Annotated in this window: 47 protein-coding genes and 1 riboswitch (2 of these 48 cut by a window edge); of the genes, 30 read left to right on the top strand and 17 right to left on the bottom strand. The window is 37.2% G+C overall.

Features of this window, described 5'->3' with window-relative positions; translation table 11 throughout:
• The 12 genes from lysA to H3R25_RS05850 all read left to right on the top strand — a co-directional run.
• Positions 1-185, top strand: partial view of a diaminopimelate decarboxylase gene (lysA, locus tag H3R25_RS05905; protein ID WP_198194573.1) — the 3' portion only. 1,126 nt of this gene lie to the left of the window's left edge; the window shows 185 of its 1,311 coding nt (coding positions 1,127-1,311); the start codon falls outside the window, past its left edge; its stop codon occupies positions 183-185.
• 9 nt (positions 186-194) lie between these two features.
• Positions 195-905 (top strand): 2,3,4,5-tetrahydropyridine-2,6-dicarboxylate N-acetyltransferase, encoded by a 711-nt coding sequence (gene dapD, locus H3R25_RS05900; RefSeq protein WP_074426213.1) that lies wholly within the window; start codon positions 195-197, stop codon positions 903-905.
• A 4-nt stretch (positions 906-909) separates the two neighbouring features.
• Positions 910-2,049 (top strand): N-acetyldiaminopimelate deacetylase, encoded by a 1,140-nt coding sequence (locus tag H3R25_RS05895; protein WP_198194572.1) that lies wholly within the window; start codon positions 910-912, stop codon positions 2,047-2,049.
• A gap of 25 nt (positions 2,050-2,074) precedes the next feature.
• Complete coding sequence (gene dapA, locus H3R25_RS05890) at positions 2,075-2,998, top strand: 4-hydroxy-tetrahydrodipicolinate synthase (protein WP_198194571.1); 924 nt, start codon at positions 2,075-2,077, stop codon at positions 2,996-2,998.
• Complete coding sequence (gene dapB / locus H3R25_RS05885) at positions 2,998-3,762, top strand: 4-hydroxy-tetrahydrodipicolinate reductase (RefSeq protein ID WP_198194570.1); 765 nt, start codon at positions 2,998-3,000, stop codon at positions 3,760-3,762. The genes dapA and dapB overlap by 1 nt, the downstream gene beginning before the upstream one ends.
• Positions 3,763-3,772: 10 nt before the next feature.
• Complete coding sequence (locus H3R25_RS05880; protein WP_122036279.1) at positions 3,773-4,963, top strand: aminotransferase class I/II-fold pyridoxal phosphate-dependent enzyme; 1,191 nt, start codon at positions 3,773-3,775, stop codon at positions 4,961-4,963.
• Positions 4,960-6,021 carry an aspartate-semialdehyde dehydrogenase gene (locus H3R25_RS05875; protein ID WP_198194569.1) on the top strand — a complete coding sequence of 354 codons (1,062 nt, stop codon included), beginning with the start codon at positions 4,960-4,962 and terminating at the stop codon, positions 6,019-6,021. The genes H3R25_RS05880 and H3R25_RS05875 overlap by 4 nt, the downstream gene beginning before the upstream one ends.
• 201 nt (positions 6,022-6,222) lie before the next feature.
• Positions 6,223-7,053 carry an ABC transporter permease gene (locus H3R25_RS05870; protein ID WP_198188095.1) on the top strand — a complete coding sequence of 277 codons (831 nt, stop codon included), beginning with the start codon at positions 6,223-6,225 and terminating at the stop codon, positions 7,051-7,053.
• Positions 7,046-7,834 carry an ABC transporter permease gene (locus H3R25_RS05865; RefSeq protein WP_198194568.1) on the top strand — a complete coding sequence of 263 codons (789 nt, stop codon included), beginning with the start codon at positions 7,046-7,048 and terminating at the stop codon, positions 7,832-7,834. The genes H3R25_RS05870 and H3R25_RS05865 overlap by 8 nt, the downstream gene beginning before the upstream one ends.
• Before the next feature lie 11 nt (positions 7,835-7,845).
• Positions 7,846-8,886, top strand: a complete 1,041-nt coding sequence (locus tag H3R25_RS05860) for an ABC transporter ATP-binding protein (protein ID WP_198194567.1) — start codon at positions 7,846-7,848, stop codon at positions 8,884-8,886.
• Positions 8,887-8,911: 25 nt separating this feature from the next.
• On the top strand, positions 8,912-9,964 hold the full coding sequence (locus H3R25_RS05855) for a PotD/PotF family extracellular solute-binding protein (protein WP_198194566.1): 1,053 nt from the start codon (positions 8,912-8,914) through the stop codon (positions 9,962-9,964).
• A gap of 54 nt (positions 9,965-10,018) precedes the next feature.
• A complete protein-coding gene (locus H3R25_RS05850) occupies positions 10,019-11,722 on the top strand; it encodes an adenine deaminase C-terminal domain-containing protein (RefSeq protein ID WP_198194565.1) in 1,704 nt (567 codons plus the stop codon).
• Between the two features lie 210 nt (positions 11,723-11,932).
• Here H3R25_RS05850 and H3R25_RS05845 read toward each other — a convergent pair whose 3' ends face one another.
• Positions 11,933-13,150, bottom strand: coding sequence for a hypothetical protein (locus H3R25_RS05845; RefSeq protein WP_198194564.1), 1,218 nt, complete (start codon positions 13,148-13,150; stop codon positions 11,933-11,935).
• Between the two features lie 191 nt (positions 13,151-13,341).
• Entirely contained in the window at positions 13,342-14,334 is a 993-nt protein-coding gene (locus H3R25_RS05840; RefSeq protein ID WP_198194563.1) for a GMP reductase, read from the bottom strand.
• 194 nt (positions 14,335-14,528) lie between these two features.
• On the opposite strand from H3R25_RS05840, the gene H3R25_RS05835 reads away from it, so the two are divergent.
• The 5 genes from H3R25_RS05835 (at position 14,529) to H3R25_RS05815 (ending at position 19,296) form a co-directional block, all read left to right on the top strand.
• Entirely contained in the window at positions 14,529-15,818 is a 1,290-nt protein-coding gene (locus H3R25_RS05835; protein WP_198194562.1) for an adenylosuccinate synthase, read from the top strand.
• A 3-nt stretch (positions 15,819-15,821) separates the two neighbouring features.
• Positions 15,822-17,117, top strand: coding sequence for an adenylosuccinate lyase (gene purB / locus H3R25_RS05830; RefSeq protein ID WP_122036250.1), 1,296 nt, complete (start codon positions 15,822-15,824; stop codon positions 17,115-17,117).
• Between the two features lie 154 nt (positions 17,118-17,271).
• Complete coding sequence (locus H3R25_RS05825) at positions 17,272-17,730, top strand: LytTR family DNA-binding domain-containing protein (RefSeq protein ID WP_046308190.1); 459 nt, start codon at positions 17,272-17,274, stop codon at positions 17,728-17,730.
• 2 nt (positions 17,731-17,732) lie between these two features.
• Positions 17,733-18,461: a hypothetical protein gene (locus tag H3R25_RS05820; RefSeq protein WP_198194561.1), complete on the top strand. Its 729-nt coding sequence runs from the start codon at positions 17,733-17,735 to the stop codon at positions 18,459-18,461.
• Between the two features lie 97 nt (positions 18,462-18,558).
• Complete coding sequence (locus tag H3R25_RS05815) at positions 18,559-19,296, top strand: hypothetical protein (protein WP_198194560.1); 738 nt, start codon at positions 18,559-18,561, stop codon at positions 19,294-19,296.
• Positions 19,297-19,337: 41 nt separating this feature from the next.
• Here the strand turns inward: H3R25_RS05815 and H3R25_RS05810 are convergent, their stop codons facing one another.
• Positions 19,338-20,069 (bottom strand): LysR family transcriptional regulator, encoded by a 732-nt coding sequence (locus H3R25_RS05810; RefSeq protein WP_158593032.1) that lies wholly within the window; start codon positions 20,067-20,069, stop codon positions 19,338-19,340.
• Between the two features lie 103 nt (positions 20,070-20,172).
• Between H3R25_RS05810 and gap the strand changes: the two genes are divergently transcribed.
• The gene (gap, locus tag H3R25_RS05805) at positions 20,173-21,192 is read left to right on the top strand and encodes a type I glyceraldehyde-3-phosphate dehydrogenase (RefSeq protein ID WP_198194559.1); all 1,020 of its coding nucleotides are present in this window, start codon (positions 20,173-20,175) and stop codon (positions 21,190-21,192) included.
• Between the two features lie 138 nt (positions 21,193-21,330).
• Here the strand turns inward: gap and thiE are convergent, their stop codons facing one another.
• The 3 genes from thiE to thiM are packed head-to-tail and all read right to left on the bottom strand — an operon-like array spanning position 21,331 to position 23,602.
• The gene (gene thiE / locus H3R25_RS05800) at positions 21,331-21,987 is read right to left on the bottom strand and encodes a thiamine phosphate synthase (RefSeq protein ID WP_198194558.1); all 657 of its coding nucleotides are present in this window, start codon (positions 21,985-21,987) and stop codon (positions 21,331-21,333) included.
• An 11-nt stretch (positions 21,988-21,998) separates the two neighbouring features.
• Positions 21,999-22,802, bottom strand: a complete 804-nt coding sequence (thiD, locus tag H3R25_RS05795; protein WP_198194557.1) for a bifunctional hydroxymethylpyrimidine kinase/phosphomethylpyrimidine kinase — start codon at positions 22,800-22,802, stop codon at positions 21,999-22,001.
• Positions 22,803-22,813: 11 nt separating this feature from the next.
• Positions 22,814-23,602 (bottom strand): hydroxyethylthiazole kinase, encoded by a 789-nt coding sequence (thiM, locus tag H3R25_RS05790; protein WP_198194556.1) that lies wholly within the window; start codon positions 23,600-23,602, stop codon positions 22,814-22,816.
• A gap of 82 nt (positions 23,603-23,684) precedes the next feature.
• Positions 23,685-23,784, bottom strand: a riboswitch (TPP riboswitch).
• Between the two features lie 134 nt (positions 23,785-23,918).
• On the opposite strand from thiM, the gene tenA reads away from it, so the two are divergent.
• The gene (gene tenA, locus H3R25_RS05785) at positions 23,919-24,581 is read left to right on the top strand and encodes a thiaminase II (protein WP_198194555.1); all 663 of its coding nucleotides are present in this window, start codon (positions 23,919-23,921) and stop codon (positions 24,579-24,581) included.
• 80 nt (positions 24,582-24,661) lie between these two features.
• On the opposite strand, the gene H3R25_RS05780 is transcribed toward tenA, so the two are convergent.
• Both H3R25_RS05780 and thiD (H3R25_RS05775) read right to left on the bottom strand, forming a co-directional pair.
• Positions 24,662-25,330, bottom strand: coding sequence for a type 1 glutamine amidotransferase (locus H3R25_RS05780; protein ID WP_046307904.1), 669 nt, complete (start codon positions 25,328-25,330; stop codon positions 24,662-24,664).
• Between the two features lie 68 nt (positions 25,331-25,398).
• Positions 25,399-26,211 (bottom strand): bifunctional hydroxymethylpyrimidine kinase/phosphomethylpyrimidine kinase, encoded by an 813-nt coding sequence (thiD, locus tag H3R25_RS05775; RefSeq protein ID WP_232349835.1) that lies wholly within the window; start codon positions 26,209-26,211, stop codon positions 25,399-25,401.
• Positions 26,212-26,358: 147 nt separating this feature from the next.
• On the opposite strand from thiD (H3R25_RS05775), the gene glpK reads away from it, so the two are divergent.
• The 6 genes from glpK (at position 26,359) to H3R25_RS05745 (ending at position 32,180) form a co-directional block, all read left to right on the top strand.
• Positions 26,359-27,861, top strand: a complete 1,503-nt coding sequence (glpK, locus tag H3R25_RS05770; RefSeq protein WP_198194554.1) for a glycerol kinase GlpK — start codon at positions 26,359-26,361, stop codon at positions 27,859-27,861.
• A gap of 33 nt (positions 27,862-27,894) precedes the next feature.
• Positions 27,895-28,668, top strand: coding sequence for a tyrosine-protein phosphatase (locus tag H3R25_RS05765; protein ID WP_198194553.1), 774 nt, complete (start codon positions 27,895-27,897; stop codon positions 28,666-28,668).
• Between the two features lie 92 nt (positions 28,669-28,760).
• Complete coding sequence (locus tag H3R25_RS05760; RefSeq protein WP_198194552.1) at positions 28,761-29,267, top strand: O-acetyl-ADP-ribose deacetylase; 507 nt, start codon at positions 28,761-28,763, stop codon at positions 29,265-29,267.
• Between the two features lie 349 nt (positions 29,268-29,616).
• Positions 29,617-30,882 carry a M20/M25/M40 family metallo-hydrolase gene (locus tag H3R25_RS05755; protein WP_198194551.1) on the top strand — a complete coding sequence of 422 codons (1,266 nt, stop codon included), beginning with the start codon at positions 29,617-29,619 and terminating at the stop codon, positions 30,880-30,882.
• Between the two features lies 1 nt (position 30,883).
• Positions 30,884-31,702, top strand: coding sequence for a DUF3100 domain-containing protein (locus H3R25_RS05750; RefSeq protein ID WP_122036220.1), 819 nt, complete (start codon positions 30,884-30,886; stop codon positions 31,700-31,702).
• The gene (locus tag H3R25_RS05745; protein WP_187158263.1) at positions 31,695-32,180 is read left to right on the top strand and encodes a hypothetical protein; all 486 of its coding nucleotides are present in this window, start codon (positions 31,695-31,697) and stop codon (positions 32,178-32,180) included. Before H3R25_RS05750 ends, H3R25_RS05745 begins: the two co-directional genes overlap by 8 nt.
• 388 nt (positions 32,181-32,568) lie before the next feature.
• On the opposite strand, the gene H3R25_RS05740 is transcribed toward H3R25_RS05745, so the two are convergent.
• The 9 genes from H3R25_RS05740 to H3R25_RS05700 form a co-directional block, all read right to left on the bottom strand.
• Entirely contained in the window at positions 32,569-33,642 is a 1,074-nt protein-coding gene (locus tag H3R25_RS05740; RefSeq protein WP_198194550.1) for a P1 family peptidase, read from the bottom strand.
• Between the two features lie 128 nt (positions 33,643-33,770).
• The gene (locus H3R25_RS05735) at positions 33,771-36,086 is read right to left on the bottom strand and encodes a BspA family leucine-rich repeat surface protein (protein ID WP_198194549.1); all 2,316 of its coding nucleotides are present in this window, start codon (positions 36,084-36,086) and stop codon (positions 33,771-33,773) included.
• A gap of 586 nt (positions 36,087-36,672) precedes the next feature.
• Positions 36,673-38,985 (bottom strand): BspA family leucine-rich repeat surface protein, encoded by a 2,313-nt coding sequence (locus tag H3R25_RS05730; protein ID WP_198194548.1) that lies wholly within the window; start codon positions 38,983-38,985, stop codon positions 36,673-36,675.
• A gap of 551 nt (positions 38,986-39,536) precedes the next feature.
• Positions 39,537-41,834, bottom strand: coding sequence for a BspA family leucine-rich repeat surface protein (locus H3R25_RS05725; protein ID WP_198194547.1), 2,298 nt, complete (start codon positions 41,832-41,834; stop codon positions 39,537-39,539).
• A 367-nt stretch (positions 41,835-42,201) separates the two neighbouring features.
• Positions 42,202-44,313: a BspA family leucine-rich repeat surface protein gene (locus H3R25_RS05720; protein ID WP_198194546.1), complete on the bottom strand. Its 2,112-nt coding sequence runs from the start codon at positions 44,311-44,313 to the stop codon at positions 42,202-42,204.
• 461 nt (positions 44,314-44,774) lie between these two features.
• Positions 44,775-45,620 carry a MucBP domain-containing protein gene (locus tag H3R25_RS05715; RefSeq protein ID WP_198194545.1) on the bottom strand — a complete coding sequence of 282 codons (846 nt, stop codon included), beginning with the start codon at positions 45,618-45,620 and terminating at the stop codon, positions 44,775-44,777.
• 584 nt (positions 45,621-46,204) lie between these two features.
• Positions 46,205-48,331 carry a BspA family leucine-rich repeat surface protein gene (locus tag H3R25_RS05710; protein WP_198194544.1) on the bottom strand — a complete coding sequence of 709 codons (2,127 nt, stop codon included), beginning with the start codon at positions 48,329-48,331 and terminating at the stop codon, positions 46,205-46,207.
• Between the two features lie 163 nt (positions 48,332-48,494).
• On the bottom strand, positions 48,495-49,988 hold the full coding sequence (locus tag H3R25_RS05705; protein WP_198194543.1) for a BspA family leucine-rich repeat surface protein: 1,494 nt from the start codon (positions 49,986-49,988) through the stop codon (positions 48,495-48,497).
• A gap of 302 nt (positions 49,989-50,290) precedes the next feature.
• Entirely contained in the window at positions 50,291-51,244 is a 954-nt protein-coding gene (locus tag H3R25_RS05700; protein ID WP_232354568.1) for a class A sortase, read from the bottom strand.
• A gap of 261 nt (positions 51,245-51,505) precedes the next feature.
• Here H3R25_RS05700 and H3R25_RS05695 point away from each other — a divergent pair, with 261 nt between their 5' ends.
• From H3R25_RS05695 to H3R25_RS05675, 5 genes are all read left to right on the top strand, one after another.
• Positions 51,506-52,396 (top strand): PRD domain-containing protein, encoded by an 891-nt coding sequence (locus H3R25_RS05695; protein ID WP_122036197.1) that lies wholly within the window; start codon positions 51,506-51,508, stop codon positions 52,394-52,396.
• 133 nt (positions 52,397-52,529) lie between these two features.
• Positions 52,530-54,509, top strand: coding sequence for a beta-glucoside-specific PTS transporter subunit IIABC (locus H3R25_RS05690; protein ID WP_198194542.1), 1,980 nt, complete (start codon positions 52,530-52,532; stop codon positions 54,507-54,509).
• Between the two features lie 28 nt (positions 54,510-54,537).
• Positions 54,538-55,983 carry a glycoside hydrolase family 1 protein gene (locus H3R25_RS05685; RefSeq protein ID WP_198194541.1) on the top strand — a complete coding sequence of 482 codons (1,446 nt, stop codon included), beginning with the start codon at positions 54,538-54,540 and terminating at the stop codon, positions 55,981-55,983.
• A 62-nt stretch (positions 55,984-56,045) separates the two neighbouring features.
• On the top strand, positions 56,046-57,494 hold the full coding sequence (locus H3R25_RS05680; RefSeq protein ID WP_370567433.1) for a glycoside hydrolase family 1 protein: 1,449 nt from the start codon (positions 56,046-56,048) through the stop codon (positions 57,492-57,494).
• Between the two features lie 27 nt (positions 57,495-57,521).
• Positions 57,522-57,671, top strand: partial view of a histidine phosphatase family protein gene (locus tag H3R25_RS05675; protein ID WP_198187997.1) — the start only. It continues 675 nt past the right edge of the window; only the first 150 of its 825 coding nucleotides appear in the window; it begins with the start codon at positions 57,522-57,524; its stop codon lies beyond the right edge, outside the window.

Below are 57,671 nucleotides of genomic sequence, written 5' to 3'. Positions count from 1 at the left end.
CTAAGCCAGGGGATGTAATTGCTGTTCTTGCAACTGGAGCATATGGTTACAGCATGGCTTCTAACTATAACCGTGTTCCAAGACCAGCAGTTGTTTTTGCAGAAAATGGACAAGCACAAGAAGTTGTTACACGTGAAACCTATGACGATTTAATTAAGAATGACCGTTTTTATCAAGAAAAGTGAGGATATCAAATGAAAAATATGTCAGCGACAGAAATTATTGATTTTATTGCCAATGCGCCTAAGAAAACCCCAGTTAAGATTTATGTTAAGGGCGACTTGGAGGACTTGAAATGGCCTGTAGAAGTAAGAACATTTATCGAGGGTAATTGCGGTGTTGTTTTTGGTGACTGGGATGATCTAGTACCATTTTTACGAACTAATGCGGCAAAGATCAATGACTATCAAGTTGAAAACTGCAGCCGTAATTCTGCAGTACCACTCTTAGATCTGAAAAACATTCAAGCAAGAATTGAACCTGGTGCCTTGATTCGTGAACAAGTAAGTATCGGTAAAAACGCGGTTATTATGATGGGAGCGGTAATTAATATCGGTGCTGAAATTGGTGATGGGGCAATGATTGATATGAACGCCGTTTTGGGCGGGCGTGCAATTGTTGGGGCTAACAGCCATATTGGTGCTGGTGCCGTTGTAGCGGGTGTAGTCGAGCCTGCTTCTGCCGAACCGGTCAGGATTGGACAAAATGTTCTAGTTGGTGCTAACGCAGTGATTTTAGAAGGGGTTCAAGTTGGTGATAATGCTGTGGTTGCCGCAGGTGCGGTCGTGACAAAAGACGTTCCAGCTAACACTGTTGTTGCAGGCGTCCCAGCCAAAGTTGTTAAAAAAAGAGACGAACAAACTACTGACAAAACTAAGATTGAGCAAGATTTAAGAAAGCTGTGAGTTAATGTTAACTACTAGTCAACTGATTCAAATTCGTCGTGACTTACATCAAATTCCCGAAGTGGCATTGCAAGAGCATGACACCAAGCAGTATTTATTAAAGGTCATTCAACAATTTGATCAGCAATTTTTACAGATTAAAACTGTTCCTGAGTTGCCAACTGTCTTACTGGTAAGAGTGCAAGGAAAGCGACCTAAAAAAACGATTGGTTACCGAGCTGATATTGATGGACTACCAGTAAAAGAAAAAACTGGGTTAGCATTTTCTTCAAAAAATGAGGGAAAAATGCATGCGTGTGGTCACGATATTCATATGACAGTTGCATTAGGAATTTTGAATTACTTTAGTGAGCATCAACCACAAGATAATTTACTTTTCTTCTTCCAACCTGCTGAAGAAAGCAAAAACGGTGGCAAACTAGCATATGAACAGGGCGTTTTTGCTGGTGAGTGGCGACCTGATGAATTTTTTGCATTACACGTTACGCCTGACTTACCAGCAGGAACAATTGGGTGCCGCAACGGAACACTATTTGCTGGCGCAGCAGAAATTAATATTGATCTGTATGGTCAAGATGGTCACGCTGCATATCCACAGCGTGCAAATGATATGGTTGTAGCAGCAGCTGCACTAATTAGTCAGATTCAGACAATTGTGGCGCGCAGCATAGATCCAATTGAAAGCGGCGTGATAACAATTGGCAAGGTTCGTGCAGGCACAATTAGAAATGCAATTGCTGGTCATGCGCATCTAGAAGGTACGCTTCGCGGCTTGACGCAAACGATGATTGAACAAATTGAGAAGCGTTTGCGTGAAGTAACAGCTGGTATCGGTCAAAGTTTTGCAGCTAGGGCAGAAATTGAAATTAACCAAGGTGGCTATTGGCCGGTCGAAAATGACCCTAAGATTACAGCCGAATTTATTGACTACATGAAAAATAACCCAGCAGTTAAGTATCAAGAAACTGAGCCGGCAATGACAGGTGAAGACTTTGGTTATTTACTTGCCCAAATTCCTGGAACAATGTGCTGGCTTGGCGTGGAAGATGACTCTCAGCTTCATTCCGCTACTTTCAGTCCACAAGAAAGTGCAATTGGGGCAGGGATTAAAGCAATAGTCGGCTTTTTCGAAGAGCACATGTAAATGACTAATAATGAAAGGAAAAACTATGACAGATTTTACTAACGCTGATTTATTAACTGCGTTGATCACACCATTTAATGAGCAAGGTGAAGTTGATTATCCCGGTTTAAAAGAATTAACGGAACTTTTGCTTGCCACAGGAAGTCGCGGTTTTGTAATTGGTGGTACGACTGGTGAAACGGCTACGATGAACCATGATGAAAAAATCGAGCTTTATACCCGCTTTGCAGAAATAGTTGCAGGTCGAGTACCAGTGATTGCAGGTACAGGTAGCAATAACACTGCTCAAACGGTCGATTTCACAGAGGAAGTTAGTCAAATTTCAGGCATTGATATGGCCTTAGTTGTTACGCCATACTACAACAAGCCCAATCAACGTGGAATCAAAGCGCATTTTGAAGCTGTTGCCAAAAAATCAAAGGTTCCACTAATGATTTATAACATTCCTGGTCGTACAGGTGTAAAAATCACTAAGGAAACTGTTGTTGAATTGGCTGCTAATCCTAATATTGCCGGCGTGAAGCAATGTACAGAAATAGAAGACTTGGAATATATCGTTGAGCATGCGCCAAGTGACTTTTTAGTTTATACCGGTGAGGATGCGCAGGCACTCAGCGCTAAAGCTTTAGGAGCAAGAGGCGTAATTTCTGTTGCTTCACATATTTATGGCAAAGCAATGCGCCAAATGTATGATGATTTGGAAGCTGGTAATGTGGAAGCAGCTGGAGCACTACAACGAAAACTGACACCAAAAATGGCTGCATTATTTATGTACCCGTCACCATCTCCAGTTAAGGCGGTTTTAAATGCACAAAACTTACCAGCAGGGGGATGCCGCTTGCCAATGATTACTTTAAATGAAGAAGAGAAAAAGCAATTGGCACTACATTTGGGCTTAAAGGAAACGGCATTACTGCATGAGTTACCAGTAGAACTAGGAGTAGATTAATGAAACGAGTTTTTATTGCTGGCGCGACTGGATCAATGGGAAAGCAAGTTGTGCAGCTAGTTGAAAAACAAACAGATTGTGAACTGGTTGGTGTATTAGCACCGCATGCTAAGAAAGATGGGGATTTTGTTAATACTGTCCAGTGCTTTGACCAACTTGATGAGATTGAAATTAATGCAGATATTTGGATTGACTTTACTACTCCTCAGGCTGTTTTTGAAAACGTCAAGTTTGCTTTAAACCACCAAATGAGACCAATTGTCGGTACAAGTGGGCTGACAACTGAGCAAACAGAAGACCTGCAAAAAATTGCAGAAGACCAACAGCTAGGCGGGGTTATTGCGCCAAACTTCGGGCTGTCTGCTGTCTTACTAATGAAATTTGCCCAAGAGGCTGCACGTTACTTTCCAGATGCAGAAATTATCGAAATGCACCATGCCGATAAGCTTGATGCACCTTCAGGAACGGCGATTAACACCGCAAAGATGATTGCCGAAGGTCGAAGCGGATCAGGTTCAATAGATACTAACAATGATGTAAGAGCTCGCGGAGATCTTTATGATGGTGTTCCCATCCATGCTGTCCGCTTGCCAGGTTATGTTGCCCACGAACAGGTTCTTTTTGGTGGACCTGGTGAGGCCTTGACCATTAGACAAGATTCATTTGATCGATCATCTTTTATGCAAGGTGTAAAAGTTGCACTCGATCAAGTGATGAGCTTATCCAAACTGGTTGTTGGTTTGGAAAAAATTCTATCAATATAAGGAGGAAAAAATGCCACATTTAGCTTCAGATTTAACCCCAACTACAAGTGTTCCGCTGACTCAAATTCCAGCTTCAGGTATCCGTGCATTTGCGCAAAAGGTTGATGATATACCAGATTTAATTAAGTTGACATTAGGAGAGCCAGATTTAAATACGCCAGAGCACGTCAAAAAAGCGGCAGCTCAGAGCATTTTAGACAATGACTCCCATTATTCAGCACAAAAAGGAACTTTGAGACTTCGCCAAGCGATTAGTGACTTTCTAAAGCGGAAGCAAAATATTTCATATGATCCGGAAAATGAGATCGTTGTAACGGTAGGGGCGACTGAAGCAATTGCTGCAGCAATGCTGTCGTTAATTCAGCCAGGAGACCAAATTATTGTTCCTACGCCTTCATATGCCTTGTACTTCCCACTGCTTCAATATGTAAAAGCAGATTTAGTTGCAATTAATACAGCGGATACGGACTTTGTCCTGACGCCTGAGGCCTTAGAACAGACTTTACAAAGTCATCCGCAGGCCAAGGCAATTATTCTCAATTATCCGACTAATCCAACTGGTCGTGAATGTTCAGAAGAAGTGTTAAAGCAATTAGCACAAATCATTGAAAAACATCACTTATACGTAATTTCTGATGAAATATACGGTGAATTGACTTATGACTTTGAACACATCTCAATTGCGCGCTATATTCCTGAACGGACCCTAGTAATCAATGGTTTGTCAAAGTCACACGCAATGACTGGCTACCGTATTGGTTACATTGTAGGGCCAACAGAATATATTAGCTTGATTGCCAAAATGCATGCCTTTTTGGTTACTGCACCATCTAATCCAGCTCAGGCAGCTGCCTGTGAAGCATTAGAAAACGGTGATGAAGACCCAATTGAATCCCGTCAAATTTATCATAAAAGGCGTGACTATATCGTTGATGCACTTAACGAGATGGGATTAAAGACGATGGTTAGTGAAGGGGCATTTTACGTTTTTGCCAAAATTCCTGAAGAATATGGAACGGATGATGAAGCCTTCGCATTAGATTTAGCGCATGAGGCGAAAGTTGGTGGTACACCAGGAAGTGCTTTTGGAGATGGTGGACAGGGCTATATTCGCTTTTCATATGCTGCTAGTGATGAGGACTTGCATGAAGCAATGGCACGAATAAAACGATTTTTGGCAGAAAAGGATGATCATCAATGAGAGAATATGTTGTTGCAATACTGGGTGCAACCGGTGCAGTTGGTCAGCGGCTGATTAGTGAGCTTGAACAATCCAGTATACCGGTTAAAAAACTAAAACTATTAGCGTCAAAACGTTCAGCAGGTAAAAAGTTAAAATTCAAAAATCAAGAAATTACAGTTGAAGAAGCCCAACCGGATTCATTTAATGGTGTAGATCTTGTTTTATCGTCTGCTGGTGGCGCAGTTTCAAAAAAGCTGCTGCCAGAGGCAGTTAAACGTGGTGCAGTTTGCGTTGATAACACGAGTGCTTATAGAATGGAAGATAATGTGCCACTAGTTGTTCCTAGAGTTAATGACAAGGAACTAGCTAATCATCATGGCATTATTGCCAATCCGAACTGTTCAACCATTCAGATGGTTGCAGCTCTTTATCCAATTTATCAGCGGTGGGGAATTAAGCAGATTATTGTTTCAACCTATCAAGCAGTTTCAGGTGCTGGAAAAGCGGCATGGGATGAAATGCTGAACCAAGCTCAAGCAAGGCTGAATCACCAAGACTTGAAAGCTGAAATTTTGCCGACTGCAGCGGATAAGCGCCATTATCCAATGGCATTTAATTTGCTGCCGCAGATTGATGTGTTTGAAGATGATGGTTACACGCATGAAGAGTGGAAAATGATTCATGAAACTAAAAAGATTTTGCTTAATGATCAAAATGCGGGTGAAATTAAAGTAACCGCAACTTGTGTGAGAGTTCCAATTGAAATTGGTCACGGTGAAACAGTTTATTTTGTTGTAAATGATTCGTCGGCAACTACTGCTGAAATACAAGAAGAGATTGCTAAAACATCTGGTTTAGTTTTGCAAGATGATCCTAGCAAACAAGTTTACCCGCAGCCACTTTTAGCAGCTGGTAAACGGGAAACCTTTGTTGGACGTATTCGCCAAGATCAAGAAAATGATGGTGCCTTTCAGATGTGGGTTGTTGCGGACAACCTATTGCGTGGTGCAGCTAGCAACACAGTCGAAATTGCAGAGTGTCTTGTACGCGATAACCTAGTACATCAAACAAATTAAACATTTATCAAAAAGCCACAGGAAAACCTTGTGGCTTTTTATTGTTCGTTTTTAATGGTTATACATATATATTTTTATCTTTCATAAAAACTAGCAGAAATAAAATACAAACTTTATAAAGCTATATAAATAAGTATATTCGGATTTTGCCTTGACAGATTGTTAAAAAATAGATAATCTAGAATCAATCGGAGGTAATATATGAATCGGAAAACCGCAGTTTGGTTACTAATACCTGCATTCTTTGGCGTCTTGGTTTTTACCTTTTTTCCATTAATTGAAATCGCAATTCCAACATTCCAGAGTCGAGCAGGTTTTTTTGCGCTTTATACACAATTTCTTAAAAGCTCTTATAACTGGACAGTAATCGGAAGAACATTTTTGATTGCAGTTTTAACAGTGATTATTGTTTTGATTCTTGGATTACCCATCTCGTTATGGATTGGAAGACAAAAAAAGACTGTTAGACAGGTACTAAACTTACTAATTCTCTTTCCAATGTTAACTAACGCTGTTGTTAGAAACTTTGCCTGGATCATCATCCTAGGTCGTGATGGCATAATTAACAAATTATTGCTCTCACTGCACTTAATAAAAGCACCGCTAAACATTCTATATACCAATACGTCGATTATTATTGGCTCGGTTTATCTGTTTTTGCCAATCATGATTAATACTTTGATTGGTAGTGTTGCAGAATTAAACGTCGAAATTGAAGAGGCTGCTGCTGTTTTGGGCTCTAGCCCATGGCACACTTTATTCAAGGTTATTATTCCGCAACTTGCTACAAGCATTTTAACGGGATGTATCCTGGTTTTTGCCGGAACAATGACAGCATATACTACACCACAAATCCTTGGTGGTAATCGTCATTTGGTGATGGCTACGTTAATTTATCAACAGGCCATGACATTAGGAAATTGGCAAAATGCCAGTGTAATTGCCTTGATCTTAATCGTTATCTCAGCTCTTTCGATGTGGCTCATGAAGCGATTAAGCTATCGCCTAGATCGGAGGATGACTAATGCTTAATCGTAAAAATAAAACGTTAACCATTATTTCACTAATTATTCTGGCACTGATTATGTTGCCACTGATTCTAGTGGTTGTAACATCATTTAATAATCAAAGCTCGATTTCCTTACCAATCACAGGTTTTACCCTTTCGTGGTATAGCAATATTTTTCAGCAACCTGACTTTATTACCGGCTTTGAGTCAAGCTTATTGGTGGCACTAATCGCCAGCTTTTTAGCCTTAATTATTGGCATTCCTGCTGTATATGCTTTAACACGTTATAATCTGCAACATGCGGCTTGGTTCCAATCATTTTTTCTAAGTCCGACTTTAATTCCTGAAATTGTAATTGGCTTTGCACTATATCAAACGGCTGTTATTACCTTTAAAATGCCAGTTTTTATCAGCTTAATTATTGGTCACTTTCTCCTGTGCTTACCGTATGTCATTCGGTTAATCACATCCAGTATGTTGATGATGGACAGTCATATTGAGGAAGCAAGTTGGGTCTGCGGCTGTTCACCTAAAAAAGCATTCTTTTTGATTGTTTTACCTAATATTAAGTCTAGTATCATTGCGGCCTTTATGATGTGCTTCATCAATTCGTTCAATAATATTCCAATTTCATTATTCATGAATGGGCCATCGCTTACGATGCTGCCACCAGCAATTCTAAACTATTTGCAAAACAATTATGATCCAACTGTTTCTGCAATTTCAGTTGTTTTAATGGTCTTTACAGCGCTAATGATGTTTTTAGTTGAAAAAGTAATTGGCATTAGCAATATTACTAAATAGGGGTTTTGAGTGTGGCAAATTTAGAAGTAAAAAATTTAGCAAAATCATATGATGGTAAAACTAAAGTTTTGCAGGATATATCTTTTACAATTGAAAATGGTGAATTGGTTTCAATTCTAGGACCTTCGGGTTGTGGAAAAACTACAACTTTAAGAATAATTGCGGGCCTAATTCAAGAAACTGCAGGGCAAATTTTAGTTAATGGTAAAGACATTACCAAAACACCGGTGTATAAACGCAACTTTGGGATGGTGTTCCAAAGTTATGCCTTATTTCCACATTTAAGTGTTTTCGATAATGTGGCGTTTGGCTTAAAAATGCACAAATTACCAAAGCAGGAAATTAACGAAAAAGTGACCGGAATACTTGAAATGACGGGTTTAAGCGACCTAGCAAGTCAATTTCCGGCACAACTTTCTGGAGGACAGCAACAACGAGTTTCCTTGGCAAGGGCTCTAGTTACTAATCCAGAGATGCTATTGATGGATGAGCCATTAAGCAACCTTGATGCTAAATTGCGTTTAAAAATGCGTGAAGAGATTCGTAAATTACAGCAAGAAATGAAGATGACAGTTCTTTTTGTCACGCATGATCAACAAGAATGTTTTGCAATTTCTGACAAAGTTTTAATTATGAATCAAGGACGGATCGAACAATTTGACCGTCCCGAAAATATTTTTCATCATCCGCGTACGGAGTATGTGGCTCGGTTTATTGGTTACGACAACTTTATTCCAGTTAATGCAGACAACCGTGAGGATAGTTATCATATTGCAGTCAAGGGAACGAGATTAACAACTGAAGAAAATAATGAGAATGCGAAAGTTCTTACCATTCGTCCCGAAAACATTCAGTTGAACGCAGATAGTACCGAAAACACTTTGATTGGTACGATAACTGGTCGTGAATATTTGGGACAAAGTTTTAAATACACTATTCATTCAGAATTGGGTGACTTCCAAGTTGAGGAAGCAAGACAGAAGATGCGCAGTTCAGGGGATGAGGTCAAACTTACACTCCCATCTAAACATCTTCATCCATTGTCAGAGTAGATATTCAGGAAGGTTTTTTATTATTATGAAATTCAAAAAAGCTTGCTTGGCAGCTGCCAGCTTTATCGTTGCCGGAACTGCTATTGCAACCACGGCTTGTTCATCTAGTACAAATAGTGGTAAATTGGTTGTATCAACCTTTGGTTTATCAACAAAGCAAATGCGCTCAGATGTCCTTGATCCTTACGCTAAGAAAAATAATGTGAAAGTTTCTACGCAATTTGGTGATAGTTCAACTCGTTTAACACAGATAGAACACAATCCTAATTCAACAGTTGATGTGATTGAGTTAGCACAAAATAATGCGATTACAGGTTCTAAAAAGAAACTGTTTAAAAAGTTAGATTTTTCAAAAATTAAGAACTTTAAGTATTTATCGAGCGATCAACAAAAGCTAGCTAAACAGACTAATACTGTGCCATACACTGTTAATAGTTTAGGTATCATTTACAATCCAAAGAAAGTTCAAATCAAAGATTGGAATGACTTATGGTCAAAGAAACTAAAGGGTAAGATTGCCGTACCAGATTTTGCAACAACTTTTGGTCCAGCAATGCTCTATGTTGCAGGTGACCATGCTAATGTTGATGTGACTAAGGATGATGGTAAGGCAGCGTTTCAGGCAATGAAACAGTTGAAACCAAATGTTGTAAAAACTTATGCACAAAGTTCAGATTTGAGTAATATGTTTAAGACAGGAGAAATCACTGTTGCAGTTGTTGGTGACTACGCCGTTGGAATGTTGAAAGCGACAAATCCAAGTTTGAAGTACATGGTGCCAGCTTCAGGTACTTATGCAAACTATGACAATATTGCGATTTTAAAGAATAGCAAAAATGCGGACGCTGCTTACAAGTACATTGATTTTAGACTAAGCAAAGAAAACCAGAAAAAAGTTGCTGGTGCTAAGTCACTTAATAATGCACCGGTTAACTCACAAGTTGAATTGTCACCTGCAGAGGCAGCAAATAAGACTTACGGTGACGTTGCTAAAAGAGCAAAGACAATTGATTTCTTCTATGTGAATAGTCATATGTCTTCGTGGATAAGTCAGTGGAACAAGATAATGAATCAGTAATAAGAAAAAATAAAAGAGTTGGCTAAAACCAGCTCTTTATTTATGGGAGGTAAAATGACACAAGTTGATCTGTTGATTAAAAACGGCCATATTTTTAATGTATTTCTGCGTAAATTTGTTGACACACAAGTAACAGTCAAAGACGGAAAATTCTATTGGATTAATACAGATTTGCCAGGAATTGAAGCAAAGAAAACACTTGATTTAAAAGGTAAGTACTTAATTCCGGGATTTGTTGATGCCCACATGCACATTGACTCTTCAATGACTACGCCAGCAATTATGGGTCAAACGATTTTAAAATACGGTACAACGACAATTGTGGCGGATGACCATGAAATAACTAATGTTGCTGGTATTGAGGGACTCAAAAACTTTATTGATGAGCCAGCACCAATTGATATTTTCTTTGGTATTCCTTCGTCTGTGCCTTCGACTAATCCAGATATGGAAACAACTGGTGGCCAGATAGGTGTCAAAGAAGTTCAGGAACTACTTAAAGATCCCCGATTTATTTGTTTGGGTGAGGTGATGAACTTTAAAGGGATGACATCACCACGTGAAACATTAATCAAAGATATTATCAAAACTTGCCGTCAAGAAAAGCCTACATTACCATTAGAAGGACATGTTCCAGCATATGCTGGTGAAGATTTGGCTAAAGTTTTGTATGCAGGTATCACTACTGATCACACTCAACAAACGGCAGATTTAGTTAATGAAAAAGTTCGTAACGGGATGTTTGTTGAAGTACAGCTGAAGTCAATGCACCAAGAAGTAATTGACACAATTATTGAGCATAAGTATTTTGAGCACGTGGCCCTTGTGACAGATGACTCAATGCCAGACACTTTACTGCACAGTCATTTGAACCATTTGGTTAAAAAAGCAATCGAAATGGGGATGACACCAGAAGAAGCAATTTATATTTCAACATACACACCAGCTCGTCATATGGGATTATGGGATCGCGGTGCAATTGCCCCTGGTAGAGTAGCCGACTTTGTTATTTTGGATAATCCGAAGACTTTGTCAATTGAAGCAGTTTACAAAAACGGGATAAATGCTGAAGATATTGAAACAAAAACTGATTACCAGTTTTTACCGACGTTACGTCATTCAATCAATGCTCCTAAATTAACCAGTGAAGACTTTGTGCTCAAAACAGACTTGGTAAGTAATGGCGACGTATTAGCTAATGTCATTCAAGTTAACCCAGTTGGTACTTTCACAAATCATATTCAAGTTGAACTAGAAGTAGACAACAATATTATTCAATGGCAAAACGCAGGCCTAGCTATGATTCTTGTACAAGACCGTTATAACGGTGAAAAAGGTCGCTATAGTGTTGGCCTAGTTGATCGCGGCATCCTCAAGGACGGAGCAGTAGGCGCCACCTGGGCACATGATCATCATAACCTGATGGTAATGGGAACTAACACAAAGGCAATGCTAAAAATCCAACATCAATTAATTGAGCAGCAGGGTGGTTATATTGCTGCTAAAGGTGAAGAAATAGTTGCTAATGCTGAGCTACCAATTGGTGGAGTTGCTAGTGACCAACCAATGCAAGTGCTCGGTAGTGAAATAGGTAAAATCCGCAAGACAATGCAAGAACTAGGATATAAAAATACTAACGAAATTATGTCCTTCTCAACACTGTCTCTGCTTGTTTCACCAAGCTTCAAAATTTCAGATAAGGGTTTATTTGATGTCAAAAGTCAGCAAAAGTGCCCTTTATTTGAAGAAGTTAAATAAGCGTAGTTACTTAGAATTATAATTTGAGTGATTAAATTTTACAAAAATTAAAGTGCTCCATGATAGTTAGACACACAAGCTAATTATTATGGAGCTCTTTTTAGATATAGAAAATCAACCACTCTCTGTATGGTAGAGCATCAGATACATCTAAATACGGAAGTTTTTATTACTACAAAATAAAAGCTCGTACTCAAAGTAATAGTTCTTTTATTTATACTGGATTGGTCTAGTTTCCAAACTTTTCCTAACATATTTGTACATATCTATCATTGGATAAAAAGTTGTTGCCCAGCAATTTAATGCACAAAGCAAAATAGTAATTTCCTTACCTAATCCAACGGTCCCCACTATTTGACTTTCTATTGCTCCATAGGCAATAGACGCTTGAATAGTCGATTTCATAAGTAGTGTCCAAAATTCGTAACTTAATGATAAATGATTTTCCTTTAGAATCCAACCACAATAGCTAAAATAAGCAAACCAAACTACTAAATTAAATATAAAAGTTAAAAACAAATAAAGTGCAGCATCGTACGGATTCAGCTTGCTTCCAATAATATCAGTTGCAATCAATTGTATACTTGTAGCAAACAGAACTACTGCTGCAAGCTCATAAACTACCAGCGAAACATTCATTTTCACGGCTGATCTTGCTGGACGGGCACTTCCATCTAGCCAATTAGTCAATACTTGCATGAAAGTTACTGTATAAATGGCGACAACTAGCATCGTTAAAAGTGTGCGAAATATCTTTAATACCATAGAATATTTATTAGGAGAACATTTGAGATAGTAGGTAACTATTATTTCCACAATCCCAAGTATATAGGCTCCTGAAATCTCAACACATACAGGACCATATTTGTTCAATTTCTTAATTGTGGTTTTGATACTATCCCATCCACCTTTTTTTTCAGAATATTTTCTTACCATATCCCATATTATCTGGACAAGTAATAGGAACCAACAAACAACAAGTGCTATTATTGTTAATCTACATTCTGGATAAGTTCTAAGAACAAATGCTAAAAAACCAAATGCTAAAAAATATATCACTCTTAAATTTGAAGGATACTTATTACATATAAAGTCTTTTAATTTTATAGTTGTACTGTTGATAAACTTATTTCGATCTATTTGTACTGGGCTAAGATAAATAATTACAATCCTTGTAAAGTAGTTGATAACTACTAATAATACAAATGCAGATATCATTTTAAGAATTTCTATAGATAATACACCTATCAATTTATAGACTGGATAGTAAACATTTGATTTTATAATTTCAAATAGAACGACTAGTGCCACTAGTGCTATGATAGCTTTTATCAATAATAGTAGTACCAAGCCGTTATTACTTATAAATTTTTTAAATCTTATAGTCCATCTACTTTTTCTATTATTTTCTCGCATTCTTTTACCCATTAAAATCAATTGCGTTCAATATGCTTTCCAAAAGAATATTTTCGCTTTTTAGTCAGCATCTTTTTATTAAAATATGTGCACAAAAAATCCCAGTACTGACTACCTAACAATACTGAGATAAATACCATTTTAACGGAAATACTTATTTAATGCCACTGCAAATTAATAATAACAATAAAAAATTATTATAATTATTTGTCACCACTCATAATAGTGTTTTTAACAATAACGTAATCAACTAATTTAATAGAACTGAGGTCTTTTCCACCTGCGTAGGAGATAGAAGACTGTAAATCTTCTTCCATTTCTGTCAACGTATCAGCAATTGAACCACGGTATGGCACTAACATTTGCTTACCTTCAACGTTACGATAAGCGCCCTTTTGGACCTCTGAAGCAGATCCCCAGTATTGCTTATATGTCTTGCCATTGATTTTGATGACATTACCAGGAGATTCTTCATGACCAGCAAGCATTGAGCCAATCATTACCATTGTCGCACCAAAACGAACAGATTTAGCAATATCGCCGTTATAACGAATACCACCGTCAGCAATCACAGGTTTACTTGCAACTTTACTACACATTCTTAAAGCGGCTAATTGCCAGCCACCTGTACCAAAGCCAGTTTTTAGTTTGGTAATGCAGGCACGACCAGGGCCAACACCGACTTTAGTCGCATCTGCTCCTGCGTTTTCTAACTCGCGAACTGCTTCTGGTGTTGCTATGTTTCCAGCAGTTAAAAAAGTGTCAGGCAATTTTTCTTTGATGTACTTAATCATGTCGATGACATAAACCGAATGACCATGTGCAACGTCAATCGTGATGTATTCTGGAACAATGTTCTCTTTGGCTAGTTGATCGATAAAGTCGTATTCACCTTGTTTAATTCCTACTGAAATTGATGCAAATAGCCCTTTTTCGTGCATCATTTTAATGAAGTCAAGGCGCTTTTCAGGCTGAAAGCGATGCATTACATAGTAATAACCATTTTTGGCCAACCAAACAGCAAGTTCATCATTAATGACACTTTCCATGTTAGCTGGCACAACTGGAATTTTAAATGTTCGGTTTCCAAACTTAACACTTGTGTCTGCATCGTGTCTACTTTTGATGATTCCCTTATTGGGAACAAGCTGAATGTCATCATAGTCAAAAGCTTCCACACTAAAATAATTACTCATGAGTAAATTAGCTCCTATATAAATCTTGGTTTTGAACCAAATTACTATAATCAAAAAGCCTTTTTTTGTCAATATAAAAATCGAACTATTTAAAATAACCTTGTGGTTATAATTCGCATTTAAATTTGACTACATAGCTATAAATTGCTAGACTATTTACGTGATATTTGTAGATTTTGATGAGGTGAATGAAAATGACAGCAGTTGCAGTTGTTGGAAGCCAATGGGGCGATGAAGGAAAGGGTAAAATTACCGATTTCCTTAGTAAGGAAGCTGCTTATGCAGTTCGCTCGAATGGTGGTAATAACGCTGGACACACAATTGAAATTGATGACCAAACTTTTAAGATGCGTTTGATTCCATCCGGAATTTTTGCATCAGCTAAGGGTGCGGTCATTGGTAATGGTGTAGTAATTAATCCAGAAGTATTACTAGGTGAAGTAAAAAGCCTAGAAGAAAGTGGAATTGACACCAGTAAACTAAAGATTTCAAACCGTGCGCATATTATTATGCCGTACCATATTTTGCAAGATGAGTACCAAGAAGAGGCCAAGGGTGCAAACAAGATTGGTACTACCAAAAACGGAATTGGCCCGGCATATATGGATAAGGCATCTAGAGTTGGCATCAGAGTTTGTGACTTGCTTGAAAAAGACACCTTTGAAGAAAAACTACGGGCTAATTTAAAAGAGAAAAATGAACTCTTTACCAAAGTCTATGGTAAAGATGCACTTAAATTTGACGACATTTTTGACCAATACTATGAATATGGTCAAAAAATGAAGAAATACGTTACCGATACCTCTGTTTTGGTTAACGATGCACTTGATAACAACGAAAAAGTTTTGTTTGAAGGTGCGCAAGGAATTATGCTTGATATTGATGAAGGAACATATCCATTTGTTACTTCATCAAATTCAATTTCAGGTGGAATTGCCAGTGGAATGGGTGTCGGCGCTAATCGCTTAAACACAGTAATCGGTGTCTGCAAGGCTTACACAACTCGTGTAGGTGCTGGACCATTCCCAACTGAACTTAATGATGAAACTGGGGATTTAATTCGTGAAACTGCACATGAATATGGAACAGTTACAGGACGGCCACGTCGTGTGGGTTGGTTCGATTCAGTTGCTTTGCGTCACGCTAAACGCGTTTCTGGAATTAATGGACTTAGCCTTAACTTGCTAGATATTTTTAGTGGTTTTGATACAGTAAAAATTGCTACAGCATATGAACTTGATGGCCAAGAGATCGATTATTACCCAGCAAGCTTAAAGGAATTAGAGCGTTGCAAGCCAGTTTATGAAGAACTTCCTGCTTGGCAAGAAGATATAACTGGTGCAAAATCTTGGGATGATTTACCAAAAAATGCTCAAAAGTTTTTAAACCGCATTTCTGAATTAGTTGATATTCCGCTAGTAACAGTTTCGGTTGGTCCTGAACGTGAGCAAACGATTGTTTTACGAAATCCATGGGAAATATAATCTATGTTAGAACGTTACACACGCCCAGAGATGGGGAAAATTTGGTCAGATGAAAACAAGTATGCTGCTTGGTTAAAAGTCGAAATTGCGGCTACTAACGCTTGGTGTGAAGCAGGAGAAGTTCCAAAAGAAGATGCGGAAAAGATAGCTAAGAACGCTAGCTTTACTGCTGAAAGAGTAGCAGAATTAGAACAAGTGACGCATCATGACGTTGTTGCTTTTACAAGAACGGTGTCTGAAAGCCTTGGACCTGAGAAAAAGTGGGTTCATTTCGGATTAACCTCAACTGATGTTGTTGATACTGCACAAGGATATATTTTAAAGCAGGCAGATGAAATCATTCGTCAAGATCTGCATGAATTGAAAAAGACGATTGCTGAAAAGGCGCGTAAATATAAAAATACTGTAGAAATGGGCCGGACACATGGTGTCCAAGCTGAGCCAACAACATTCGGCTTGAAACTTGCACGTTGGTATGCGGAAATTAATCGTGATATCGAGCGTTTCGAGCATGCAGCTAAAGGTGTTGAATCTGGTAAAATTTCGGGTGCAGTTGGTACTTTTGCTAATGTTCCGCCAGAGATTGAAACGAGTGTTTTAAAGCAGTTAGGATTAACGCAACAACCAATCACGAGTCAAGTTTTACCACGTGATTTGCACGCTGAGTATATTGCTACTTTGGCATTGATTGCTACTAGTATTGAAAACTGGGCAACTGAAATTCGCGGCTTGCAACGCTCAGAGATTCATGAAGTTGAAGAGCATTTCCGTGCTGGGCAAAAAGGTTCATCTGCGATGCCGCATAAGCGTAATCCAATTGGTTCAGAGAATCTTTGTGGAATGGCACGAGTACTGCGTGGACATATCGTAACGGCATATGAAGATGTAACGCTATGGCATGAGCGGGATATTTCTCATTCAAGTGCTGAACGTATTATTTTACCTGACAGCACTATTGCAATTGATTATATGTTAGATCGTTTTAACCGAATTTTGACTAACCTTGATGTCTTCCCAGAAACAATGCTCAAAAACATGGACAAGACATATGGCCTAATCTATTCGCAACGCTTACTGCTGAAACTAATTGATGAAGCAGGTCTTTCTCGTGAAGATGCTTATGATATGGTTCAAAAGCTAACAACTAAATCATGGAATGAAGGAATTTCATTTAGAAAACTAGTTGAAGAAAGTAAAATAATGGATTATTTGTCAGAAGCTGATGTAGCGGATGCATTTGATTATCATTATCATTTACGTCATGTTGATGAGATCTTCAAAAAAGTTGGACTAGAATAATTAAAAAGCAGTTCATTATGATATGAACTGCTTTTTGTTTGCCTATAATTGTCCACTTAGTTCGAGATAATTGCCACTTAGGTAAAAAGGCTAGATTTAAAATAAAAATAATAGTTTAATTAAATCATTAAGTAATGAAGGGCAGGTGAGAATTGTGAAAATAAAAATAGAACTAAATCCTGATTTAGATGATGAAGATACATGTGTAACTATTAATGCTAAAGCTGTTACTCCAGAAGTTGAACAGATATATCAGCAATTACAGGGGATTAATAGTCATCCTGATCAAATTGAAGGCAAAAAAGAGAATGTTTCTTATTATCTGAGCTTGAACGAGATTTTATTTTTTGAAACTGAAGATAAGCAGGTAATTGCACACACGTGCAGGGATGCATTTATTGTTGATTATAAACTGTATGAACTGGAGAAGTTATTAAGTAATCAGTTTATGCGTGTTTCAAAATCAACCATCTTAAATTTAAATCAAATTTATTCATTAACACGTTCAATTTCGAACTGCAAAATTAATTTTCGCGATTCTTATAAAACTGTCTATGTTTCGCGGCACTACTATCGTAATCTAAATGATCGACTCAATGAAAGAAGGTCTTAATAATGAGAAAGCATAAAATTAGAGAACTATTTTGGGGGTTGGCATTCGTTGCTGCAGCTGTTTTCTTAGTTCTTAACCAATTACATTTATTAACATTTCATTTGGGAATAGGCACAATTATCTGGACAATAGTCTTTGGTGTTTGCTTAATTGAAAGTGCCGTAAATAAGAGCTTGTTTGGGGCAATTTTCTCAATTGCTTTTCTATTAATTATTTATGCAAAGCCACTACATATCGTGAAGCTCGTTCCATGGACAATTTTAATCGCAGCACTATTACTTTACATCGGTTTCACAATGATCTTCAAAAAAAGCTTCTGGCCTAAATTTTATTTTGGCTATAAAAAAGATGATTCTGATCAAGGCGATTTTACTGAATCTAGCACCAGTACGATTGAGGGCGAGGACATAGTAATTAATCAGCATTTATCATCCGTTTCGCGTTATGTTCATTCACAAAATTTACGTAGAGTTACGGTTAACTCATCTTTAGGCGAAGCCGAGATATACCTTGATCAAGCTAAACCTGCAGGCGCATTTATCACTATGGATATTAATGCTTCGTTAGGAGAAGTAGAGATTTACATTCCTAAATCATGGAAAATTGATAGCAGGAGACTAGATGTGACTTTAGGCGAATTAGAGATTAACGGGGAGTCGACTGGTGGAGGACCTACTTTAGTTTTAACTGGTCAGAGCAGGTTAGGTGAGTTAGAAATTTACTATGTATGATGAATTATTAGCTGACGTTATTGAGGATAGGGAAATCAAAACTGCAACAAAGCAATATCCTCAAAACGTGAGAACTTATTGCCTGGGAAATAAAAAAGTGGGTATAAGTACTTACTGGAAAAATGGATTTCATCCTTATTCTTTAAGTTTTGCGGCTTATCTCAACCCTAACTTTTCCGCAGCAGAGTTAGAACGAGTTTATCTTCAAATTGTTGCAGACTTAACTAAGAAGGCGCAGCAGGAAAACTGCCAGGCTTTGATTACTTATGACTACGCGCCACAGTTACTTTTCAATTTTTTAGCGCAAGACGATGGCTTCAACTTGATTCGGAAAACGGTTGAACCCAAAATGTCATTGCAAAGTGCTATGGAGGGCTTAACACCAATAAAGAAGAGCAACTTAAAAGCTATTACTTTGCGCCAATTACAATATGATTCTGATATGCGTGAAAAAATAGCGCAAATTTCTTTTAGGGATTATCAGAGAAATCACTTAGCCAATCCAGTAGCTGAAATACCTCTAACTGAATGGGATAACATGGTTTTTGCAGATCAGTTAGAAGATGCACCATTAGCATTGGTTTCTATGAATCAAATTGAGGCGTATTGCTTTTCTTTTGAAGATAATCCAAAAGAACTAACATTAGGTTGGATGGGAGCAGGTGACTTGAGTAGATTAATGGAGTTGCAACAAATACTGTTACTGTGGGCAAACAAGAACTTTCAAGTTTTAGCTGGAGAGTTTGATTCGACAGATCAGCTTTCAATGAAAACATATCAGCAATATGCATTTGAACTTTGTCCAGTTTATGAGACATATTTAAAACGGCTATAGAAAAAGGCGCTATTACTTTAGTAATGAGCGCCTTTTTTCTATTAAAACTGATAGCGATATGAATAATAAGGAATTTCCCAAGTTTGCTTATTTGCTGGGACCAAATCATCACTGATTAAGTATTTTGGCAGAAGTGCTGTTGCTTTGCCTTGCTTCACTAGTTGCAAGATCATCTCGAGTGAATCAATTTCGATAATTTCGCTTTTATTTGATGCCAGCTGTAAAGTTAAATCTCGAAACGGACAATTGAAATCAGCGTTGATTGCGACAGGTATTTTCTTGTTTTCAGTGCCTTTTCCAGTTAAAAAGCAGGACTGCAAACTACTTTTCTCTGTTAATAGGTAGTTGGAGGAGCTGATTGGAACAAAAGTCATTACAATATCATAGGTCTTTTTAGTCAGCATTTCCTGAATCGCATCAGTATTTTTAATAATCACTTCGTAGCGATCAATTAAGAACTTAGGCTTCTTAGTAATCAGATAGCCAAAAAGAAGTTCAGCAATCAAAATTTGTGGTTTGCTGGTCGTTAAGCTTGCTTTTAGGTCCTGATAATTTTGTAAGGTTGTAGTTGCAAATTTATACATTTTTTCCCCACTGCTAGTTGGTCTAACACCTAAATTAGAACGAACAAAAAGTGGAGCATTAACTTCTTTTTCAAGGGCTTTAAGTCGTGCGGTAATATTTGATTGGGTATAGCCAAGCTTTAATGCAGCTTTGTTGATTGATTTTAGCTCATAAATTGTTTTAAAAATAGATAAATCGTTAAAGTTCATGTTACACCATATCATTAAAAGTGATAGCCCTATTATAATCTCGGATTATGCAGAGCGATTTTTGTCTAATATACTAATTTTGTAATCAAAGGGGGAACTTAATATGACTACAAAAATTGGTATTAATGGTTTTGGCCGCATTGGCCGATTAGCTTTACGTCGTATATATGACATCGATAGTAAAGATTTGGAAATCGTTGCAATTAACGATTTAACCTCACCAGCTATGTTAGCACACTTGATAAAATATGATACAGCACATGGTAATTTTAAGCACGATGTTTCTGCAACAGATAATAGTATCGTGATTGATGGAAAGAGTATTCCAGTCTATGCTGAAAAAGAAGCAGCTAAAATACCTTGGGTTAAAAATAACGGAATCGAAATTGTACTTGAATGTACAGGTTTCTATACTTCTACTGAAAAGGCTCAAGCTCATTTAGCTGCAGGGGTAAAGAAAGTTTTAATTTCTGCTCCAGCAGGTAACATGAAGACAATTGTCTATAATGTTAATGATGACCAGATAAAGCCAGAAGATCAAATTCTTTCAGCAGGTTCATGTACAACTAACTGCTTAGCACCACTTGCTAAAGCTATGAATGATGAATTTGGCATTAAAGAAGGAATCATGACCACGCTTCATGCTTATACCGCTACACAAATGCTACAAGATGGTCCAGATCGCGGAGGCAATGTACGTAATGCTCGTGCTGCCGCTGCTAATATTATTCCACATTCAACTGGAGCTGCTAAGGCAATTGGCTTAGTTATTCCTGAACTAGAGGGAAGACTAACAGGTATTGCTGAACGTGTTCCGGTAATTACTGGTTCATTAACTGAGTTAGTAGCAGTTGTTGAAGAAAAAGTAACAGTTGAAGAATTCAACAGAAGAGTTAAAAAGCATACTGAGAACAGTGTAACTTTTGGCTGTAATGAAGACCAGATTGTTTCTTCTGATATTATTGGGACAGAATATGGTTCTGTCTTTGACCCAACTTTGACTCAGGTTGTTTCAGGTAAAGATGGTGGTCAAATAGTTAAGGGTTACGCTTGGTATGATAACGAATCAGGTTTTGTAGCACAGATGATTCGTACCTTGGAGAAAGTCGCAAAAACAAACTAAACTAATTTTAAAATCATATTCTAAATAAAAGTAAACTCCTAAACTGAGACCAACAGTTTAGGAGTTTTTTGGTAATTAAATTATATCAATCAAGCTATTAGCGTTGAACATAGAATATGTGTTAAGAGCTTGTATATTTTATTTATGCCATGGTGCTTGCAGCATCTGAGTGACTGTTTGCTTGATATCATTACTTTGCGTAATCATAGAAATAACTGAAGCACCAGCTGCATTGGTCTGTGCAATTGCAGGTAAATCTTTTTCTTCGATTCCACCAATTGCAACAATAGGTCTTGAAGAGTGTTTTACTAGTTTGCTTAGCCCTGCAAGACCAATTACTGGGTCAGCATCATCTTTTGACTGAGTTGCAAAAACTGGACCACTACCATAGTAATCAATTCCTTCAATTTGATTAGCAGTTTCAATTTCGGCTAATGTTGAGCATGAATAGCCGACAAACATCGTATTTTTAGCTTCTTTTATTACCTGGGAAATATTTTCGTCGTCTTGACCTACGTGAATTCCTTCGGCATGGACACTTTTAGCAAGTTGAACATCATCATCGATGATAAATGGGACATTATATTTTTGACAAAGATGGTGTAATTCTTGTGCCATAGCTAGTCGCGCTGATTTGTCTGAAATTGAATTTATGCCTTTTTCGCGAAATTGATATGCAGTAATTCCAGCTTCTAGAGCTTGCTCGAGAAGACCTGGTAGTGTTTGATTTTGTTGTAAATCTTGAGTACCACAAATAAAATATGCCTGTAGAAATTTGGGATTAAATTTTTTCATTTTTGCCTCACTTATTTTGCCCAATGGTTGAGAGGGCCATGACCATGACCAACTTGAATAGTCTGCTCAATTGTTTTAGTAACATATTTTTTAGCAAGCTGCACAGCATCAAGTAGTGGGTGCCCAAGCGCTAGCTGTGCAGTGATAGAGGCAGCGAGAGTATCACCAGTGCCATGTGTACGCTTGGTATAAGAACGTTCACCACTGAGCCAACAATCACTATTATCTTCAAGCAGAAGATAGTCGCGAACTATTTTACTATTGGAATGGCCACCTTTAATTAAAACATTTTTAACCCCTAAATCACGTAAAACTTGTGCCAGTTTAGGATAGTCTTCCTCATTCTTAGCATGAATTCCGGTTAGAACTTCTGCTTCTGGTAAATTGGGAGTAATTAAATTAGCTAGTGGCAGAAGCTCACTCTTAACAGTTTCAACTGCATCTTCACTTAGAAGAGGTGCCCCACCTTTAGCCACCATTACAGGATCAACCGTAATAGGTCCAAAATCATATTCTTGTAGGTTAAGTGCTACTTGATGAACATGTGCAGCATCACCGAGCATACCAGTTTTACAAGCTCTAATTTTAAAATCAGAAGCTAAAGAGCTGAACTGTGCATCAATCATATCTAGTGGCATTAAAAATGAGTCTTGTACACCAAGTGTGTTTTGAGCAGTCACTGCTACAACTACAGCAGTACCAAATACATTTTGCATTTGAAATGTTTTAAGATCAGCCATGATTCCAGCACCACCACCTGAATCGGTACCTGCAATAGTTAAAACTTGTGGGAAAGAATTAATTTCTTCTGTCATTAAGAAGCCTCCTAATCAAACTTAGCGACATTTTCAATTTGAGAAATGCTTATTTTAGCTAGATAATCCATGAGATACATACTGAAGGTACCAGGACCAACTTCAGTATGTTCTTGCGCTAATAATTCACCTGTTGCTGAAAAAACAAGAGTTGCTGTTTGAGCAGCTTCAAATGAATCGGGACAAATTGCTGCAAAAGCGGCAACGATACTGGATAGCATATCACCCGATCCTACATGTGCCTGAAATAGTGGCGTGCCATTATAAATGTGAGCTATTTTTTGCCCATCACTAATGGTGTCTGTTGCACCACTTGCAATAACTACACAGTGAAATTTTTTAGCAGTTTCTTGGGTGATTTGATCGACGTTTTCATCTCCAGTACCTGCATCAATTCCTTTGGCGTTCCAATTAAAGCCTCCTAAAGCGGCAATTTCACCAACATTTCCACGAATAATACTGACAGGGAAATTAGCTAATAGATTGTTAGCCGTATCTAGGCGATATTTGACGGCTCCTACGGCAACTGGGTCCAAAACGATGGTTTTTTGGTAACGAACAGCTAGCTGCATTAATTTGCTTATTTGTTCAATCTGCAATTTAGTCAAGGTTCCTAAATTAATAGCCAGACTTGAGGCCATTTGGACCATCTCATCAGCTTCAGCGATTTCTTTACTCATAATTGGTGATGCACCAAGCGCATTTAATCCATTAGCCACATCTTGAACGGTGACAAAGTTTGCAGCGTTAAGGACAACTGGGTTGGTTTCACGTAATTTAGTTAAAAGGTTAAGTTTCATGTATATCTCCTAAAAATACTTGCCTCGTTTTAAAGCTATGAAAAAAGCTTTGACACGATTTTAGGAGTGTCAAAGCAGTTAAAGAGCCTATTTGACACGTTCCTACGCAAGAATTAGCTTACAGGTTCAAAGGGTTCAAAATATAAATTTTATCTCAGCCAAAGGCACCCCTCGTGTTATCGCTTTCAATTATACATGCTTTTAAAAACCAAGACAATAAGTATTTATCTGAATTTGCTGATAAAAAAATACTAGGGTAAACTAAGAGAAATTTAAACACTATATTATTATTTATTAGGTATTAGGGAGAACAAAGATGGTTGAGTTTACGGATCAACTGCATCAATTAGTTAGTGACTTGTGGATTAAAAGTGAAAAGCAGCCATTCATCATCGAATTGCAAAGTGGAGAATTACCACTTGCTAAATTTCGCTTTTATTTGCTCCAGGATCGATACTATTTATCTGAGTTTGCCAAAATTCATCAGTTAATTGCAGAGCAAACTACAGATTTAAATATTAAAAACTTTGTGCTGGCAAGCGCAGAGGATCTTCAAGAATCCGAAGTAGAGGTGCGCAAGCAGTTTTTCAAAGAACTTAACATTACAGATGATGAAGTTGATACTACAATAATTGCGCCAACTGCATATGCGTACGTTAATCATCTCTACCTAACATTACAAAGAGATGGCTTAGCTGGAGCTTTGTGTGCAATTGCACCATGTTATTGGCTTTATCAAGAAATTGGTCATAAAATGGCTAAAATAGGATCGCCGGTGAAGTATTATCAAGAATGGATTGATACATACGACAGTGACTGGTATGCAGTTAATGTAAAAAAACTGTTAGCATTGATTAACCAGCTCGCAACCAATGTCCCTAAAAAAGAACTTGCTAAAATGAAGGATGCATTTTTAAGAAGCAGCTACTATGAACTAAGATTTTGGCAAATGGCTTATAATCAGGAAGAATGGAAGTAATTGATACTTATCAGTTGTATGATTTTTAATAAGCAAAAATAGCTCCGAAAATAATTCGGAGCTATTTGTTTTCATTATATTTATGCGCTAACTCGTTCATCATGCCAAGATAAAATCATTTTGACAATTGCATTAGCAACATTGAGATTTTTTAAGAGAGGACCATGTGAATATGTTCCGATGAAATTGCGGTAGCGGAGCCCCTCAACGTGATCTTGAGGATTATTACCATAACCTTCAATCATTTCACCCAGGGGATGTAACTTATCTGAATCATCAAAATAAGTCTGACCGGAGTGATTTTCAAAGGCTCTAACTTCGCCCCATTCACTCATATAGCGAGTATCGCCAATCATTCGCTTATCTGCTTTAAAAACGGTATGAAACGGTAAAATGTCTAGGCCCTTAATTGTGACACCAGAGTTAGTTTTGTAATAGGTGCCAACAAGCTGATAGCCACCACAAACTCCTAGCATCGGCTTACCGTCATTGATGTATTTAGTTAAAGTTTCCTTGTGTCTTGGCAAGTCCTTAGCAATGACAGTTTGCTCAAAGTCCTGACCACCGCCAAAAAAGACGAAGTCGTAGTCAAAGGCATTAAATTCATCACCTAAAGAGACGTTATCAATTTGGGTTGAATAGCCTTGCTTTTTTAACAAGTAGCGAATGATTTTGACATCTCCGGAATCACCGTAAGTATTCATCAAATCTTCGTATAAATATGCAATTTTAATTGTTTTGTTTGCCATAAAAAACACTCCAACTATTACTATCTCGTTAAAGTATATCTTAAAGGAGCAGTAGGGGCAAAAGATAATTACTTCGTATCTTCTTGTGCTGCGAAATGATTAATTGGACCATATTTTGAGCCAACTTCAATTGGATGAGCAATTGCTTCATAAGTAAATTCCTTGGCAATCTTGACACTATCAAGAATAGAATTGCCTTTAGCCAATTCAGCGGCAATAACGGCGGATAAGGTATCGCCTGTACCGTTAATTCTTTCAGTATTGATGAAAGGCTTGGTGAATTCGTAGAACTTACCATCTTCAGCTAGTAACACGTCAATTACCTCAGACTGGCTAGTATCGTCATGGCGGCCCTTCATTAAAACATTTTTAGCACCCATTGATTGCAGTTTCTTAGCACCTTGACGTACTTCATCTGATGTAGCTAATTCAAGTCCAGTTAACTTTTTCTGTTCATAAAAGTTAGGTGTAATGATATCAGCTAGTGGCATTAAGTCGTCTAAAAAGGCCTGATAAGCATCATCATCTAAGAGGGTATCACCATGTTTGGTCATAATAACGGGATCAAGAACAATTTTACCCATGTCATATTTGCGCAAATTTTCGGCAACACAGCCAATAACTTCTTTGTTGGCCAGCATACCAGTCTTTAATGCATCAATTTTGAAGTCGTCATTTAAGACTTCAAATTGCTTTTGGATAAATGGAATGGGCATAACCTCTTGTGCAAAAATACCAGTAGTATTTCCAGCAACTGCTGCAGTTAGTAATCCCATTCCGTACACTCCACGTGCGTAAAACGAGTGGAGATCGGCAGTCATGCCTGCACTACCATCGCTATCGTTTCCCGCGATGGTTAGAGCAATAATTTCTTTTTTCATTATTATGTATCCTCTTTTTAATCAAAACTTTATGTCCCAAGTATAACGTAAAACAGGTGTAATGTTATAATTATTTCTTGTAAAAAAAGCGGCAAATAGTAGAATTGTAGTAAATCGCTTTCTTCTAGGAAGGAAACACAACACAATATGTTAAAAGAATACATTATGGCAATTGATGAAGGTACAACATCAACTAGAGCAATGATCTTTGATCATGAGGGCCACAAGGTTTCTGCTTCACAAAAGGAATTTTCACAGTATTTTCCGCAACCCGGTTGGGTTGAACATAAGGCCGAAGAAATCTGGCACGCTGTTCAAACTACCATTGCTAATACCATTATAAATTCGGGTATTCGCCCAGAACAAATTAAGGGAATTGGGATTACAAATCAGCGTGAAACGACTGTTATTTGGGATCGAAAAACTGGTAAACCAATTTATAATGCAATTGTTTGGCAGTCAAGACAAACCACAGAATTGGCGGAGAAGCTCAAGGCTGATGGTTATGGTGAAATGATTCATAAGAAAACTGGTTTAATCATTGACCCGTATTTCAGTGCAACTAAGATTCGTTGGATTTTGGATCACGTTGAGGGCGCACAAGAAAAAGCAGAAAAGGGAGATCTTCTATTTGGCACCATTGATAGCTGGTTATTATGGAAGTTAACTGATGGTGAAGCCCACATTACGGATTACACCAATGCATCAAGGACAATGCTTTTTAATATCCACGACTTAAAGTGGGATGATGACATTCTTGAATTACTCAACATTCCTAAGAAAATGTTGCCGGAAGTTAGATCAAACTCTGAAATTTATGGCTATACAAAGTCTTACCGCTTTTTTGGTGGGGAAGTACCAATTTGTGGTATTGCAGGTGACCAACAAGCAGCACTAGTTGGCCAGTTGGCATTTAAGAAGGGTATGGTTAAAAATACTTACGGCACCGGCTCTTTTATCGTTATGAACACTGGTGAAGAACCAACCGAGTCGGATAATAACTTATTAACTACGATTGCGTATGGTTTAGATGGTAAAATTAACTATGCGCTTGAAGGCTCGATTTTTGTTTCTGGTAGTGCTATTCAGTGGCTGCGCGACTCGATGAAGATGGTTAAAACGGCTGAAGAGTCTGAAAAAGCCGCTTTAGCATCCAAGTCAGAGGATGAAGTTTATGTTGTTCCAGCCTTTACGGGTCTTGGGGCACCGTACTGGGATTCAGAAGCTCGAGGAGCAGTGTTTGGTGTTACACGTGGAACCAATAAAAATGACTTTATTAAAGCAACGCTGCAATCCTTGGCATATCAGACCCGCGACGTTGTTGACACAATGCAAATTGATTCAGGAATCGAAATCCCAACTTTACGTGTTGACGGTGGCGCTTCAAATAATGACTATCTACTACAATTCCAAGCAGATATTTTAGGAATAAAGATTGAACGTTCTCAGACTTTAGAGACAACTTCGATGGGAGCTGCATTTTTAGCAGGCTTAGCAGTTGGTTATTGGAAAGATGTTGATGAACTAAAAGACGTTTTTGTTGTCGGTAAGACGTTTGAAAGTAAGATGGAAGAGTCAAAACGTAAGAAGTTATACCAAGGCTGGAAGAGGGCTGTTAAGGCAACTCAAGTTTTTGCTCACGGTGAATAAGTGCGATAATTAAGTAAAAAGGAGTTGAGCAAATTGGCACATGATCGAATTGTAAAATTGGACGGACCGCTAAACTTTAGGGACGTTGGTGGCTATCAAAATAAGGCAGAACAAGCTGTTAAGTGGAATAAAATCTATCGTTCAGATTCCCTTAGTTCCCTATCAAATGAGGATAAAGAGCGTCTTGCGGATTTGCATGTGACAATCGACTGTGATTTGCGTTCGCAATACGAAAAGCAGTCTTCTCCTGATAAGGCTTGGCCAAATGTTCACTATGTTGACCTGCCAGTTTATTCTGAAAACCCGGAAGACCGGCCCAACGGACACAAAATGTTTCGTTTACTTCACCATATCCCAGATTTGAGCAATAATTTCATTGGTCGGATTTATCAGCAAACTTTATTAAGCGAGCACAGTCGGAAAATGTTTGCGCGCATTTTTACTGAATTATTGGAATTGCCAGAAGGGGATGCACTCGTCTACCATTGCAGTGCTGGAAAAGACCGTACTGGAATGGTATCGGCCTTAATTTTGATGGCACTCGATGTTGATGATGATACAATTGCACGGGATTATTTACTGACCAATAAGTTATATGACTTTGCGGTTTCACGTCAGCTACCAAGTAACGATGAAATAGCGCAAATGGTTGCAAAAATGAATGTCACCAAAGGAGAAGGGACAGCCATTAGGGGCATCACGGAAACCATCCGTGGTGGCTGGGGCGATTTTGCAACATTCTTTAAAAAAGAGCTTGGCTTTACAGATGCTGATTTAAGCCAATTAAAGGAAATGTATTTAGAATAAAAAATATTAATCAAAAAGCTGCTAGCCAATTTACTATGAAGAAGGCTAACAGTTTTTTAGTTTAAAATACTGATACGAAAGAAGAATCTATAATGTCCAACTTAAAAGTTATCCAAGCAGATATTACAACCTTAAAAGTAGATGCCGTCGTAAATGCTGCTAACAAGACGTTGCTAGGCGGGCTAGGAGTTGATGGGGCAATTCATCAATCATCAGGTCCTCAGCTATTAGGAGAATGTCGTCAGCTTCATGGCTGTGAAACGGGACAAGCCAAGCTTACTAAAGGATATAACTTGCCCGCTAAATTTGTTATTCACACTGTAGGACCAATATACTCCGGGGCAACCAGCGATAATAATCTATTAAGTGATTGTTACATTAACTCACTTGAATTAGCTAAAAAGAAGGGGTTGCATAGTATCGCCTTTCCTGCAATATCAACGGGAGCATATGGCTTTCCAATGGAGAAAGCAGCAAAGATTGCTTTTGCTACGGTTAAAAAATGGTTAGAGTCAAATAGCTCTTATGATATTGAAATTATAATGTGTGCATTTAATAAGAAAACACTTGAACTATATCATAATGAATTGATTAAGTAGACTAATTTGAAATAATATAATATATATTCCTGCATTAACATTTTAGTTAATGCTTGAGTATACTAGCCATACAAAGGACAGCCCCCTCGTTACCGTTTAGGACAGATTTTATCTGACACGAGGGGGTCTTTTTCTGCTTTTTTGAGGGAGTGGGAAATGGATAAACAAAGTGGTTCATCTTTTCGTTTAAATAACGCTACCTGCCTTCTAGTAACATATCTTATAAAAATCCATAAAACACGAACTTTATAAATGAAAATCAATCTTATTGTTCTTGCATAATTCTTAACTTTATTCTATTCTTCTTATTATCACATACGATAATAAGAAAGCAAAAAGTGAGGATCTAATGTCAAGTTTTCAAAATTACTACGCAAAATTAACTGAAATTGCTGATTTTTTACTTCATAATCCAGAACTTGGTTATAAAGAATTTAAAACATCTAGAAAGATTGAAGATGAAATTAACAAAATTAGTCCTGAGTTAAAAGCCGAACATTATCTCGATACGGGTTTAAAAGTAACGTTAACTAATGGTAGCCAGAAAACCTTGGGAATTATCGCTGAAATAGATTCACTCTATCAGCCTAATCACAAATTAGCGGATGCTAATACCGGTGCCGCTCAAGCTTGTGGCCATTACACACAAGTCACTACCGCACTAGCAATTATGAATGAAATAATTACCAATCACCGACTTAAAGATTTTGGTACTAATCTAGCATTTATCTTCACTCCATCCGAAGAATTTGTTGATCTTGCTTGGAGAAAACAGCAAAAAGAAGCAGGAAAAATAGATTACTTTGGTGGCAAACAAGAAGCTATTAAACTTGGCATTTTTGACGATATCGACTATTGTGTCTCAGTTCATGCGATAGGTGAAGATTTCGATGAACGAACTATCGAAATTAACTGTGATCTTGCAGGCTTTAATTTTGAATATTTTGATTTTTATGGCAAGGCCAGTCACGCGGCTTTCGCCCCAGACGCAGGTATTAATGCTCAAAGCATAGCAACATTATTTAATACTGCTTTAGCCTTGCAGCGTCAGCAAATTAAGGACCCTAATCGTATAAGATTTAATCCAGTAATAGTTGGCGAAAATCATGAATCAATTAATGTCATTCCTGATCACATTAAGATGGGAACAGATTTAAGATTTTTCGATATCGACAATGCTCAAAAACTAATGAATCGGTTTAAGCAGGCAGCAGATGGCTGTGCAGCAGCACTTGGTGGCTCGGTTGAGTCCGAAAGGCAAGTTGGCTACCTACCTTTGATCTCCAGTAAAAGTATGAGCGCTATTGTGAAAGAGGTTTTCTCTACAGATGAAAAAATTCCTGGTTTAATCGAAAATCGGGGCTACACAATGGCGGCAGGTGATATTGGAGATGTTAGTTTCTTAATACCAACCATCCAAATTGGTTATGGTGGTTGGAACGGAACAATTCATGGTGATGATTTTACCCTAGTTGATCCTGAATTTGTTCTAGCAATTTTTCCTGAATTTGTCTTTAACAGTATTCTTAAGATTTCAAATAACTTAGATCAGGTAAAAACCTATAAGAAAACAAAAGAAGAATATCTAACTGAATTAGAAAAGATGGCAAAATAAAATGAAATATTTAAAAGCATACGGTCCGTTAATCATTTTAGTGTTGTTAATAGATACAGTTTCTGAAATGATTAGTACTCAAGTATTTAAAATCGGCAAAATTGAAATTTCTATCTTACCTCTAGTATTTGCGGTAATTATTGCTATTTTAGTTTATTTAATTCCAGCAAAACCTATTAAAAAACTCTACAATGATAAACGGGTGAAATTTGCTGGTAAATACATGATTCTTATCATGTTGCCTTTAATGGCGCGTTATGGGGCGAATGTGGCTCCTAAAATCAATGAAATTATTTCTGTTGGTTGGGTTTTTCTAGTCCACGAACTAGGAAATTTAGGCACGATTATCTTCGGCTTACCTGTGGCACTATTACTTGGCTTAAGGGAAGAAGCTATAGGTTCAACCTTAGGCTTAGGTCGTGAAGGTGAACTAGCATATATCAGTGAAAAATACACGCTAAATTCGCCTGAAGGTCGAGGCGTACTCGGAATTTATTTAATTGGTACCATTTTTGGTTCAATTATCTTTTCAATCCTTGCTCCACTTCTTCTGGGAATGGGCTTTAACTATAAAGCTGTCGCAATGAGTGCTGGTGTTGGTTCTAGTTCAATGATGACTGCAGCTTCAACGTCGTTAGCAGCTTTGGTACCAAAACACAGTGACACTATTTTGTCTTTTGCCGCGGCCAGTCAGTTGCTAACTAGTTTTATTGGCACTTATATCATGTACTTTCTAGCAGTACCTCTCCAAAGATTCATGTATACACACATTACCAGCCTGCTAGACAGAAAGAAAGAAGTTTATCCAGATCATGACTAAAGAAAACAACTTATATGAATTATTTAAAGATGCTATCATCCTTTTACTCAGCATTAGCTTAGTATTATTTGTTCAGTGGGTTAAATTAATTAGAAATCCCAAAAGCACACCAATTACCACTGACACATTCATTGGTTTGGGGATGTTATGGCTTTTTTCACTATTAGGCATAGTTATCAGTATGCTGATGAAAAAAGTACCTTGGAAAATCATTCAGGGTTTCCCTATTCTAGGCTGGGTTTCAATCGTTTCTCTAATTTTTTGTTTGATTAGTCCCTACTGCGTTCGAGTTATCAATGCTGTAGACTTTCTCTCACTAACAACTTCTGTCCTAGCATTTGCTGGAATATCAGTTACCCACCGTTTGAAAGAACTGACTAAAATATCTTGGAAGATTTTAATTGTAGCAATTTTTGTTTTCTTTGGTATGTACTTTATGGACACCTTAATCTCACAAATTGCCCTTAATCTTAGCTAAAAGTATTTTTTAAAAGTTAAAAGTCGCGCTAACTTTAGCTAATTGTGCAACATGCCACAGCTTTTTAGACCACCTAAATCTAGTGCTACATGATAAAGAGATTCATGTTCAACTATGATTCATTTAAAAGCCAGCTCCTTAAAATCACTTGTATAAGTTAGTGTAGGGCTGATTTAAAATAGCCAGACCATGAACGGTCAATTAGCGCCAACAGGTAATTAATGTTAGCCCTGCTAATCCCGTAGCGCCGACAGAGTTCAGTTGAACCAACGCCATAACTATACCAAAGCTGTTATATTTCAATTTTATCTTGCTTAGATGATAATTTTTGCCATAAAAATAACCCCTAAATTTGGGGGTTATTTCAAATATTAGATTTCAGTTTTTGCTAGATTCCTAAATCTTTTCGTAATTGTAATGCTTCTTCGTCATTGCCTAGTTGAGACAAAGCATCCTTTAAACCTAGAATTGGTTTGCCATCGCGATCTGGAGTTGTTTGACCATGGGCCAGGGAGCTGAGAATTGCTTCGTTGACGATATCAACAGTAACTCTGAAGTAGCGGTCAATCTTATCATCAGTGATTGCCTGAATGGTACTTAATTCATGCTCAGGGAAATGGCTGACGCGATTCGCGGTCGAAAAGGCAAGGGTGATTTCACCGCTGCCGTTACCGCTGAATGAGCCGCTACGTGTAATTCCGATACTAGAACGTTTTGCAATTCGTTTTAATTGACGTGAATTAAACGGAATGTCAGTAGCAATTATAGTAATGATACTACCTTTCTCCTTGCTATCTTTATTTTCAACAAACTTTTTACCAATTGCATGACCATAAATGTTTAAGTCAGTGCTGAGGCCAAAGTTAGACATGACAAGTGCGCCCATAGTAAAAGTTTTACCGTCGATTTCTACCTGTCTTGAAGCAGAGCCAATACCGCCTTTGAGTTCATAGCAACGCATGCCTGTACCACCACCAACGCCGCCTTCTGCAAAGTCAGTAGTTGCAGCATCAAATGCAGCGGTGACATCATCTTCGGTAACACCTAAATCGCGGATATGGTTAATTGAGCTGTCATTGCATTCCATAATAATTGGATTAACGCTACCAGTCGAAAGACCAATTTCAGGATTCTCGGCAAGCATCCTTTTAACAAGAGCCATTGAAGCAGTCCCAACGCTTAACGTGTTAGTTAAAACGAGTGGTGTTTCAATTGTTCCTAATTCTTCTACTTGTACGAGGCCAGTGCTTTTACCGAAGCCGTTAATGACATGAGCGGCTGCTGGCATTTTTTTCCGAAAGATATTGTCCTGACAAGGTTTAACTACTGTTACGCCTGTTCTAAGACGGTCAGTAATAATGGTTTTATGGCCGACTGTAATGCCAGCAACATCTGTAATTAGATTTTTTGGTCCGGGCTTAGTATCACTAAGCGCAAATAAAAGTGGTTTGTTAAGTCCCATTTTTGCTCCTTTTAATTAAAAATTGTCTTCTTTTATTAAAACTGGTCAAGCGCTTTTGTGCAAGATAAAAACCACTTAGCTTTATAACGCTAAGTGGTTTTTAATTTGCTAATTGTTATATAGGGTAATTAGTCCTTTTTTCGTTTAGTCCAAACTAGAGCGCTTGCACTAGCGACGCTAATTAAACCTAAAGCAGTTGTAAGAAGCTGTGCAATCTTGCTTTTACCAGTTTTTGGTAATTGCTGTGCAGTAGCCGCATTATTTTTTGGCGTATTATTTTCAAATTTATTAACCTTATGATAACTAGTTTCCGTAATCTTAGGGTGTCTAGTCTTTTGGCGTTGATGATTACTCTTATCGTTTGTTGCGATTTCAGGAAGATTTTCCTGAGAGTCAGTGTTCACCTTACTGTAGACATATATGATGCTCTTTGAATCTCTATTGAAAAAGCCAACGGCATTATTTGGTCTGAATTTTAGTTCGTAACCATTAATTTTCTTAGCGGTAGAAACATAACCATTGCCAATTTTGCCACTTAAAATATCATCAGCGGCAAGTGTATTACCGTTCTCGTCTTGATAATGTACAACGATATCAATTTTATCGTCAACATCAGGCTTTGTACTAGTTGAGTCTGAGCCAGCAGAGTCTTTTACCTTTGAATAGACAAAAGTTATTGCCCGTTCATTAACAGCATCGTACTGTCCGGTAAGAGTACTCTGACTATCTGCTTTTAGTTCATAGCCAGAAATTTTGGCAGCGGAGAAGGAATAGTTTTCACCTATACGACCAAAATGAACGTCATCTTTTTTGATAGCATTGCCTTTTTCGTCTTGATAGTGAATAGTTACAGGACACGCTTTCCTGACATAGGTTTCAGCGATTAAGTCAGGGTTGATTTCTTCATCTTCGTCGGGACCACTAAGGCCAGTTTCAATATCTTCATGAAACCAGGCACGGTTTTTCATAAGTTCGTAGGAAGTCCATCTAGTAGATGCTTCAGGATTATCAATTGTACCGCTACCAACATTAACCCATAGACCAGGAACATTTAATCCTACAGTTCCATATTTGTAGCTTTCAGGGTAGTCAGGATCGTAGTCTAATTCATCAACATTAGCTAGAGCTGTTCTTTTACCAAGAACAAGTGTCTCTAGGTTAGTGACGCCTTCAAACGTCTTATTATTAAAATTGAGACATCCTAGGTCAAAATTCTGAATATTCAGATACTTTAAACTTGAACAGTTTCTAAACATCCCGTCAACTTCAACTGACCTATGGGTTTTAAAACTACTTAAGTCCAAATTAACTAGGCTACTACAGTCTCTGAACATCCCTTCCATAGAAACTATATTTACATGATCATTTGGTATCTCAAAAGTAAAACTTGATAAGTTCACATCAACTAAACTCTTCGCGCCCTTAAACATGTCGCTTAATTCTTTTACTTTTCGTGTATCAAAGCTTGACAAGTCTAAACGAGACAGGCTGGAACAATCTTCAAACATGCCTTCCATGTTTGTAACACTTGAAGTGTTTAAGTTGCTTAGGTTGACACTAGTTAGAGCTGTACAACTTTCAAACATTCCCCACATGGTAGTAACTTTAGAAGTATCCAATGAACTTAGGTCTATAGTAGTTAAACTAGTACATTCAGCAAACACCTGGGACATATTGGTTACACTGGATGTGTCAAGGTTACTGAGATTAATTTCCTTCAGTTCACTACAGCTACTGAACATTAAGGACATATCCGTAACTTTAGAGGTGTTAAAAGAGCTTACGTCGAGACTGGTCAGGCTGTAACATTCAGCAAACATCTCGGACATTTTAGTTGCATTCGATGTATCGAGATTATTAAGGCCTTCAATTTCCGTTAGTTCCGAAAAATCAGCGAACATCTTAGAAAGATCGCCATCAGTATCGACTTTGCCTACTATCTTTATTTTTTTAGCATCTCGAAATTCGGTATAATTTTTGCGATCAGTAGTAGAGTATAAATATTTGCTGTAAAGACCGCCTTTTTTGCTTTTACGATATGTACCACCCAAAATACTTAGCTCTTCGGTATTTAAATCGTATGAAACTTGAAGCGTGGTTCCTGTAATCTGGCCTGTAATCACATCAGGTTGAGTGGATGCACGTGTAGAATTAGTACCAGTTGGCGAGTCAGTATTATTGGTTATTATAGAACCAACTTGTGGGTCAGTGGTGTTAACTGAATTGCTTTCTTTAGCTTCATCAGGACTTACTGTGCTTGTAGTAGGAGCCTGCGAGGAATTGGACTGGTTATTTTGATCAGTGTCTTTTTTTGAAGTAGATACTTGATCAGAAGAGAGATTATCTGCTTTAACTAACTGAGTGTTAGAGAGAACTAATCCGAGTAGAATGGATGCTGAACTACTCAGCAAAATTTTACTTTTGAAATCACTAGTTTTTTTCATAATTATACCTTTACCTATGCTATTGATTTGTCAGTAACTTTTGTACGCTCAGTTTAAACAACTATGTGAACAATTAGCTAAACACAATCTATTCCGAACAAAAAAATCATTTTTAATTGCTCACTAATAAAATACCAAATATGACATATATATATCAGGAATTTTATGTTTAATTATTGTAAAACAAAGACTGTGCATACAGTTAAAGTATAACATCAAAATGTAAATATCAGTTGTTAATTCTTTAAACTACATATGTTATTAAAATCGCCGCTTATGTATTTACTATTTTATTCGTTATTATATATGTTTTTATTTTTACTGTGATTGGTGATATTCACGTATGTTTTATTAAATGTACACACTGCAAATCTAGTATCACAAAAGTTATTTAACTGTATTCAGTTTTGACTGCAGAAAAAGGCTATTATTCACCATGATAAATCGAACAGCAGTTTTGCTTCTTTCATTAAATACTACAGTAATTCAGACATAATAATACCCCCAAATTTGTCCTAAATTTGGGGGTCATATCATTTTAGAAATAAGTGGTTTTTTTAATTTGCTAATTGCTATTTAGGGTATATTAGTTCTTTTTACGCTTAATCCAAGCCAGAGCGCTTGCACTAGTGGCACTAATTAAGCCTAAAGCAGTAGTAAGAAGCTGCGAAACACTATTTTTTCCAGTTTTTGGTAGTTCTGGGTCAGCTGCCTTACTTTTTGGCATATCATGTTCAAGCTTATTAGTCTTATGATAACTAGTTTCTGTAATTTTAGGCTGTCTAGTCTTATGATGCTGGTAATTGCTCTTATTAGGTGCCGCAAGTTCTGGAACGTCTGGAATCGAACCTGTTGAACCATTCGAGTCGTTAGATCCATTCGAACCATCAGAAGTGTTAGATCCATTTGAGCCGTTAGAGCTGTCCGAGCCATTCGAGCCATCAGAGGTGTTAGAACCATTCGAGCCGTTAGAACTGTCTGAGCTATCAGAAGTGTTAGATCCATTTGAGCCGTTAGAACTGTCAGAACCATTTGAGCCATCAGAGGTGTTTGAACCATTCGAGCCGTTAGAACTGTCTGAGCTATCAGAAGTGTTAGATCCATTTGAGCCGTTAGAGCTATCCGAGCCATTTGAGCCATCAGAAGTGTTAGGACTTTTTAGTGGAGTATAGACAAATGTTATTGTTCGTTCATTATTGGCATCATACAGTCCAGTAACGGTTTCTAGACAGTTAGCTTTTAGCACATAGCCTGAAATTTTAGCAGCTGAGAAAGAGTAGTTGGTACCAATACGACCCTGGTGAATTTCATTGTCCTTAAGTGAATTGCCACTTTCGTCTTGATACTGAATAGTTACAGGTTGTCCCATCCGAACATAGGTTTCGGCAATTAGATTAGGGTTGCGGGGTGACTTTTTCACAGCAACTGTCCTAGTAAAGTCAGGGTTTCCAACCCCATCATCAGCCAGGTCACCATTCCATTCGTCATTCCAGTCATCAATGCCACCATTTATGTCTTCTTCATACCAGGCACGGTTTTTCATAAGTTCATAGGAAGTCCAGCGAGTAGATGCTTCGGGATTGTCAATTGTCCCTTTACCGACGTTAACCCAGATGCCAGGAACGTTTAATCCAACTGTTCCATACAAGTAGCTATCAGAGTCCTCAGGATCCCAAGCTAATTCTTCGATATTAGCTAGAGCTGTTCTAGGACCAAGAACAATGAGATCTAAGTTAGTAACGCCTTCTAGCATCTCCTCAAAACTGAGGCAACCTAGGTCAAAGTTCTTAATATTCAGAGATCTTAAACTTGTGCAGTTTTTAAACATCTCAGAAACTTCAGCTGATTTATGTGTAGTAAAGCCACTCAAGTCTAAATCTACTAAGCTGCTACAGTCCGCAAACATTCGCTCGAAAGTCATGAAGTTCTTGCGGTTAATTTTAAAACTTGATAGGTTTACGTCAACTAGGCTCCGCGCACCCTCAAACATACAAGACATGTCTTCTACTTGGCTTACGTCAAAGCCCGACAAGTCTACATGCGTTAGGTTCACACATTCAGCAAACATGCTACTCATAGATACAACTTTAGAAGTATTAAATTTTGAAGTTTTAGATGAACCTAAGTTGATACTAGTTAGATTCTGGCAACCGTAAAACATTTCGGACATATCATCTATATTTGATGTATCCAGATTAGTAAGACCTTCAACACTAGTCAAATTGGAACAACCGTTAAACAGTCCAGAAATATTTGTTACTTTTGATGTATCAAGATCACCAAAATCCTTAATTTTTGTTAAACTATAACACCCATAAAACAGTCCGGATATGTCTGTTACATTTGATGTATCAAGGTTACCAAGGCCTTCAATTTCTGTTAGGTTATTGAATCCACTGAACATGTAATCCGGATTCCCTACAATAGAGACTTTACCTATTATCTTGATTTTTTGAGGTTTTGGAGAATTATAAATTTGTCCATCATCAGCATAAAGTTTGCATGTGCTTAACGGCTGCGTTTTACTAATTGCTCCATCATATGTACCACCCAAAACGGTTAGTTCACTAGTTCCAGAATTATATGAAACTTGAAGCCCGCCAAGGGTCCCTGTAATTGCATTAGTTTCATCAGAATCTGCTGTGCGTGTAGTATTAGACTCAGTTGAATCAGCTTGTGCCTCTGTATTATCAACGGGGCTGGTTTCCTCGCCATTATTAGAATTGGTCGAAGAAGCCAGTTGGTCACTTTGATCAGTATCTGTTTCAGAAGTGGTCACTTGATCAGCGGGTAGACTATCTGCCTTAACCAATTTTGGATTAGCAACAATTAATCCGAGTAGGATAGATGCTGAGCAGCTCAGCAAAGTTTTACTTTTAAAATCACTAGTTTTTTTCATAATTATCCCTTTCTGTACTATTGATTTTCAGTAATTTTTGTACGCGCAGTTTAAATAACTATGTTGAACATGTAACCAAACACAATTATCCTTCACTAAAATTGAAGAATTTTTTGAAATATACTAAATTTTATTGCTTATGTTATTAAAATAACAAATATAAATAAAAAGATATATTGCTGATGTGTAATTATGATATATTATGTTCTATGCATACTTTTGAAGTATAACATTTGACCATAGTGTTAACCAGTGATTTTAAAATTTCGTGTGTTATTAAAACTCGCTGAAGATATTTAATATTATATGTTATTTTATTTGTGCTTAATTTTCAGCTGTAATTGATTAACCCAAGTACTTTTTCATTAAATACATACATTTCGACTACAAAACAGTAGAGATATCTGACTATAGTTAGTTTTTGACCGCAACAAAAGTGAACTTTGTCTATTTCATTGAACCAATTTAGCAATTTCTGTGTAAATTAAAAACCACTTAACCATATGAAAGGTAAGTGGTTTTTCTAATTTATCAATGGCTATCAAACTATATTAGCTTTTCTTGCGCTTGGTCCAAGCAAGTACTAAAGCACTAGTCAAAGTGATTGATCCAAGTGCAATGGTTGTTAATTGTGACTTTTTCTCAGAGCCTGTTTTGGGCAGCTGGTCATCGGTAGAGGAATTAGCTGAATTTAGGTTATCAGCATTGTTACTTGGATCGGAAGTAAAAGCAGCTGCTTGATTATTATTTGCTCCGTTAGCTATTTGACTATTGCCTTGATGGATATTGCCTATTTCTTTGTCTGTGCTGGTAGGCTTTGCTGGGTTAGCAGTAGTTTCGCCTTCAGTTAGAGAAACAGTTTTACTATAAATATAAATAATGCTCTGTTTAGTATTACTAAAGAACCCTGTAGCATTTTTAGGCTTACTCTTTAAAGTATAACCAGCAATTTCTTTAGCGGTTGAAACGTAGCCGTCATTTAGATTACCGTTTAAAACTTCACTAGATGCAATCGCTTTGCCATTTTCATCTTGATAATGAACAGTGACATCCTCTCCTTTGATAGGGGCGGAGGATTCAGGATTTTTAATGTAAATAAAGGTAAATTCTCTTTCTTTATCTTCATCGTTATCATAAACACCGGTAATAGGGGATTGACCAGCCTTTAAAGTATAACCTGCGACGTAATCGCCAATAATTGAATAGGGATCGCCAAGATTACCAGGGAAAATAGTATTTTCTCCAATTTTTTTACCTGATTCATCGACATGGTGAATAGTAATAGGTAAACCCATGCGGACATATGTTTCACCCTTTGTAAAATTACGTTTTTTACCATCTAGGGTTATGGCACGTGACTTCATTAATTGTTCAGAAGTAAATTGCTCTGTTCCTTCGGGATGAGTTGTTGTTCCCTTACCGACATTAAGCCAAATTCCTCCAGTATCTAATCCTACATCATCCAAGTATCCTGGAGGTATACTAGCTATATCATCGATGTCGCCTCTATATACTGTTGTAAGGTCAGTGTCTTTGCCTAGAACAAGCGTATTTAAGTTAGGCAATCCGGCTAGCATAAGAATATACTCCGGTGCACCTGTAGCAATATTTTTAATATTAAGCTTACGTAAATTTGTACAGCCATAGAAAGTAAGGGAGAAATCAGACTCATCGATATCAGGTATATGGAAGTGTTCTAAATTTAGCTCGGTTAAACTTTTACAATTCATAAACATTTCATATAGGACGTAAAGTGAGGAAGTGTCGAAACTTGATATATTCAAGTCAACGAGGCTTTCATTTCCTGAAAACATACCGCCCATACTTGTCACTTTTGCAGTATTGAAATTAGAGAGATCAAGTGCAGTTAAAGCCGTACAGCCATTAAACATATACTCCATAGTAGTCACGTTAGCGGTATTAAAACTAGACAGATTGAGAGTGGTCAAAGCAGAGCAACCACTAAACATAAACTCCATGGTAGTTACGTTAGCAGTGTTGAAGCTGGAAAGGTTGAGTGAGGTCAGGGAACTGCAGTCTAAAAAAATCTCATACATGCTCTCAACGTTAGTGGTGTCAAAGTTAGAGAGATCAAGTGAAATTAAGCTACTACAACTAGCAAACATTCGGTCCATATTTGTTATTTTTGCAGTATTAAGAGCTGAAACATCTAGATAGTCTAAATTACTACAGTTGGCAAACATAGCCCCCATGTTTGTGACATTGGCAGTATTGAAACTGGAAATATCAAGTGAGAGTAAATTTTGACAGTTACGAAACATGAAAGCTGTACTGGTTGCTTGAGAAAGGTCGAGATATTCTAGACCTACAATTTTTGATGCATATGAAAAACCGTCGAACAAAAAGTTGGCGTTATTTGAATCATCAAGGCTTATTTTGCCAGTAATGATAATTTGCTTAGCGCGTTTAAGTTTTATAGATTTTCCTTCGCTATTAGAAAGGGTATAGTTAGAAATACGATCGTTATAGTTAGTAATATTTGTATATGTTCCACCTAGAATGGTGAGTTCATCAGTGTCAAGATCGTATGAAACTTGTAGTCCAGCAGCAGTTCCATCAATCCGCTTTTTACCTATATCAGTTTCAGTAGCTTGACTGGCTACTGAATCTTGAGCCAAAGCTGGCTCACTTACATTTGAATCATCATTGATAGCATCTTCTGATGGGGCCGGAATTTCATCTGTAGTGTCTCTTTCCTCTGGTGTTGTTTGACTTGTAGGGTCACTATCTGCTTTGACTAATCGGGGATTAATGGAAATCAAACCCAGTAAAATAGCGGCTGAGCTACTAAATAGAGTTTTTCCTCTTAAGTTATTTGTCTTTTTCATTAGTAAAGGCACCTCATCAGTTATTTGTATACATAACCTAATTATTATATATGTACTAGTATATTTATATATATGTAAAAAGCAAGTCAAGAACTGGTGCACTTAAAACGATAAAGACGACAGTCATTACTGTATAAGCAAGAATTAAATAACGATTTATTTTAAAGGAATCTACTATATTCTTAGTGATGATAAGAGAGTTGATTGTGAAAAATAACTGTACTCAACGTCGATAAAATGGTGCTTAGAATCTGAAAAACAGGTTTTATTTTTAAAAAATATTTTTATTAAGTAATGAATTGAGAAAATTAAAAGCATCAACATAACTGTCAAATTATAGTTGGTGCTTTTTAGAGTTAACGCTTAGTTATTTACTAAACTTTTTAATTTTTGTCCAAAGAAGTGCTACAGCGCTGGTTAAAGTGATTAAGCCAAGTGCAATAGCTGCTAGTTGGGACTTTCTTTCAGAGCCTGCCTTTGGCAGTTGATTGTTGGTAGAGGAGTTAGCTGAATACATGCTATCAGCATTGTTACCTAGTGCATTTTTGTGGGCATCATAACGATTGGAGCGGGAAGGAGTAGCACTATTTGCTTTGTTACCTTTTTTTTCATTACTCTTATTTCCGTTATCTTTGTCATCAGTTTGACCTTCGGCATTAGAGTCAGTCTTACTATAGACATAAGTAACATTCTGCGTAATATCACTAAAGAATCCTGTAGCGTTTTTTGGCCGAGTCTTTAAAGTGTAACCAGCAATCTCTTTAGCGGCTGAAACATAACCATCGCCTGTATTACCGTTTAAAACTTCATTAGGCGCAATAGTCCTGCCCTGTTCATCTTGATAATGAACAATGACATCTTCTCCTTTGATAGGAGTGGACGATTCAGGATTTTTAATGTAGGTGAAAGTAAATTCCCGCTCTTTGTTCTCATCATTATCATAAATACCGGTAACAGGGGCTTGTCCGTCTTTTAAAGTATAACCTGCAACGGGATCGCCGATAATTGAATAAGGGTCGCCAAAATTACCAGGGAAAATAGTATCTTCTGCAATTTGTTTTCCTGACTCATCGACGTGGTGGATGGTAATAGGCAAGCCCATGCGGACATATGTTTCAGCCTTTGTGAAGTTACGTTGATTACTACCACGGATTGTGGCACGTGCCGCCATCAATTGCTCAGAGGTATATTGCTCCGTTCCTTCGGGTCTAATTGCTGTACCATTACCAACATTGAGCCAAATTCCCTCCGTATCTAGTCCTACATCTTCTGCTGGAGCGCCGCTTGGAAAAACAGTTGAGAGACCAGTGTACTTACCAAGAACAAGTGTATTTAAGCTAGGTAATTTGGCTAGCATATTTTCGTACTCATTATCACCTATAGCAATATTTTTAATGTTGAGCTTCCGCAAGCTTGTACAGCCATAGAATGTATCTTCTAATTCTACCTCTCCCAAATTTGTATCTGGTATACAGAAGTTTTCTAAATTTAGCTCAACTAAACTGGCACAGTTTTTAAAAGTTGCACCTAGATCTACAGGTAAAGTGGTCTTGAAACTTGATATATTTAAGTCGACAAGATTTTCATCATCTGCAAACATACATGACATGTCAGTTACTTTTGAGATATTGAAACTTGAAAGGTCGAGTGCGGATAAAGCTGTGCACGCCATAAACATACATGACATAGCTGTTACATTAGCGGTATCAAAGCTAGAAAGATTGAGTGAAGTCAAAGATGAACAATCACTAAACATATATGACATGCTAGTCACGTTAGCAGTATTGAAACTAGAAAGATTGAGTGAAGTCAGAGATGAACATTCATCAAACATAAATGACATGTTTTCTACATTAGCAGTATTAAAGCTAGAAAGATCGAGTGAAGTCAAATCTTCACAGCCACGAAACATGGAAACAGTACTAGTTGCTTGAGAAAGGTCCAGGTGTTCTAACCCTACAATTTTAGATACACTCCGAAAGCCATTGAATAAATAGGAGGCACTATTTGAAGAGTTAAGACTTATTTTACCAGTAATAACAATCTGCTTAGCACGTGCAAGTTTTATAGAATTTCCTTCACTGTCAGAAAGGGAATAGTCAGAAAAACGATCGTCCCAAAAACCGATTTGTTCGTATGTTCCACCTAAAATGGTGAGTTCATCAGTGTCAAGATCATAGGAAACTTGCAGTCCAGCGGCCGTTCCGTTAATACGTTTTTTACTTACGTTATCATCAGAATTTTGAACGGTTGGTGAAGCTTGACTCACGGCTGGGTCATCAGTGTTTGTAGGTTCACTAATGATATCTTCTGATGGGGTTGGGACTTCACTGGTAGTAGTTTCTTCCTTAGAAGCTGTTTGACTAGTAGAGAAGGTGTCTGCTTTGACTAACTGAGGGTTAATGGAAATTAACCCAAGTAAAACGGCAGCTGAGCTACTAAGCAGAACTTTTCCTGTTATGTTGTTTGTTTTCTTCATTATTAAAAGTACCTCACCATTTATATACACTTCTTTTATTATATATGTATGCGTATTTCAAAATTATATATTTATGTATGCAAAAATCAAGATAACAATAAAAGGAAAAACCTCGGTAATTTAATAACGAATTACAATAAAAAGATCTGGTATCACGGAAAAAATAACAAATAACGATGCCCCATGGACTTGAAAAAATCATCTTTAGCAAGAACTATAAGATTTTAAATAAACTGACTTAAAAGAGCCACTAGGCGAAAAGCAGCAATAAAAAGGAGAACTGTTATTTTAAAAAATATTTTTCAAAAACAGTAATTTTGGGCTATTTTTTAATGTTAACCTAATACTTGGAACTGAAAGGATTATTCAGAGCGTTATCTAAAAAAGTGTAATAGCTTTAAAATTTAGGGCATAAAAAAACCGAATCATATTCGATTCGGTTTTTAAATATCGTTTGATAACTAACTCAATTTCTTTCCCTTACGACTGAACCATGCTCCTATCAAACCTCCAAATATTGATAAGAATCCTAATCCTAGAAGAGCCAATTGTGAACCTTTGTTTACACCGGTTTGTGGTAAACTGCGGCTTGTAACGTTAGCATGGCTTGCAGTGTTTAAAGTTACGTTCTTTGCTTGTGATTTATGAGTTGCTAGGGGAGTTACCTTTGAACTAGCAGCTGGGTTACTCTTTTTATTAGCTGTACTTGCAGCATTATCTGCTTCAACACCTGCACTGGATTCTGCAATTCCAATTCCAACTGCATCACCGTCAATAACGGCATCGGTAAGTTCATAAACATAAGTAATTGATTGATGATTAGAACTAAAAGTTCCAGTTGCGTTAGCAGGAGCTTCAAATAATGAATAGCCTGTTATCTTCTGTGCGGAAGTAGAATAGTTGTCACCGATTTTTCCTTGCAAAATCTTATCTGGTGCGAGAGTCTTACCTGTTCGATCAAGATAATGCACGGTAACATATCCTTTGTCACTAGGAGTTGGGGCAGCATCTGCATCTTCAGTGTCTGCCATTGTACCGTCAGAAGCACCTAGGACAAAAGTACGTGAACCAATTTTTTCACCCTTTTTTGGTGTTTTTCGTAGTTTCTCCTTCTTAGGAGCGGCAATACTTCCTGCACCAGAAGTAGCTGATTTTCCGTCAGAGGCTCTTAAAGAAAAAGTCCTTGAACCAGTAGTTGCAGCAGCAACAGGATTGGTACCAATTGAAGTTGCGCCAAAAGCTACGATTGCTAAAGAGTTCAATAATAATTTCTTAAATTTTAAATGTCTGTTTGTTTGTCTATTCATTTTCTATGCACTTGCTTTTCTGTTCTCTCAAAAATAAACAAAACTAGAATAATATAAATTATTTTTATGACTACTAAAGTATAACACGTCCTTGCAAAAAATCATAGTATAAATTAATAGATATTTATAATTAATAGTTTAATACTAGTAACTTATAGTACTAAAAGTTTAACAAATGGCTCTGTAACAGGGGTATAGACCGGTTTGGTATAGACCGAGCCTTTTTCAATGAAATGGTTACATTATAACTTAATTTTATCAAACCCGAAATTTCAAAAATCACAATTGAAAAACATTGATATAAAAGCTGTGAAAGCGATTTTAATTATTGAATAATAAATTAGAGGTAATTTGTTATTTTATATACGTTCTTACATATATTTATTAATCGCAGGCATCTGTTAATATATAAGTTAAAGTTGATGGAAGTTGCCTGCTATTTCTAATGGATAATAGGCTTTATTACCAAAATTGATTATACAGTTATTTTATTTTTTAGCTATAAATATTGAAAATAAAACCAAAAAATGCGGTTCCATTCAAGGAATCGCATTTTAAAATATAATATTTAAGTATAATTGTTATTAATTTTCTTTGCGTTTGCGTGTAAACCAACTGCTAGTTAAGCTACCTAAAATTGCAAGCAAGCCGAGACCAAAGAGAGAAGTTTTCTCTGTTTTATTATTACCAGTTTGAGGTAACGTGCTTTCTTTCGAAGAGGCGGTAGAAACTGAAGAAGCTTGATCTTTTTGGGGATCAGTTTGTTGTGCATAGTGGCCTGAAATTGCTGACTTCTTTTGGCTAGCTTTATTAGTGGTGCCAGTCTTACTGTTACTTTTTGCAGGAACAACGTTTTCGTTCTCATTGCCAGTGCCGATTTGACCCGCTTTTTGATAAACATAAGTAACATCCTGAGGGTTACTGCCGAAAAAGCCAGTTGCATTATTAGGACGTTCCATTAATACATAACCAGGAATTTCTTTTGTATTTGAAATATAACCATCGCCAATATTGCCACTTAAAATTTCATCAGGACTAAGTGTTTTACCGTCCTTATCCTGATAGTGAACAGTAACATTTGCTGCCTTACTTGGTTCAGGAACACTTGGAGAGCTTGGAGTAACTGGTGCGTCAGGCTTTTTAGTGAAGTGAATGTAGCGACCAGCATCTGTAGCTGGATTGTAGTTTGCTGTTAATTCGTCTGAAGACCAGTTCTTTGATGCTTCCGGATTATTGTCATTATTATGTGTACCGTGACCTACGTTAACCCATTTTCCTGGCGTATTAAGCTTTGCATCCTTAATGTTGTTCTTATTGCCCAATACTAAAATATCTAATGAATCTAGGTCTTCCAACATTTCGTCAGAATTGGTTACAGCAGACATATCAAAGTTGTGAATATCTAATTCTTTTAAAGCATTGCTTTGATAAAACATCCATTTCATATTAGTGACTTTTGAAGTATCAAAGCTACTAAGATTAATTTTGGTTAGTTTAGTACTTTGGAACATATATGCCATGTCGGTAACTTTTGAAGTATCAAAACTGCTTAGATCCAGTTCTTTCATATTTTGTAGATGATAGAACATTGAATTCATGTTGGTAACATTCGTGGTTTTAAAGTTATTGCCAAAAGTTATGTCAGTTAAGTTATCACAAACACTGACTAAGTGGGACATATCAGTGACATTCCTAGTGTCAAAACTGCTTAAATCTAGTTTAGTTAAGCTATAGCATTTGCTAAAAAGACCAGCCATATTAGTAACATTAGTAGTGTTGAACTTACTCAAGTCTAGGCTTGGCAGCTTTGCACATAGATAGAAAAGATGCTGCATGCTTTTAACACTTGAAGTATTGAAGTTACTCAGGTCAATGCTAGGCAAACTGATGCATTTTTCAAACATTGAAGTCATATCAGTAACATTACTGGTATCAAATTTTGTGGAGCCATTAGCAGCTGTTAAAGTTAAGTTTGTTAGAGCTTCACAATCATAAAACATTGAGTTCATAATTGTGACTTTAGTTGTGTTTAGTTGACTAACATCAAGTGAAGTTAGTTTTTGGCACATACTAAACATGTGGTCCATGTTAGTAACGTTAGCGGTATTAAGCTGGCCTAGATTTAAACTAGTTAAATTAACATCATGATCAAACAAAAATGACATGTCGCTTACATCAGAAGTATCAAGCTTTTCTAATCCATTAATTGCGGTTAAATTATCTAACTCACTAAAAAGTCCTTTGATTGAACCACTTAACTTGATAGGACCAGTAATATTAATTGTTTGAATTTTCGTCGCATCAATAGTCCCTAAATTACCACGAATGCGTCCAGGGTTTGTTATCGTTTTAGAACTTCCAGGAATCGTTAGTGTTTTACTGACGTCATCATAGGTTACATCATCTATTCCATTCCAATTTACAGTTTGAACTGATTGAGTTGGTGAAGAAACAGGAGTATCAGTTTCTGTTTGTACTTCCTGGTTATTCTCAGTTGTTGCAGTTGTTGGACTTTGCGTATTTTCTGCTTGTTCTGTAATAGCTGAGTCAGAGTCTGCTTTGTTTGCTTGATTGGTGGGTGCTGATTGACTAGTTGGCAAACTGTCAGCTTTTACATGCTTAATATTAGTAGAAATACCTACTAATGCAGAAGATGCAATAGCGCCAAACAGTATTTTCTCTGCTTGTTGAACCTTGATTTTTTTGCTCATTTTAATATTCCCTTTACTTTAACTTATAACATGTTTAATTTGGGCATTATTATATCATCGATGAGAATAAAGTGTTAGCGATTTGCATTTCATAATTGTATATAGCCATATAAAAACAGCCCTTAAGCGATAAGTGCTTAAGAGCTGTTATTTATTTGTTTTATTAGAAGTTAGCTTTCTTAACATATCTGTTTTTGCCGACAATATAGAAACGTTTGCCGTGGATTTTTACAGAGCCACCATAAGTTACAACAGATTTATGCTTTTTAAGAACTTTTCTGTTAGCTCTTTTACCCTTTGCGTTATATAAATATGCATTGTGGGTTAATCTACGTTTAATACCAGAAATATTATTAGCCTTAACGAAGCTATTGTCTCCTAAAGCGTAGTATTTCTTACCATCAATTATTTTAGTGCCATATGTTGCAATGGATTGGCCAGCAAAGTATTCACCGTTTTTAAGAGCACCATCTTGATCATAAACGTAAGTGTTATGCATTACTGTGCGGTAAACCGGTCTCTCAATTGGTTTAGGAGTAGATGGAGTAGTTGGTTTGGTTTTAGGATTGTTGTTAGTAACAGGTGCGGTAACAGTAGGTGTTGAAGGAGTAGATGGGGTTACACTTGAGTGATCTTCGGCAACTTTGACATAAGTTACTGTCTTATCAGCATCTTTTTCATTTTCAACAGGGTATTTAGCAAGTAATTGGGAAGTAGAGAGTTTGTCTTTGCCCGCAGGCTTTTCAGGAGTACCAGCACCTACTTCTTGCCAGATGGCTTTTGTATCAAAACCAGTTTTACTGAGATCATCATTTACATTGAACGTAAAGTTGGTCAGGCCATCCAAGCCTTCAAGCATGTTTTTCATAGTAATAGCTTTGCCTAGACCAGAAGCATTACCCAACTTAAATTTGCCAATATTTAATGAAGTTAGGCTCTTGTCGCCGGTAAACATGTAGTCCATCATATCAACTGCTGATGAATCAAAATTGCTTAAATCCAATTTTGTTAGACTTGAGCAGCCATTAAACATACTAATCATGCAAGTAACCTTACTAGTATTGAAGTGGGATAAGTCAATTCTAGTAAGGCTTGAACAACCATAGAACGTGGCCCCCATGCTAGTTACGTTTGCAGTGTCTGTAAGGCCGTCAATCTCTCTTAAACCTGAGCAGAAAGCAAATAGAAGATCCATGTTTGTTACATTTGAGGTATCAACGTTAGTAAGATCAATCTTTTCTAGTTTAGGAAGATTGCTAAAAAGACCAGAAGCTGAACCTTTGATAGTTAATTTACCTTTAAAGTTAATGCTATGGATTTCATTAAAATCGGTATCTTTAGAATTGATATTTATAGCACTAATTGGTGTAGGATCAGCACCATCAGGAGCTGCTATTGTTCCTTCAGGGATGGTCAGCTCATGTGTCTTTTGATCATATGTGACTTTCAATCCATTCCAGTCTCTTATGATTGGCGTATCTTTATTTGTGTCAGCATTACCTTTATCTGCAGTGGTTTGCTCAGTAGTTTGAGCAGGTGCAGTAGTTTTGGCGCTGGCAGTGTCTGGGCTAGCAGCTACCAAACCCAGTGCTGCTAATGCCATACCGCAAAATAATAACTTTTCTTTCTTTTGTTGAATATTATTGTGATTATCCATGATATCCTCCTATAGAATAAAGTTAAGTACATTTACAGTATATTAGGACAGCATAAAACTAACCATTAAATTTCATAATATAATTTAAATAAAATTATAATTGACCAAATTTCTAATATCAGAATTAATAATTTGTCTAAATAAAATTTATGACTGACGAAAAAAGCCTGTTACTTTGTTGAAATTCCCAAAGTAACAGGCTTTTTGCCTTATCAATTTGATTTATCTAGCATTTTACTAATACACGTATATGAATAGCAGAAAATTTAGATTTCTTTATTAATACGCGTGTTTCAGCGAAATTATCTACGCCAAGTTCTCATTAAGCACCAGCAGATAATGATGAAGAAGATAATATTAAAGCCAATCACACAAGCATTGATTACACTCATTTTTTGGAAAAATTGTGGGTGGATACGTGAGTGAACCTGAACGCGTATTTTGACCACTTTCTTCTTATTTTTAACAGGTAAAGAAATTTCTTTCTTATTTTCTTTTGATTCAGAATTAGCAGTTAGTTCTGCAGCGGCAAGATTTGCTTTAGTTGCCTTAACTTTACTGATTAAGTCGCCTTGGACCACAGTTCGATGCTCACCATAACCATATTTTGAGGTGTTGAAATCGGAACAGGTTATCAATGTAATCATACTTTTGTCATTAACATTATTTTCGACTTCCACCTGAGTAGGCTTGACTGCAAACGAAATACTGTTTGTTTCATAGGCATAAATATGATGAAGATCGGTTACGTAAATCAGGTCACCTATTTTGGCTAAATGCAGATTGTCTAAAACCGCTGGTCCATATGATCCCATATAATGGCCGGCTAAAACGTAGTTGTTTTTGCCGCCCATTGTTCTGTCGGGGAGGCAGGTAACCACACCGTATTCTAAGTTTTGGTTTTGGTCACCATATCCGGCAAATAGTGGGTTATGAATGTTAACGGCTGGAATTGAAATACGTCCAATTGCATAAGCCTTAACCTGCTTCGACTTAAGTATTCTGCTCGCGCTAATCGATTCTGTTTTGCTTGCATCATAGTTAGTCTTGCGTTTTTTGTTTTTAGTAGCCTGCTTAGCAGTTAATTCTGAAGTTGCTTTTTCAGCGTTTTGTTGGAAAAGATAGGAGCTCCCAAAGCCTGAACCAAAAAAGATCAGGGTAACGCCCAAGTAAAAAAGGGCACCAATCAGGATGATTTGAATAGAGGACCATATTTTTTGCTTTAATAATGAAGAGTTTTGCTTTTTTTTAGCCAATTTGGTTTACCTTCCGCTATTTTTAATAATCACTATACTTTATTTTAGAGAAAAAATCGCTATTTGCACATTTATTTGAAATAAATACAAGTACTGATAAAAAATCTTCAAATAATTGTTGAAATCGCTTTAACACTGTTCTATAATCATATACGTAAATAAGTGTGTTACTGATTCGATCAGGCATTAACCTATGAACAACAAGGATATAAGCCCATAGTGTTGTTCATAGGTTTTTTTATTGAAAGAGGAGTTTGCTGAGTGAAATTTATCAAAAATTTTAACAACAACGCTGCCTTGGTGTCGGATGAATCTGGTGTTGATTGGGTAGTAATCGGAAATGGCATTGGCTTTGGTAAAAAGCCAGGTGATCCGATTGATGAAGATAAAATTACCCGTCGCTTTGTTGCAGTTGAGAAGAACATTGAAATGATTGACAGTGTTAGTGATCTTGACGATCGAACATTGTCCTTAACAACCGATGTTATTAATCTAGTTAACAAGCGATTGGACGTAAAGTTTTCTGATTATCAGTATCTGGTTTTAGCTGATCACATCGATTTTATGCTAAAGCGAAACGATGAAGGTGTTGAACTTGGGCAGGATACACTCGGCTGGGAATTAAATAAATTATTTCCAAAAGAGTATGCGGCTGCAAAAGACGCACTGAGGTTGATTGAAGGGGAAACAGGATTAGCTTTTCCAAAGACAGAAGAAGTTTTTCTTACTTACCACTTTATCAATGCCGGTTCAAATCAAGCTAAAATTCAAGACACAATCAAGATTACCAAGCTGATACGCGGTGTAGTTGAAATTATTGAATATCAATACGGCATGCAACTTGACACTGAATCATTTAATTTTAGTAGATTTATGACGCATCTTAGATCATTTATGGTACGCCATCTCTACCCAATAGATGACGAAGGTGATGGGAGTGAGCTTGATATTTCTTTACTTGAACTAATGAAAGTAAAGTATCAAAAAGCATACGAGACGGTTTTAAAAATCGGCACTTATTTATCTAAACAAGCTGGTTGGAAATTGCAACCTGATGATGAAGTATATTTAACGCTTCATGTATGGCGAGTTACTCATCGCCAGAAGAGTGATCATACTGATGATTCAGAGCAATCTTCAATTAAAAATTAATTACTAGTTTAAACGGTGTGTTACTGTTTACAGGCATTAACCCGAGAACTTAAAGATGAGCTATGTATTTTGCGTAATGTAATTTACAGAGCAGATTCTTTATATTCTCGGGTTTTAGATTTTGGAGGGAAAAATGGCTTACGAAGAACTAAGTCGTGAAATTATCGCCAACGTTGGTGGTAAAGAAAATGTTGCCAGCGTGGTGCATTGTACAACTCGTCTACGCTTTAAATTGAAGGATACTTCAAAGGCAAATGACGAAAAGATGAAAGCAACTGATGGTGTTTTATCACTAGTTAAATCTGGTGGACAATACCAAGTTGTTATTGGAAATAACGTTGCTGACGTCTACAATACTTTAATTAAAATTGGTGGCTTTGGCGATGGTGGATCAGTTCCTGATGACTATGTTGATAACAGTAACATGAGTTTAACTGATAAGTTTATCGACTTAATCTCTGGTATCTTCAATCCACTTTTAGGTGCAATGTGTGCTGCTGGTATGATCAAGGGCTTTAACGCAATGTTCTTAGCTTTGGGTTGGTTATCAGCAACCTCAGGTACCTACATTATCTTAAACGCAATTGGTGATAGTTTATTCTACTTCTTACCAGTTATTTTAGGTATTTCATCAGCTAACAAGTTTGGCATAAATACTTATTTAGGTGCAACTATCGGTGCTGCACTTTGCTACCCATCAATTGTTGCAATGACTGGTAGTAAGACTGCATTGTTTACTATCTTTAAAGGTACTTTCTTACAAGCTCCAATTCATATGACTTTCTTGGGCATCCCAGTAATTTCAATGAATTATACTTCATCAGTTATTCCAATCATTATTGCTGTTTGGTTTGCTTCTAAGGTACAAAAAGTTGCTCGTAAGATTATTCCTGACGTTGTTAAGACTTTCTTAGTACCATTTGTTGTTTTACTGATTACTGTTCCAGTTACTTTCCTTGTTATCGGACCAGTTGCAACTTGGGCAGGTAATGGTATTGCTGCAATCGTAAGTGCTATTTACAACTTTAGCCCAATTTTGGCCGGTGTATTAATGGGTGCTTTCTGGCAAGTATTTGTTATCTTTGGCGTTCACTGGGGCTTCGTTGCGGTTATGATGACCAACGTTGCTGCAATGGGCTATGACCCAATCGTTGGTTTATCATTAGCTGCATCATTTGCTCAAACTGGTGTTGTTTTAGCAATGATCTTCCAAACTAAGAATGAAAAGACTCGTAGTATTGCTATTCCAGCCTTTGTTTCAGGCATCTTCGGTGTTACTGAACCAGCTATTTACGGCCTTACTTTGCCACGTAAGAAGCCATTTATCATCAGTTGTATTGCTTCCGCAATCGGTGGTGGTTTAATTGGATTCTTTGGTACTAAGCTCTACATTATGGCCGGAATGGGTATTTTCTCAATTCCAGGTGCAATGGGCAAGAATGGTTTTGACAGTACTGTATACGGCTTAATTATTGCAATGGTTGTTGCAACTGTTCTTGGTTTTGTTCTTCAAATGATCTTTGGTAAGAACAGTGTTGATGAGACTTTAGATGAACAAGCTGCTCTTGCTACTGCTGGCACTGCTGCAGAAGCAGGAAACATTAAGTCAGAAGAAGAAACAGAAACTGTTGCAAAGCCAGCAGCTCAAGCTTCATACAATGAAGCTGAAAAATTAGTTGCCCCATTAAATGGTACAATCGTACCTCTTAGTGATGTAAAAGACGAAGTATTTGCAAGCGGCTCAATGGGTCAAGGTGTTGCAATCGAACCAAAAGATGGCCAAGTGTGTGCACCATTTGATTGTGAAATTGCAATGACTTTCCCAACTGGTCATGCAATTGGTTTAAGATCACCTAAGGGTGCCGAAGTTATGATTCATATCGGCATGGACACTGTTGAATTAGACGGTGAAGGGTTTAAACTATTAACTGAGAAGGGTAAAACTGTTAAAGCAGGTGAACCACTCATCGAATTTGATATCGATAAAATTAAGAAGGCTGGCTACGAAGTTACAACGCCAATCATTGTCACTAACACTAATAACTATCATAAGGTTAATGTGGTTGCTAGCGGTGATGTAACAGTTGGTGACAAGTTGCTAGACTTAGAATAATAAGTATTTAAAGAAAGGAATATCTTTTATGAAGACTAATAATTTCCCAAAAGGCTTTTTATGGGGTGGCGCAACTGCTGCTAACCAATTAGAAGGTGCTTACCAAGAAGGCGGCAAAGGACTATCACTTCCAGATGTTTTGCCTGGTGGAAAAGAGCGAATGAAGATTATCGCTTCACCTGACTTTGATTTTAAGATTGATCCTAAATATACTTATCCAAACCATGTTGGTATTGATCACTACCACCACTTTAAGGAAGACATCAAACTTTTTGCAGAAATGGGCTTCAAATGCTACCGTTTCTCAATTGCTTGGTCAAGAGTTTTCCCTAATGGTGATGAAGAACAACCAAATGAAGAAGGACTTAAGTTCTACGATGCAGTCATTGATGAATGCTTGAAGTATGATATCGAACCAGTTATCACCATTTCACATTACGAAATGCCACTTCACCTAATTACTGAATATGGTAGTTGGACAAACAAGAAGTTAATTGGTTTCTATGAAAACTTTGCACGCACAGTTTTGACTCGTTACAAGGACAAGGTTAAATACTGGATGACCTTTAACGAAATTAACAGTGCAGCTCATTTCCCAATCATGAGTCAAGGCTTGACACTGAGCAATGGCGCAGGCGACAAGAAGAATATTTACCAATCATGGCATAATCAATTTGTTGCTGGCGCTAAAGCTGTTAAAATTGGTCATGAAATCAACCCTGACATGCAAATTGGTTGCATGATTTTATATGCAACTACTTACAGCTATGATTCTAATCCTAAGAATCAATTAGCTACTTTGCAAAATAATCAAGCTAACAATTTCTTCTGTACTGACGTACAAGTTCGTGGTCATTACCCAGCTTACACTAAGAGCTTGCTTGCTCGTGATGGCGTTGAATTAAGTGACATTGACTACAATGATGAAGAACTTGATTTACTTGCTAAGAATCCAGTTGACTACATTGGCTTTAGCTACTACATGTCATCGGTAGTTGATGTAACTCACGAAAATCAAGAAACCACTAATGGCAACTTGATGGGTGGTGTTAAGAATCCATTCTTGAAGGCCAGTGACTGGGGTTGGCAAATCGACCCAACTGGTTTGAGAATTGCACTTAATGAATTATCAGATCGTTACGAAAAGCCTTTATTTATTGTTGAAAATGGTTTGGGCGCGATTGATAAACCAGATGAAAATCACTATGTTGATGATGATTACAGAATTGACTACCTTCGTGAACATATCGAAGCAATTTCTGAAGCAATTTCAGATGGTGCTGACGTAATGGGTTACACTCCTTGGGGCTGTATCGACCTAGTTAGTGCTTCAACTGGTGAGATGTCCAAGCGTTACGGCTTCATTTATGTTGATGAAGACGATGAAGGTAACGGTACATTTGATCGTTACAAGAAGAGATCATTTGATTGGTACAAGAAGGTTATCGACACTAATGGTGAAGATTTAGCATAATAGTTCACTTTGCGTAATAGCTCAGAAAACTATCAGTGAATTTGACGAAAAGGAAAAATTCTATGATGAAGACTAATAATTTTCCAAAAGGCTTTTTATGGGGCGGCGCAACTGCTGCTAACCAATTAGAAGGTGCTTACCAAGAAGGCGGCAAAGGTTTATCGATTGCAGATGTTTTGCCTGGTGGAAAAGAGCGAATGGACATTATCGCTTCACCTGACTTTGATTTTAAGCTCGATCCTAAATATACTTACCCAAACCATGTTGGTATTGATCACTATCATCACTTTAAAGAAGACATCAAGCTTTTTGCTGAAATGGGCTTCAAATGCTATCGTTTCTCAATTGCTTGGTCAAGAGTTTTCCCTAACGGTGACGAAGAGCAACCAAATGAAGAAGGACTCAAGTTCTACGATGCATTAATTGATGAATGTTTAAAGTATGACATCGAGCCAGTTATTACCATTTCACACTATGAAATGCCACTCCACTTGGTTACTGAATACGGTAGTTGGAAGAATAAAAAGCTAATTGACTTTTATGAGAACTTTGCACGCACAGTTTTAACTCGTTATAAGGACAAGGTTAAATACTGGATGACCTTTAACGAAATTAACAGTGCAACTCATTTTCCAATCATGAGTCAAGGTTTGGTATTGAGCAATGGTGCTGGTGATAAGAAGAATATCTACCAAGCATGGCATAATCAATTTGTTGCTGGCGCTAAAGCTGTTAAGATTGGTCACGAGATTAATCCTGATATGCAGATTGGTTGTATGATTGCATATGGAACTACCTATAGCTATGATTCTGATCCCAAGAATCAATTAGCTACTTTGCAAGATAACCAAGTTAATAATTTCTTCTGTACTGATGTACAAGTTCGTGGTCATTACCCAGCTTATACTAAGAGTTTACTAGCTCGTGATGGTGTTAAGTTAAGTGATATTGATTACAATAATAAAGAACTTGACTTGCTTGCTGAGAATCCTGTTGACTATATTGGCTTCAGCTATTACATGTCACTAGTAGTTGATGTAACTCATGAAAATCAAGAAACTGCCGCTGGTAACTTGTTGGGTGGTGTTAAGAACCCATTTTTGAAGGCTAGTGACTGGGGTTGGCAAATCGACCCAACTGGTTTGAGAATTGCACTTAACGAATTGTCAGATCGTTACGAAAAACCATTATTCATTGTTGAAAATGGTTTGGGCGCGATTGATAAGCCTGATGAAAATCATTATGTTGATGATGACTATCGGATTGACTATCTTCGTGAACATATCGAAGCAATTTCTGAAGCAATTGACGATGGTGCTAACGTAATGGGCTATACTCCTTGGGGCTGTATTGATTTGATTAGTGCTTCAACAGGTGAAATGTCTAAGCGCTACGGCTTCATTTATGTTGATGAAGACGATGAGGGTAACGGAACATTTGATCGTTACAAGAAGAGATCATTTGACTGGTACAAGAAGGTTATCGACACTAACGGTGCAGATTTAGCATAGTTATGATATTTAATTTAGGTAAAAGCAATGAAACGTAAAATAATTACTTTTTTAACAGTACTTGTGGGAGTTTTAGGCCTATTTTCCACTAACTCCACTCAAATTCAAGCAAAGAGTCAGAGTAGTAATAAACCTGTAGTGATTTACTTAACTCGTCATGGTGAAACTACAGCTAAT

It is taken from the genome of Lactobacillus sp. M0390 (assembly GCF_016102085.1).
Lineage (GTDB): Bacteria > Bacillota > Bacilli > Lactobacillales > Lactobacillaceae > Lactobacillus > Lactobacillus apis.
The sequence above is the reverse complement of the archived record's forward strand: the minus strand, read 5'-3'. Positions and strand labels throughout refer to the sequence as shown.

Excerpts from the sequence above, each read along its gene's own strand:
- dapD (WP_074426213.1), top strand. The coding sequence starts at position 195 with ATGAAAAATATGTCAGCGACAGAAATTATTGATTTTATTGCCAATGCG.
- H3R25_RS05895 (WP_198194572.1), top strand. The coding sequence starts at position 910 with ATGTTAACTACTAGTCAACTGATTCAAATTCGTCGTGACTTACATCAA.
- dapA (WP_198194571.1), top strand. The coding sequence starts at position 2,075 with ATGACAGATTTTACTAACGCTGATTTATTAACTGCGTTGATCACACCA.
- dapB (WP_198194570.1), top strand. The coding sequence starts at position 2,998 with ATGAAACGAGTTTTTATTGCTGGCGCGACTGGATCAATGGGAAAGCAA.
- H3R25_RS05880 (WP_122036279.1), top strand. The coding sequence starts at position 3,773 with ATGCCACATTTAGCTTCAGATTTAACCCCAACTACAAGTGTTCCGCTG.
- H3R25_RS05875 (WP_198194569.1), top strand. The coding sequence starts at position 4,960 with ATGAGAGAATATGTTGTTGCAATACTGGGTGCAACCGGTGCAGTTGGT.
- H3R25_RS05870 (WP_198188095.1), top strand. The coding sequence starts at position 6,223 with ATGAATCGGAAAACCGCAGTTTGGTTACTAATACCTGCATTCTTTGGC.
- H3R25_RS05865 (WP_198194568.1), top strand. The coding sequence starts at position 7,046 with ATGCTTAATCGTAAAAATAAAACGTTAACCATTATTTCACTAATTATT.
- H3R25_RS05855 (WP_198194566.1), top strand. The coding sequence starts at position 8,912 with ATGAAATTCAAAAAAGCTTGCTTGGCAGCTGCCAGCTTTATCGTTGCC.
- H3R25_RS05850 (WP_198194565.1), top strand. The coding sequence starts at position 10,019 with ATGACACAAGTTGATCTGTTGATTAAAAACGGCCATATTTTTAATGTA.
- H3R25_RS05845 (WP_198194564.1), bottom strand. The coding sequence starts at position 13,150 with ATGGGTAAAAGAATGCGAGAAAATAATAGAAAAAGTAGATGGACTATA.
- H3R25_RS05840 (WP_198194563.1), bottom strand. The coding sequence starts at position 14,334 with ATGAGTAATTATTTTAGTGTGGAAGCTTTTGACTATGATGACATTCAG.
- H3R25_RS05835 (WP_198194562.1), top strand. The coding sequence starts at position 14,529 with ATGACAGCAGTTGCAGTTGTTGGAAGCCAATGGGGCGATGAAGGAAAG.
- purB (WP_122036250.1), top strand. The coding sequence starts at position 15,822 with ATGTTAGAACGTTACACACGCCCAGAGATGGGGAAAATTTGGTCAGAT.
- H3R25_RS05820 (WP_198194561.1), top strand. The coding sequence starts at position 17,733 with ATGAGAAAGCATAAAATTAGAGAACTATTTTGGGGGTTGGCATTCGTT.
- H3R25_RS05810 (WP_158593032.1), bottom strand. The coding sequence starts at position 20,069 with ATGAACTTTAACGATTTATCTATTTTTAAAACAATTTATGAGCTAAAA.
- gap (WP_198194559.1), top strand. The coding sequence starts at position 20,173 with ATGACTACAAAAATTGGTATTAATGGTTTTGGCCGCATTGGCCGATTA.
- thiE (WP_198194558.1), bottom strand. The coding sequence starts at position 21,987 with ATGAAAAAATTTAATCCCAAATTTCTACAGGCATATTTTATTTGTGGT.
- thiD (WP_198194557.1), bottom strand. The coding sequence starts at position 22,802 with ATGACAGAAGAAATTAATTCTTTCCCACAAGTTTTAACTATTGCAGGT.
- thiM (WP_198194556.1), bottom strand. The coding sequence starts at position 23,602 with ATGAAACTTAACCTTTTAACTAAATTACGTGAAACCAACCCAGTTGTC.
- tenA (WP_198194555.1), top strand. The coding sequence starts at position 23,919 with ATGGTTGAGTTTACGGATCAACTGCATCAATTAGTTAGTGACTTGTGG.
- H3R25_RS05780 (WP_046307904.1), bottom strand. The coding sequence starts at position 25,330 with ATGGCAAACAAAACAATTAAAATTGCATATTTATACGAAGATTTGATG.
- thiD (WP_232349835.1), bottom strand. The coding sequence starts at position 26,211 with ATGAAAAAAGAAATTATTGCTCTAACCATCGCGGGAAACGATAGCGAT.
- glpK (WP_198194554.1), top strand. The coding sequence starts at position 26,359 with ATGTTAAAAGAATACATTATGGCAATTGATGAAGGTACAACATCAACT.
- H3R25_RS05760 (WP_198194552.1), top strand. The coding sequence starts at position 28,761 with ATGTCCAACTTAAAAGTTATCCAAGCAGATATTACAACCTTAAAAGTA.
- H3R25_RS05755 (WP_198194551.1), top strand. The coding sequence starts at position 29,617 with ATGTCAAGTTTTCAAAATTACTACGCAAAATTAACTGAAATTGCTGAT.
- H3R25_RS05750 (WP_122036220.1), top strand. The coding sequence starts at position 30,884 with ATGAAATATTTAAAAGCATACGGTCCGTTAATCATTTTAGTGTTGTTA.
- H3R25_RS05745 (WP_187158263.1), top strand. The coding sequence starts at position 31,695 with ATGACTAAAGAAAACAACTTATATGAATTATTTAAAGATGCTATCATC.
- H3R25_RS05740 (WP_198194550.1), bottom strand. The coding sequence starts at position 33,642 with ATGGGACTTAACAAACCACTTTTATTTGCGCTTAGTGATACTAAGCCC.
- H3R25_RS05735 (WP_198194549.1), bottom strand. The coding sequence starts at position 36,086 with ATGAAAAAAACTAGTGATTTCAAAAGTAAAATTTTGCTGAGTAGTTCA.
- H3R25_RS05730 (WP_198194548.1), bottom strand. The coding sequence starts at position 38,985 with ATGAAAAAAACTAGTGATTTTAAAAGTAAAACTTTGCTGAGCTGCTCA.
- H3R25_RS05725 (WP_198194547.1), bottom strand. The coding sequence starts at position 41,834 with ATGAAAAAGACAAATAACTTAAGAGGAAAAACTCTATTTAGTAGCTCA.
- H3R25_RS05720 (WP_198194546.1), bottom strand. The coding sequence starts at position 44,313 with ATGAAGAAAACAAACAACATAACAGGAAAAGTTCTGCTTAGTAGCTCA.
- H3R25_RS05715 (WP_198194545.1), bottom strand. The coding sequence starts at position 45,620 with ATGAATAGACAAACAAACAGACATTTAAAATTTAAGAAATTATTATTG.
- H3R25_RS05710 (WP_198194544.1), bottom strand. The coding sequence starts at position 48,331 with ATGAGCAAAAAAATCAAGGTTCAACAAGCAGAGAAAATACTGTTTGGC.
- H3R25_RS05705 (WP_198194543.1), bottom strand. The coding sequence starts at position 49,988 with ATGGATAATCACAATAATATTCAACAAAAGAAAGAAAAGTTATTATTT.
- H3R25_RS05690 (WP_198194542.1), top strand. The coding sequence starts at position 52,530 with ATGGCTTACGAAGAACTAAGTCGTGAAATTATCGCCAACGTTGGTGGT.
- H3R25_RS05685 (WP_198194541.1), top strand. The coding sequence starts at position 54,538 with ATGAAGACTAATAATTTCCCAAAAGGCTTTTTATGGGGTGGCGCAACT.
- H3R25_RS05680 (WP_370567433.1), top strand. The coding sequence starts at position 56,046 with ATGATGAAGACTAATAATTTTCCAAAAGGCTTTTTATGGGGCGGCGCA.